Genomic DNA, 56,138 nt, shown 5'->3' on the forward strand with positions numbered 1-56,138 from the left:
TGCGCGTAGCCATATCCCGCCTGCAAACGTGGACACCCGGAGCCCATCAGGCGTCGCAGCGGCCCGGTGGGGATTGCCCGGTGGGCTTTACTACGCCTTGGTACTCCGTTCTACGAGATTACCAGCGAAAACTCCGAAACCACCGTACGCGCGCGTCGCGATCCAGCATATATCGCACAATTCCGGCAGGTCGTGGAAAAGTCAGGATTTTCTTTGGTTAGGGAAGCCTTACGCAAGAGGTTCAACGGGACCTTCCCGAGACCTACGCCGGAAAAGAATCGGGCCCGGCGCGGGAAGCGCCGGGCCCGAAAAACCATGCTGGTCAGTTGATTTGGACCGACTGGATGTTCACGTCCGCGGCCGGCTTCCCGTCCTGGCCGCCGCCCTGGACACCCGCCTTGGCGATCTTGTCGAGGGTGGCGAGACCGGCGTCGTCGACCGTGCCGAAGATGGTGTACTGCGGCGGCAGCTGGGAGTCGCCGTAGACCAGGAAGAACTGGCTGCCATTGGTGCCCGGGCCGGCGTTGGCCATGGCGAGCACGCCGCGCTTGTAGGCGACCGGGTACTGGGCGGCTTGATCATTCGGGTCGTACTGGTCGGTCGGGTACTCGTTGTCGAACTCGTAACCGGGACCGCCCATTCCGCTGCCGGTCGGGTCGCCGCACTGCAGCACCTCCAGGCCCTTGCCCGTGGTGATGCGATGGCAGCTGGTGTTGTCGAAGAACTTCTGCTTGGCCAGGCTCTCGAAACTGTTGACCGTGCAGGGGGATTCACTCGGGGTCAGGGTCATGGAGATCGGACCCTGGCTGGTGTCCATGGTCGCCTTGACATCACCGGCGGTGGAGATATTGGCCGTGCTCGGCGGATTCACCGGCTTGTCGGCCGGCTTCTGCGACGGACGGTACGTACAGCTGACCGAGGCCGGCTTGGCCTTGGCGGCCGGCGGGGGAGCGGCGGTCAGCGAGGCGTCCGGAGTCTCCGAGGCCTTGGCGCTGGTGCTGTTGTCATCGCCTTTGGTCAGGAAGTAGATGCCGACACCGGCCGCGACCGCGACCACAACACCCAGGGCCGAGGCCGCGATGGTGAGTTGCTTGCGCTTACGCGCCCGCTGGGCCCGATTCTCCAGTTGACGCTCCAGCTTCCGCTTCGCCGCAGCGCGTCGCTGTTCATTGCTCGGCACTAACTGTCCCTCCGTGAACGGTCGGTATCTGATGTCTGTACAGACTGCGGCCGTCAGCCCAGCGGCCGCGGCAGACATTACCTGCATTCGCTGAGAAAAACCTACATATGGCAGGCCCTCGTGACCGTCGGCCGGTAACCGGTTGGACTTGGCGGACGGGCGTGGTGAAAACTGGGCATCGTGACCAAGACCAGCAGCTTCCGTGCCCCGAGGGGGGTCCCCGACTATCTGCCACCCACGTCCGCCGAGTTCGTCGCCGTCCGCGACGCCCTCGTGGGGACGGCGCGATTGGCCGGATACGGGCATGTCGAGCTGCCGATCTTCGAAGAGACCGCCCTGTTCGCGCGGGGTGTGGGCGAATCCACCGACGTCGTCACCAAGGAGATGTGGACCTTCGCCGACCGCAATGGCGAGAGCTTCACCCTGCGCCCCGAAGGCACCGCCGGCGTCATGCGGGCGGTCATCGAGAACGGCCTCGACCGCGGGGCGCTGCCCGTCAAACTCTGCTACGCCGGGCCGTTCTTCCGGTACGAGCGCCCGCAGAAGGGTCGCTACCGGCAGCTGCAGCAGGTCGGCGTGGAGGCCATCGGCGTCGACGATCCGGCCCTGGACGCCGAGGTGATCGCCATCGCCGACGCCGGATTCCGCGGGCTCGGACTGGAGGGTTTCCGGCTCGAGATCACCTCGCTCGGCGACGAGACCTGCCGGCCGCAATATCGAGAACTGTTGCAGGACTTCCTGTTCAAGCTGCCGCTGGACGAGGAGACCAAGCGCCGGGCGCTGATCAACCCGCTGCGGGTGCTCGACGACAAGCGTCCCGAGGTCAAGGAGATGACCGTCGACGCGCCGCTCATGATCGACCACCTGTCGGAGTCGGCCAAGGCGCACTTCGAGCAGGTGCTCGGCCTCCTCGACGCGCTGGGCGTGCCGTACGTGGTCAACCCGCGCATGGTGCGCGGGCTCGACTACTACACGAAGACCACCTTCGAATTCGTGCACGACGGGCTGGGCGCGCAGTCCGGCATCGGCGGCGGCGGCCGCTACGACGGGCTGATGGCCGAGCTCGGCGGGCAGCCGCTGTCGGGCATCGGCTTCGGCATCGGCGTCGACCGGACGGTGCTGGCCCTCGAGGCCGAGGGCAAGTCCGCCGTCGACGGTCCCCGCGTCCAGGTGTTCGGCGTCCCGCTCGGTGAAGTGGCCAAGCAGCGCCTGGTGGTGCTCGCGGCCGAGTTGCGCCGGGCCGGCATCCGCATCGACCTCGCCTACGGCGGCCGCGGTATGAAGGGCGCGATGAAAGCGGCCGACAAGTCCGGCGCGCAGCTGGCCCTGGTGCTCGGTGACCGCGAGGTCGCCGAGGGCCAGATCGGGCTCAAGGATCTGAGCACCGGCGAACAGCGTCAGATCCCCCTGGACGAGGCCGTCGCCCAGGTCGCGGCCGCACTCGCGGGCGAGCAGAACTGACCCGTCGGCCGGGCCGGACAGCGCCGCCGTCCGGCCCGGCCGGCAGCCGCCGCGCCGATGGGGGCTTGGGGTGGGGCAAATCGGGGTATGGGGTTAGGACCTGCTGGTACCGTGCGGTGCGTCCCGCGGGGGCGGTGCGTGCCGCCGGTAGGCCCGACCCATCGAGACTTGGACGAATGCGCTGCTGTGACTGATGAATCGAAACCGGCGTCCGACCGCGAAATCGGCCTCGACCTGATCGCCCCCGAACTGCTGGCACCCGCCCTGCGCAGGCTCACCCTGGCCGCGCTCGGCATCGGCATCGGGGTCGGACTGCTGATGGCGCTGTTCGTGCACTGGCCCATCGCCCTCGCCACCGGCCTCGTGCTCGGCGCGCCCACCGCCCTCTACGCCGTGGCCGTGCAGCGGCGGCGAATCACGGTGTCCGGCACCGTCATCCGTGCCCGCACCTGGCGCGGCGAACGCCGTCTCGACCTGGCCGGCGCCAGCGCCGCCGAAATCCTGGTCTACCCGGGCAAGATCAGCCGCATCGTGCTGCGCGTCACCGCGGGCGCCGACACCCAGGTCGTGCCGCTGGCCATCTACAGCGACTCCGGCAGCGGCCGCGAACTCCACATTCTGGGCCTGCGCAAACTCGCCGACGCCCTGGCCGGTTGCCCCCTCGCGGCCGCCCTCGCCATCTCCGGACTGCTCGTCCAGCAACTGCGCGCCGAGGCCCGCGACGCCGTCGCCGAACAACGGCCCCTCTACCGGGCCGTCCGCATGGTCCGCGACCGCGACCAGGTCGCCCCGGTCGTCCTCAGCGACTCCGACATCGCCGACCTCGCCCACTGAGCGGTCAATTCACCGATCCCCGAGCCGGATTCACCGGCCGGTGCCGATGTCTGTTTGCTCACGTGCTGCTCACGGGACGCGGGGGAGTGAGCCTGGCTAGGGTGAAGACGGACCTACCCGCCATCGCGAGGAGATCGTCGTGAGCACCACCGCGCCAGTGACCGTCACCGTGACCGGAGCCGCCGGGCAGATCGCCTACGGATTGCTCTTCCGCATCGCGTCGGGGGCGCTACTCGGGTCCGAGACGCCGGTGCGGTTGCGGCTGCTGGAGATTCCGGCCGCCGTCGGATCGCTCGAGGGCGTGGCGATGGAACTCGAGGACGGGGCGTTCCCGCTGCTGGCGGGCATCGATATCGCCGATGACCCGTGGATCGGGTTCGACGGGGCCAATATCGCGATTCTGGTGGGGGCGCGGCCGCGGACCGCGGGCATGGAACGGTCGGATCTGCTGGCGGCCAACGGGCCGATCTTCACCGATCAGGGCGCGGCCATCAATGCCAATGCGGCCGAGGACATCCGGGTGCTGGTGGTCGGGAATCCGGCCAATACCAATGCCTTCATCGCCATGAGCAATGCGCCCGACGTGCCCGCCGGGCGGTTCACCGCGCTCACCCGGCTCGACCACAATCGCGCGATCGCGCAGGTGGCGAACAAGACCGGGGCGGCGGCCGCCGACATCGCGCGGATCACCGTGTGGGGCAATCACTCCGCGACGCAGTACCCGGACCTCGCCCATGCGACGGTCGGCGGGCGCGGCGCGCTCGAGCTGATCGCCGACGATGCCTGGGTCACCGGCGATTTCATCCCGACCGTGCAGCAGCGGGGCACCGCCATCATCAAGGCGCGCGGCGCGTCCTCGGCGGCGAGCGCGGCCAGCGCCGCCATCGACCACATCCACGACTGGGTGCTGGGGACCGCGCCCGGCGACTGGACCTCGATGGCGGTGCCCTCGGACGGCTCCTACGGCGTGCCCGAGGGACTGATCAGCTCGTTCCCGGTGACCTGCGCCGATGGCGAGTACACCATCGTGCCGGACCTGGAGATCGGCGAGTTCGCCCGCACCCGGATCGAGCACAGCGTCGCGGAACTCGTGAGCGAGCGCGACGCCGTGGTCGACCTGGGGTACGCCAAGCGGTCCTGATCAGCCGCGGCGAGCGGAGGTGATCAGCTGAGCTTGCTGATCACGTTCTCGCCGTACCACTTGATCTTGACGATCTTCTCCTCCAGCGACTCCGTGTCGGGCTCCATCGCGTAGGAGTTGCGGAAGCCGACGATCAGATCGGTGATGCCCTTCTCCTCGAGGCGCTTCACCCCGTCGGTGGTATAGCCGTCGCGGGAGACCGCGTGGATCTCGAACTCGCCCGGATTGTCGCGCTCACTGCGCAATTCGTTGATCCGCGCCAGGTACTTGTCCAGGTCGTCGCCCTTGCCGCCGGCGTGCATCCAGCCGTCGCACAGCCGCACCGCGCGACGCAGCGCGGCATCGCTGTGCCCGCCGACCAGGATCGGCAGCGGCTGGGTCGGGGCGGGGGTGAGCTTGATCTTCGGGATGTCGTAGAACTCGCCGTGGTACTCGAAGTACTCGCCGGAGGACAGGCCGCGCACGATCTCGATGCACTCGTCCAGGCGCTTGCCGCGCTTCTCGAACGGGACGCCCATCATCTGGAAGTCCTCCGGCCACGGGCTGATGCCCACGCCCAGGGCGAAGCGGTTGTTGCTCAGGCGGGCCAGCGAACTGGCCTGCTTGGCCACCAGCACCGGCGGGCGGATGGGCAGCTTGAGCACGAACGGGGTCATGCGCAGCGTGGTGGTGGCCGCGGCGAGGGCGGCCGACAGCACGAAGGTCTCGATGAACGGCTTGCCGTCCAGGAACTCGCGATTGCCGTCGGCGGTGTACGGGTACTTGGAATCCGACTCGGCCGGGTAGGCGATGCTGTCGGCCACGGTGATGCTGTGGAACCCGGCGGCCTCGGCGGCCTGCGCGAGGGGGATGTAGTAATCCGGGTTGGTCATCGCCTCCGCGTAGGTGAAGCGCATCGATCGTCCTCTCGACAGTGAGCCAGTACAAAAACTAGAACCGATTCTAGTTCTGTGAGTGATGCTAGCGGGAGGCTCGCGGGAAAGGCAGTCGAACGAGCGATCCGCATCCTCCGTACCCGATCCTGCTGGAGGTGCTCACCTGTCGTATCGCAGTGGCAGACCGCCCGGTCGTAGCCGTCCCGGTGGCTGAGATGCCCGTCCCGATGGGCTTGTCCGGATTCCTGGATCTTGTTCTAATCGCGTCATGACGATCGCCATCACCGGCTCCGGCTCGGGCATCGGCGCGGCCACCGCCGCCGCCCTGCGCGCCGCCGGGCACGACATCATCGGGATCGACCTGCGCAACGCCGACATCACCGTCGACCTCACCGACGCCGCGGCGCGCGCCGCCGCGGTCGAGGAGATCGTGGAGCGATCCGGGGGAGTGCTGGACGGCGTGGTGCTGTGTGCCGGTGTCGGCCCGCAGGTGCCCGACCCGAACCTGGTGGTGGAGATCAACTACCGGGCCACCGTGGCCCTGCTCGACGCCCTGCTGCCCGCGCTGCGCAAGGGTGAAAACCCTGCGGCCGTGGTGGTTTCGTCGGTGGCCTCCACCCAGATCAAGTGGGAGGACAACCCGATCCGCACCGGCACCGAGGCCGAGGCCTTCGCCCAGGCCGGGGATTTCGCGGGCCACTACGCCTACGCGTCCTCCAAGAACGCCGTCACCGTGGCCGTGCGCGAACGCGCCGTCGAGTGGGGCGCCGCGGGCGTGCGCCTGAACACCGTCGCCCCCGGCAGTGTCGAAACCCCGCTGCTGCAGGCCGGTCTGGACGATCCGCGCTACGGTGACGCCATCCGCAACTTCGTGGCCCCCATCGGCCGCAATGGCAAGCCCGAGGAGATCGCCTCCCTCATCGCCTATCTGGTCGGCCCGCAGGCCGGCTTCATCCACGGCGCCCAGTTCGTCATCGACGGCGGAATCGACGCGCAGACGCGGCCGACCGCGGTGTAATCCACCGCGGCGCGCCGACCGCGCGCCCTGAACGGTGGCCGAGCCCGCGGGGTGTACAGCCGCATTTCGGCCTCCACCGATGCCGCGGTGACCGGGGTACCCGACCCGATCGCCGCGGCATTCTGCTGTCCGGAGACGAGCGCGCCGGCGCGGAAGCGGCTGTGCCGCACTCGGATCAGGCGGGATCGGTCTCGGCCGCGTCCGTGCTCTCTGCGGGCCCGCCGATGACACCGGGGGCGAAGGTGCCCAGGTTGCCGGTGAGTTCGCTTTCAGCGGTGTGGCTTTGGTGCGGCTGCACGGTACGGACGTGCTTGGCATCGGCCGCACCGCCCTTGCCCGTGCCCGCCGCAGCAGGGGAGCCCATGAAGCCCGAACCGGCCGGGCCACCGGGGCCGGGAATGCCGGCCGCGCCTGCGCCGAACGGATCGGCGGGGTTGGTGAGCTTGCCACCGGGGATCGAGGACCCGGGGCCGCCAGGGATTGACGGCAGGCCGCCTCCGAGACCGCCACCGCCGACTCCGATCCCGCCGGCCCCTGCGGCGGTGGTGTTCGGGAGACCGCCGACCGGATCGGCCTTCCGCGGTGCGCCGGGCGTGCGGGTGGCTGCCTGCAGGCCGCGTTCGAACAGGCCCTCGGCCTGCTCCAGGATCGGCCGGCCGACATTCTGTGCCAGCGACTGCGCGACCTCGGCCGGGTTCGGACCGCCGCCCTGGCCGAGCAGCTGACCGATGATGGCGTGCACCTGCGCGGTGTAGACCGAGAGTTCGCCGTGCGTGGCGTTCACGACCGTGACCGCCTCGCCGAGATGCCGGGCGGCCGAGGCGATCAGCGTGGTCTGGCCGATCGGGGTCAGGATCAGCGGGGCCAGCGCCGTGGCCTCGGCGGCGAACGCCTCCGCGATGGCGGTGAGCTGGATATTGCCCCGCTGCACCACGGCCGCGGCCTGAGTGGTGATCGACGACAGGTCGAAGCCGCGCTGGGCGGTCCCCCGGCCGTGGTTCCCGGCCTGCCGGCCCGACTCCTGCGCACGCTGGGAAGCCTGGCCCTGCCACAGGGATTCGACGGTCTCGAGCGCGCCCCCGCCGATCTGGACCGTGGCCTCGATGAGCTTCGACCCGGTGCTGAGCAGGGTCGCCGGATTCAGCCGGCCGAGGATGCCGGTGCCGAAGCTCTGCAACAGGTCCAGGAACGGCTCGAACAGCGCGTCCAGTCCGGGAATCGCGGGAAGCGCCAGGCCCTTCATGAGATCGCCGACCGGATCGGCGGGCAGCGGCGGCAGCGCGGCCGCGGGATCGGCGGCGACCCGGGCCAGCGTGGCCTGGGCTGCGTTGAGCGCGGCGGGCACCGCGTTCAGGGCGGCGTGCGCGGAACCGAGCACGGCCCCGGCATCGCCGAGTGCGTCCTGCGCACCCGCGAGCGCACCGTGGGCACCGTCCAGCACGGGTGCGACCGCGTCGCCGAGCGTGCCGGTTCGTGCGTCCGCGGCAGCACCACCGCCCGGGACTCCTCCGGCGACCGGCGAGCTGACCTGCTCGGATTCCTTACGCGCGAGCGAGAATTCCGGCGGCTGGACCGGCAGCATGCCGGCGGGCGGGGTGCCCAGCGGCAGATCCGGGAGCAGACCGCTGACGCTCACACTGCCGGCTCCCCTCGCGCTGGTGTCCGGACCGGCCGGGCGGAGGGCATCGATGACGCCGGAGTCGATCGGCCTCATGCTCGTTCGCCGATCTGCCCGGCGGCCGTGCCGAGGCCCCCGGCGACTTCGGCGTCGGTGGTGTCGTAGGTGGCGGCCGATCCGAAGCCAGCCCGGCCGAGGGCGCCGAAGCGGGCCGAGAGGGCGGCGATGTCGCGATCGTGCAGGAGTTCGGCGACCGCGAAGCCGGCCAGGAAGTCCGCGCCGATGAGTCCGAAGACCGGTGTCATGGCCGCGACGTGGGACACCGTGTCGAGGCCGCCCTGGGCGGCGATGTCGACGGCGACGCCGTGCTGTGCGGCGGCGAATGTACGCACCGCACCGGTGTCGACCCAGAGATCGGCCATGGCAGTACCCCCTGATCGTCATGGACATGCGGATGGCGAATATATCCCCTCGATCGTCCAGACCGGCGTGGCGTGCGCGGCCACACCGCAACCACACCGTTGTTGCAAATTAGAACAAGTTCTATATTCTCGTCACCATGAAGGTCGCAGTCACCGGCGCTGCCGGGTTCCTTGGCACCAATTTGCTTCGCCTGCTTACCGATCGCGGTCACGAAGTGACTGCCATCGACCGGGTCGCGGGCGCGAGCCAGCCCGGTGTCACCTGGGTCAACGGTGACGTGCTGGACCCGGCGTCCATGCGTGCGGCGCTGGACGGGGCCGAGGTGGTCTACCACCTGGTCGCGCTCATCACCCTGGCCCACAAGAACGACGTGGCCTGGCGGGTCAACACCGAGGGCGTGCGCATCGTCGCGGACGCCGCGCGCGAAGTCGGCGTGCGGCGGATGGTGCACACCAGCTCCATTCACGCGTTCAATCAGTACAGCTGCGGTGGCCGGATCAACGAGCGCTCGCCGCGGTCCATCGATCCCGAGCTGCCGGTGTACGACCGCTCCAAGTGGCAGGGCGAGATCGAGCTGCGCAAGATCATCGACAAGGGCCTGGACGCGGTGGTGTGCAACCCGACCGGTGTGTACGGCCCGATCGACAACACCGCCTCGCGCATCAACACCACGCTGTGGGACGCCGCGCGCGGCCGGGTGCCGGTCATGATCAGCGGCGGCTTCGACCTGGTCGACGTGCGCGACGTGGCCCAGGGTCTGGTGCTCGCGAGCGAGCGCGGCCGCACCGGCGAGAACTACCTGCTCGGCGGGCACTTCACCGACATGTTCCAGGCCACCCGCACCGCCGCCGAGGTCAACGGGAAGATGAAGCCCGCCTTCGCGATTCCGGCCAAGGTCATCAACGCGTGCATGCCGGTCATGGAGCCCGTCGCCCGTGCGCTGGGCAGCGACCGCATCTCCAAGGCGGCCATGGGCGCGCTGCTGTCGGCGCCGATCGTCGAGCACACCAAGGCCACCGAGGAACTCGGCTACCGGCCGCGGCCCGCCGAGCAGACCATTCGGGATCTGGTCGCCTTCTACAACGGGCAGCCGATCGAGTCCGACACGCAGAAGATTGCTTGACAGTCGTTAGAACGCATGTTCGACTGAGGTGGTGCGTTGGCAAAGGCAAACCCTCGGCGCTGATGACGGCGCGCTACCCGGGCTCGAACGTGCGGGTTTCGTACGCAGCGTACAGACGCCCGAGTTCGAGGGCATCACGTTTCACGAGGTGCTCTGCAAGAGTGCCCTGAACCGGGTGCCCGACAGCAATCTGCCCTTCAGCTGGACCATCAACCCCATGCGGGGCTGCTCGCATGCGTGCCGCTACTGCTTCGCCCGCGGCACGCACGAGTACCTCGACCTGGATGCGGGGGCCGATTTCGACTCCCAGATCGTGGTCAAGACCAATGTGGTCCCGGTGCTGCGGCGCGAACTGCACAAGCGGTCGTGGCGGCGGGAATCGGTTGCGCTGGGCACGAATACCGATCCCTATCAGCGCGCCGAGGGCCGGTACCGGCTCATGCCCGGCATCATCTCCGCGCTCGCCGACTCCGGCACCGGGTTCTCCATTCTCACCAAGGGCACGCTGCTGCGGCGGGATCTGCCGCTGCTGGTCCAGGCCGCCGGGCAGGTGCCGGTGCACCTCGCCGTCTCCATCGCCATCCTGGATCCGGAACTGCACCGCGGCCTCGAGCCCGGCACACCCTCGCCGCGGGCGCGGCTGGAACTGGTGCGCGCCCTGGCCGACGCCGGATTCGCGGTCAATGTCATGGTGGCGCCGGTCATTCCGTACCTCACCGACTCCCAGGCGCATCTCGACGCGCTCTTCGCGGCCATCGCCGAGGCCGGGGCCGCCGGTGTCACGGCCTTCCCCATGCATCTGCGCGGCTCCACGCGCGGCTGGTTCCTCAATTGGCTCGCCGAAGCCCACCCGGCGCTGCTGCGGCGCTACCGGCAACTGTATGGTCGGGGTGCTTCGGTGACACCGGAGTATTCTGCGTGGCTACGCGGCCGAATCGAGCCGTTGCTGGAGAAACACCGTTTGAACCGCGATCGGCCGGCCGAACCCGAGGTCCGCGTCGCCGAATCGCACACGCCCGATCCGCAGCTGGCGTTGTTCGCCTGACGGCGGTTCTTTGATCGAAACCATTGCGCTTCACGGGTGTGTCGCGAATATTGCGGAGTAGTTTGGCGTTGGTACCTCACACCTGACGAGGAAGTGATGCACGCGCATGGTTTCGCAGCATGACGACCCTGCGGCGCTGCCGCACAAAGATACTGTGGCTCCGCTGCACAACAGCACTGTGAAAGCTCCGTCCGACGGCGGGGTTGCGGCGGCCGGAAACGGCCGCGCCACAGCGAAATTGGCGGTCGAGAAATTGGAAAGAGTCGTCATCCGCTTTGCGGGTGACTCCGGTGACGGTATGCAGCTCACCGGTGACCGCTTCACCCACGAGGCCGCCGCCTTCGGCAATGACCTTGCCACCCAACCGAACTTCCCCGCCGAGATCCGCGCGCCCCAGGGCACGCTGCCGGGCGTGTCGTCGTTCCAGATCCAGATCGCGGACTACGACATCCTCACCGCCGGGGACCAGCCCGACGTATTGGTCGCGATGAATCCTGCTGCGCTGAAGGCGAATCTGGAGGATTTGGCCCGCGGGGCGACGGTGATCGTGAATACTGACGAATTCACCAAACGGAATCTGACCAAGGTCGGCTATGCCGGTGATCCGCTCACCGATGACACGCTGACCGATTTCGTGGTGCACCGGGTGCCCATGACTTCCCTGACGCTCGGGGCAACCGAACCGACCGGTGTGGGCAAGAAAGATGGGCAGCGCGCGAAGAATATGTTCGCGCTCGGCTTGCTGTCGTGGATGTACGGGCGGCCAATCGGCGGCACCGAACAGTTCATGCGGGAGAAATTCGCGACCACACCGGATGTCGCCGAAGCGAATATCCTCGCATTCCGGGCAGGCTGGAATTACGGCGAAACCACCGAGGCCTTCGCCACCACCTACGAGATAGCCCCCGCGACGCTGCCGCCCGGCACCTACCGGCAGATCACCGGCAACACCGCGCTCGCCTACGGCATCGTCACCGCCGGGCAGCTGTCCGGGCTGCCGGTCTTCCTGGGCACCTACCCGATCACCCCGGCCTCGGACATCCTGCACGAACTGAGCAAGCACAAGAACTTCGGCGTCACCACGTTCCAGGCCGAGGACGAGATCGCCGGTATCGGTGCGGCGCTGGGCGCCGCACTCGGCGGCGCGCTCGGGGTGACCAGTACGTCCGGGCCGGGGCTGGCGCTCAAGAGCGAGACCATCGGCCTGGCCGTCATGACCGAGCTGCCGCTGGTGATCATCGACGTGCAACGCGGCGGGCCCTCCACCGGCCTGCCCACCAAGACCGAACAGGCCGACCTGCTGCAGGCGCTCTACGGGCGCAACGGCGAGTCGCCGGTGGCCATCGTCGCGCCGCGCTCACCGGCGGACTGCTTCGACGCCGCGGTCGACGCGGCCCGCATCGCGCTGACCTACCGCACGCCCGTGCTGCTGCTGTCCGACGGCGCCATCGCCAATGGCTCCGAGCCGTGGGCGATTCCACAGGTCACCGAGCTGGCCCCGATCGATCCGGGCTTCGAACCCGAGGGCGCGGAGGGCGATTCGTTCCAGCCCTACGCGCGCGATCCGGAGACCCTGGCCCGGCCGCTGGCGGTGCCCGGCACCGTGGGCCGCGCCCACCGCATCGGCGGGCTCGAAAAGGCCGACGGCAGCGGCAATATCTCCTACGACCCGGCCAATCACGAGCTGATGGTGCGGATCCGGCAGGCCAAGATCGACGGCATCGCGGTGCCCGATCTCGAGGTGGACGATCCGGGGGACCGCGCCGAACTGCTGCTCATCGGCTGGGGCAGCTCCTACGGGCCGATCGGCGAGGCGTGCCGGCGGGCGCGGCGGCGCGGGGTGCCGGTGGCGCAGGCGCATCTGCGGAACCTGAACCCCTTCCCGCCCAGCCTCGGTGAGGTGCTGCGCCGCTACCGCACCGTGGTCTGCCCGGAGATGAACGGCGGCCAGCTGGCCATGCTGCTGCGCGCCCGCTACCTGGTCGACGTGCAGCCGTGGACCAAGATCGCCGGCACCGCCTTCCAAGCACAGGAACTGGTCGGCGTCATCGACGCGGCCCTGGACGGTTCCATCGCGGAGATGGAACAGGCCAAGGCCTTCGCCGCACGCGCGCGGGCGACCTACCGCACCCCAGGGGGCAACTGATGACCATTCTCGAAAACCCGCTCGTGGGTACCGATCTCGGCCTCACCGGACTGTCCGGCGTGCCGCGGGCCGATGGGCCGCAGAAGGCGAAGGACTTCACCTCCGACCAGGAGGTGCGCTGGTGCCCCGGGTGCGGCGACTACGTCATCCTGGCCACGGTGCGCGGCTTCCTGGCCGATCTGGGACTCGAGCGCGAGAACCTGATGTTCGTGTCCGGCATCGGCTGTTCGAGCCGGTTCCCGTACTACCTGGAGGCGTACGGGATCCACTCGATCCACGGCCGCGCTCCGGCCATTGCCACGGGCATGGCGGTGACCCGGCCCGACCTGTCGGTCTGGGTGGTGACCGGGGACGGCGACGCGCTGTCCATCGGCGGCAATCACCTCATCCACGCGCTGCGCCGCAATGTGAACATGACGATCCTGTTGTTCAACAACCGGATCTACGGCCTCACCAAGGGCCAGTACTCACCGACCTCGGAGACCGGCAAGGTCACCAAGTCCACCCCGATGGGCTCGGTCGACCATCCGTTCAACACCCTGTCGGTGGCGCTGGGCGCCGAGGCCACCTTCGCCGCCCGCGCGCTGGACTCGGATCGTGCCGGGCTCACCGAGGTGTTGCGCGCCGCCGCCGAACACCGCGGCACCTCGTTCGTGGAGATCCTGCAGGACTGCCCGATCTTCAATGACGGCTCCTTCGACGTGCTGCGCCGGGAGAACGCCGAATCCCATCTGGTCCGGTTGCGGCACGGCGAGCCCATTCGGTTCGGCGCGGACGGTGAATTCGCCGTGGTCCGTGCTGGTTTCGGCCTGCGGGTGGCGCGCGCCGACAGTGTCGCCGAAGCCGAGATCGTGGTCCACGACGCCTATACCGACCACCCCGAATACGCCTACGCCCTGTCCCGCCTGTCCGACCAGGACCTCACCCACGTGGTGACCGGCATCTTCCGCAGCGTCTCCCGCCCCGCCTACGACGACGGCGTCCGCGCCCAGCTGAACACCGCTGTCGAACGCAAACCGGTGAGCGAGAACTCGCTGCAGGAGCTGCTCACCGGCCGCGAAACCTGGACGGTCGGCTGATCTTTCGCCGCTAGGCCGGAACGAAGGCGTTCAGCAAGCGCTGGAACAGATCGTCGAAGCGCTTGCGGGACGCCTTCTGGTCATCGTTGAGCCCGTCGCCGAGCTCGGGCGCGTACACGATCAGGTGCACGTCCTGATCCGGCGACTGCGGCATGTAGTCGATGATGGAGGTCCCCTTGTCCGCCTGTTCCGGTGTCCCCATGTCCACGGCCGCCAGCGCCTTCACCTCGGCCGCCGCGGCCCCGATGACGTCGGCGGGCACGGTCCCGGTCACCGGCTGCGCGCCGTTGTCGGCGCGCTTCACCGCCCGCCCGTCGGGCTGAATCTCCAGCGCCGGATGCAGATCCGTGCGCGTCTGCCATCCCGCGGGCATGGCGGTCAGCGTGAACAGCGCCACGCCGGGTGCCGGTGCCGGGTCCGCCTTCGCGAATACCCCTGTGCCCGTGAGCATTACCACTGCGAGCGTGGTCACCGCCCCCGTCCGCCACCCACGCCGCCGCGCCACCCGGGCGAGTCCCGCCTCGCCGAAAAGTCCTGCCGCCCTGGCTGTCCGCATCGCATTCCTCCGAATTCCCTTGCGGGCACCCACCCGCCGCCGCCGATTCTGCCGCCAACCCCACGGCGCACCCGCGCTGCCACGCCGACCCCACCCCCGATACCGCCCTGCCCTGAGCGAAAACGGGTGGAGGCCGGAAATGGCAAGGTCCCCAGCCTGTTCGAGGCTGGGGACCGTGGGGATGTCGGGTCAGCGGAGAGCGGGTGGGTTGTTCAGGTCCTGGGCCGAATAGGTGTCGCAGGCCTTGACCTGGCCGGTCTTGTAGCCGGTCAGGAACCACTTCTGACGTTCCTCCGACGAGCCGTGAGTCCAGGCTTCCGGGTTGACGCGTCCGGTGGCGGCCTTCTGGATGCGGTCGTCGCCGACGGCGGACGCGGCGGAGAGCGCGTCGCGGATGTCGTTGTCGGTCAACGGCTTCAGGAACGGGGTGGTGGAGCCGGGCGCGGGGAGCTTGTCGGCGTAGTTGGCCCAGACCCCGGCGTAGCAGTCGGCCTGGAGTTCGGTGCGGACCGCGCCGGAGGTGGGGCCCTGGGGGTCGCGCTGGGCGCGGTTGATGTCGCCGAGCAGGTTCTGGATGTGGTGGCCGAACTCGTGGGCGACCACGTACTCCTGGGCGAGCGGGCCGCCGCTGGAGCCGAAGCGGTCGACCAGTTCCTGGAAGAAGCTGGTGTCGAAGTAGGCGGTCTGATCGGCGGGGCAGTAGAACGGGCCGACCGCCGAGGAGGCACGGCCGCAGCCGGTGCTGACCGCGCCGGAGAACAGGTTGAGCTTGGGGACCACGTACTTGCGGTTGGTCTGCTTCGGCAGTTCGGTGCCCCAGATCGCGTCGAGGCTCTGGGCGGTGAGGATGACGCGGCAGTCGACGTACTTGTTGGCGTCGGCTCCGGTCTTGCAGTGCGTGGGCAGGGTCGCGGTGCCCGGCTTGGCATTGCTGTCCGCGCCCGTGAACTGGCCGAGAATGCTGCCCGGGTCGCCGCCGAAGATCAGTGCCGCGATCACCGCGATAATGCCCAGCGCACCGCCGCCGAGAGCCAATCCACCGCCCATACCCGGTCCGCCACCGCCACCACTCGCCCGGTTCGGGTCGATTTGCAGGCCCTCGTTGAAGGTCATGGCTATCACTGTGACACGGGCGAGTCGATATCGGTTTCCACTCGCTGAACGTGTCTCTCTACGATGGGTCTGCACCTGGTCACACCTCACCGGTGCTTCGAGCCCGTCGAAAGGAATCCCGTGCTGCGCACCCACTTGGCTGGTTCGCTGCGAAGCGAGCACGCCGGTCAGACCGTCACCCTCACCGGCTGGGTGGCCCGGCGGCGAGACCACGGTGGCGTGATCTTCATCGATCTGCGCGATGCGTCGGGTGTTGCCCAGGCCGTCTTCCGTGAAGGCGAACCCGCGGCGGCCGCCCACAAGCTGCGCAACGAGTTCGTGGTGAAGGTCGTCGGCGTGGTCGAGAACCGCCCGGCCGGTAGCGAGAACCCGAACCTGCCGACCGGCGCCATCGAGGTCAACGTGACCGAGCTCGAGGTGCTGAACGAGGCCGCGCCGCTGCCGTTCCAGCTCGACGACGAGCCGGGCGAGGAAGCCCGCCTCAAGTACCGCTACCTGGACCTGCGCCGCGAAGGCCCGGCGCACACGATCCGGCTGCGCTCGAAGGTGAACGCCGCCGCCCGCGCCGTGCTGGCCAAGCACGCGTTCGTCGAGGTCGAGACCCCGACCATGACCCGCTCCACCCCCGAGGGCGCGCGCGACTTCCTGGTTCCGGCCCGCCTGCAGCCCGGCAAGTTCTACGCCCTGCCGCAGTCGCCGCAGCTGTTCAAGCAGCTGCTCATGGTCGGTGGCATCGAGCGCTACTACCAGATCGCGCGCTGCTACCGCGACGAGGACTTCCGCGCCGACCGCCAGCCCGAGTTCACCCAGCTCGACATCGAGATGAGCTTCGTCGAGCAGGAGGATGTCATCCTGCTGGCCGAGGACGTCCTGGCCGCGCTGTGGCAGCTGGTCGGCTACGAGATCCCGACCCCGATCCCGCACATGACCTACGCCGAGGCCATGCGCCGCTACGGCTCGGACAAGCCGGACCTGCGCTTCGAGGTCGAGATCACCGAGATGATGGAGTACTTCAAGGACACGCAGTTCCGCGTGTTCCAGGCTCCCTACGTCGGCGCGGTCGTCATGCCGGGCGGCGCGTCGCAGCCCCGCCGCCAGTTCGACGCCTGGCAGGAGTGGGCCAAGCAGCGCGGCTCCAAGGGCCTGGCCTACATCACCTTCAACGAGGACGGCACCCTCGGCGGCCCGGTCGCCAAGAACCTCACCGACGCCGAGCGCGAGGGTCTGGCCAAGCAGGTCGGCGCCGAGCCCGGCGACTGCGTGTTTTTCGCGGCCGGCGACATGAAGTCCAGCCGTGCGCTGCTGGGCGCGGCCCGCGGCGAGATCGCCCGCAAGTGCGGTCTCATCGACGAGAACGCCTGGGCCTTCGTGTGGATCGTGGACGCCCCGATGTTCGAGCCCACCGCCGACGCCACCGCGAGCGGCGATGTGGCCCTGGGCTATTCGGCCTGGACGGCCGTGCACCACGCCTTCACCTCGCCCAAGCCCGAGCACCTGGACACCTTCGACACCGATCCGGGCTCGGCGCTGGCCTACGCCTACGACATCGTCTGCAACGGCAACGAGATCGGCGGCGGCTCCATCCGTATCCACCGCCGGGACGTCCAGGAGCGGGTGTTCCAGGTGATGGGCATCGGCGAGGAGGAGGCCCAGGAGAAGTTCGGCTTCCTGCTCGACGCCTTCTCCTTCGGCGCTCCGCCCATGGGCGGCATCGCCTTCGGCTGGGACCGCATCACCGCGCTGCTGGCCGGCGTGGACTCGATCCGCGAGGTCATCGCCTTCCCGAAGTCGGGTGGCGGCGTCGACCCGCTCACCGACGCGCCCACCCCGATCACCCTGCAGCAGCGGCAGGAGGCAGGCCTCAACGCCAAGCTCGACGCGAACGGCAACCCGGTCAAGGAAGACGCCAAGTAAGGGCGCGCCCGGACCGTCGAGAGCCCGCCGGTATCAGCGATACCGGCGGGCTCCGTCGTCGACAGCGGCACGCGCGTGCGGGCGGATCGAGCTCAGACCACCAGTCCGTTGGTCAGCGAGCGGTAGGCGTAGGTGGTGGCGATGGCGGTGACCGGTCCGGCCACCAGCAGGCCCAACCCGCACAGCAGCGTGCCGATCACGGTCATGATCAGCACCCCCAGCGCCAGCAGGGTCACCTGCAGGGCATTGGCGATCACCAGCCGCACGCTGGATTGGATTGCGGCGATCGGGTTCTGGTCCTGGTCGATCACGAAGTGCAGCGCGAACATGCACAGCACGCCCACGATGATCGCCGGGAACACGCACGCGATCGAGGCCACGAGGCACAGCGCGAACACGATGAGCGCGGTGATCAGCACATTCCCGGCATTCACGAAGCCGAAGAAGGCCGGGAAATCCGGTGGTGTCCCGTCGGTTTCGTACAGCGCGCCGCGGATCATGGCGGCCTGCAGCAGCCACACCACCAGCGACGCCACCGCGAACAGCAGGACGACGGCCGACAGCGACTGCACGTCAACCATATTCACCAGCAGGGTGACCACCAGCCAGGCGATCATGCCGATCAGTACCATGCCCACCCAGGGAATGGGATTGAGCCGGAACCGATTCCACCCGTAGGTGAGGGCCGCGGCGACGTCGAGGGTCTCGCGCTGGGGCGTATAGCCCTGTTTCGGCGCCGGCTCGGCGGGCGGGGCACCGGCGGGCGGCGGCATCGCACCCGGCGGGAATCCGCCCGGTGGAGGCGGATTCGCGCCGGGCGGCATGCCTGCCGGCGCCAACTGCTGCGGCGTGCCGGGGCCGTAGCCGGCCGGCGGCTGCGGCGCGCCCGGCTGCGGGGTGAAGGCCGGCGGGGGTTCCACGGGCTCGCTGCCGTACTGCGCGGCGCCGGGGCCGTCGAATTGCGGGTACCCGGCGAGGCCGGGCAGCTGGTGGCGGCCGGGCACGGGGCCCGGCTCGGGCGCGCCGGAAACCGGTGCGGGCTCGGGGTTTTGGTGCTGCCCGGCGTGGGACGGATACTGCTCGCCGCCCCCTGCGACGGGTCGGTCGCCGGAGGGCTCGTACGGTGCTGAGGGCGGCGTGCCAGTCATGGTCGCAAGCCTTTCACATTTCCCGGTTTACGGTGTGGCGCACAGCAAGTGACCATGAGACAACTAGACGGTCCTGGTTGTGTCAAGCAACCAGCGCCGCGTGGGCAAACCCATCACAAAGACACGCCGTCCGACGCGCGAAAGGTTGCGCAACCGCTCGCTGAAAGTGACCTGACGGGAGTAACTTGGGTTCCGATGACCGCACTATTGGCCGAACGCGCCGCCGAAGTCGTGTCCGCGGCACAACAGTTGCTCACGAAGCGAATGGGTGCTCCGGTAAAGCTGAGCGATCCGCTGGAACTCAGCGGCAGTGGTAGGACGACGGTACTCCGTGTCCGCGTTGCAGAGAACGCCTTTTCGCTACCTCGCACACTGATTGTGAAGCAGGTAGCGGGCACGGCGACGCAGCGGCGCACCGGCGGCATGGCTCCCGGTGTCGCCAGCATCGACTCCGCATTCCTGCGCGAGGCGGTCTCCTACCAATTCACCACCGCGCTCGGCCGTGACCACCGGCCCGGCGCCTACCTGCTCGGCTACAGCCTGCCGGACCGCCTGCTCATACTCAGCGACCTCGGTGAGAACACCTCCCTGACCGCGGTCCTGCAGTCCGGCGTGGAACCGAGCGGGCGCAACGCGCTCATGGCATTCGCTCAGGCACTGGGCCGCATGCACGCCGCGACCGTGGGCCGCGAGGCGGACTTCGTGGCGCTGCTGCGGCGCGTCGATGTGGTGCACCGCGTGGACGGCATTGCACAGCAAGCCGAATCCGCGGTCGCCGAGGTGCCGATCATGTTGCAGCGCGAGCTGGGCATCGAGGTGCCGGGCGAGATCGCCGAGCGCATCGTGCGCGGCAACCGGCTCTTCTCCGCCGGGCGCTACCGCGCCTTCAGCCCCTCGGACCTGTGCCCCGACAATGTCATCCTCAATGACGAGGGCGCGCGGTTCCTGGACTACGAGTGGGGCGGCTTCCGCGACGCCACCCTCGACATCGCCTATGCTCTGGTCTCCTTCCCGGGTTGCCTGTGCGATTTCGAGCTGTCGCGCGAACGCGCACGCCAGATGGTGGAGGCGTGGCGCTCCGAGGTGGTGGCGGTGTGGCCGGCCCTCGCCGATGACGAGGTGCTCGCCGAGCGCATCCTCGAGGCGCGGCTCATCTGGGTGTGGCTGTCCACCTACTGGTTCCTGCCCGCCGACCACGCCCGCATCGCCGCTGCCCGCGAGCACGGTCTGTCCATCCCGCGTTCGGCCGCCCTCATCAACCGCTGGGCCGCCCTCGCCGAGGACGCCCGCTGCACCGGCGACGACACCCTCGGCGACTTCGCCGAACATGTCTCGGCCACGCTGGAAGAGCACTGGGAGGAGTGATCCTCCGCGCTGTCCGGGGATGGCGTCGTGGTCGGCGAGTGTGTCGGAGCCGGTCGGTAGGGTCTGGGGCGTGAGTGATGGGCTGTTCGATGCGCCGGGGACGCAGGCCGTAGTCGACGACTTCGAGGCAGGGGCCGCGCGCATTCCCAACGGAGACGACCGATTCGCGCCTCTGGCCGTGCGGATGCGACCGCGCACCCTCGACGAGGTGGTCGGGCAGCAGCATCTGCTCGGGCCCGGGTCGCCGCTGCGGCGGCTGATCGAAGGGTCCGGGGCGGCTTCGGTGCTGTTGTACGGACCGCCCGGGACGGGCAAGACCACCCTCGCCTCGCTGCTGTCGCAGGCCACCGGACGGCGGTTCGAAGCGCTGTCGGCGCTGTCGGCGGGCGTGAAGGAGGTGCGGGCGGTCATCGATCTGGCCCGCCGCCGCCTCACCGTGGGTGAACAGACCGTGCTGTTCATCGATGAGGTGCACCGGTTTTCGAAGACCCAGCAGGACGCGCTGCTGGCGGCGGTGGAGAACCGGATCGTGCTGCTGGTCGCGGCGACCACGGAGAATCCGTCGTTCTCGGTGGTGTCGCCGCTGCTGTCCCGCTCGCTGGTGCTGCAGCTGCAGTCCCTGCCGGAGGCCGACATCCGCACGGTGCTGACCCGGGCCATCGCCGACCCGCGCGGGCTGGCGGGGGAGTACACGGTCACGGATGCGGCGCTCGACCACATCGTGCGGATCGCGGGCGGTGACGCGCGGCGTTCGCTCACCGCGTTGGAGGCGTCGGCCGAATCCTCCCTGGACGGCACCGTCGATGTGGAGTTGGTCGAGGCCAGCGTCGACAAGGCGGCGGTGCGCTACGACCGCGCCGGCGACCAGCACTACGACGTCATCAGCGCCTTCATCAAATCCCTGCGCGGCTCCGATGTCGATGCCGCGCTGCACTACCTGGCCCGCATGATCAGCGCGGGCGAGGATCCGCGATTCATCGCCCGCCGCTTGATGATCCAGGCCAGCGAGGAGGTCGGCATGGCCGACCCCACCGCCCTGCAGACCGCGGTCGCGGCCGCCCAGGTCGTCCAGCTGGTCGGTATGCCGGAGGCCCAATTGGCGTTGACCCAGGCCACGATTCACATCGCCACGGCCCCGAAGTCGGGCGGGGTGGTCAAGGGCCTCGCGGCCGCCATGGCCGACGTGCGCGCGGGCAAGGCGGGCGCGGTGCCCGCGCACCTGCGCGACGGCCACTACGCCGGCGCCGCCGCCCTCGGCAACGCCCAGGGCTACAAGTACCCGCATGACCACCCGGACGGCGTTCTCTCCCAGCAATATCCACCGGACGAACTGGTCGGCGTCGACTACTACCAGCCGACCGATCACGGCTACGAACGTGAAGTCGGTCCTCGCGTCACCAAACTGCGCCGCATCGTCCGGGGTAAATAGCGCCGAGTGCGCAGATGCGGCCCGCGCCGAATTGCAGCGACTGCCGGAAACAGTCGCTCGGCGCGCCGCGAATGCGCTTGCGGCGCTGGTCAGTCCGCCAGCAGTCCCTCGTGGATGGCGATGCGTTCGATGTCGGCGGGGGCGCCGGCCATGATCACGCGCACGTGCTCGGTGACCAGTTCGAGCGGCCAGTTCCACCAGGCGGCGCGCAGCAGGCGCGCCACGTCCTGGTCTGGGAAACGCTGCTTGACCACCTGCGCCGGGTTGCCGCCGACGATCGTGTACGGCGGCACGTCGGAGGTCACGACGGCGCCGGTGGCGATGATCGCGCCGTCGCCGATGTGCACGCCCGGCATGATCAGCGAGTTGTAGCCGATCCACACGTCGTTGCCGACCACGGTGTCGCCCTTGGACGGAATCGAGGTGATGATGTCCATCGTCTCCTCGGCCCAGGTGCCGCCGAAGATGGTGAACGGGAAGGTCGACACGCCCGAGGTGGCGTGGTTGGCGCCGGCCATGATGAAGCGGGTGTTGCTCGCGATGGCGCAGTATTTGCCGATGATCAGCTTCTCGGGGCCGAAGGCGTAGAGCACATTGTTGGTCTCGAAGGCGGTCGCCGCGTCCGGATCGTCGAAGTAGCTGAAGTCGCCGACCTCGATGTTCGGCGAGGTGACGTGCGGTTTCAGGAAGACGGTGCGGCGCGCGTGGGGGAGGGGGAAGCGCTGGGATGGGTCCGGGATCACAGTCACCCCGGCGATGGTAGCTATCGCCCGGTGGTGGGTGGAAACTCCCTGGACCCGGACCGGTAGGCTGGATGGTTGTGCAGACCCACGAGATTCGACGGCGCTTCCTGGAGCATTTCGTAAAGGCCGGACATACCGAGGTACCGAGTGCCTCGCTGATCCTGGCCGACCCCAACCTGCTGTTCGTCAACGCAGGCATGGTCCAGTTCGTGCCGTATTTCCTCGGTCAGCAGACCCCGCCCTTCGACACCGCGACCAGTGTGCAGAAGTGCGTCCGCACCGGCGATATCGAGAACGTCGGCGTCACCACCCGCCACAACACCTTCTTCCAGATGGCGGGCAACTTCTCCTTCGGCGACTACTTCAAGCGCGGGGCCATGGAGCTGGCCTGGTCGCTGCTCACCAACCCCGTCGAGGACGGCGGCTACGGCTTCGATCCGGAAAAGCTCTGGGTCACCGTGTATCTCGACGACGACCAGGCCGAGCAGATCTGGCGTGAGCTCGGCGTGCCGGACGAGCGCATCCAGCGCCGCGGCATGGCCGACAACTACTGGTCCATGGGCATCCCCGGCCCGTGCGGCCCGTGCTCGGAGATCTACTTCGACCGCGGCCCCGAATATGGCATCGAGGGCGGCCCCGAGGCCGACGAGGACCGCTACCTCGAGATCTGGAACCTCGTGTTCATGCAGAACGAGCGCGGCGCCGGGCGCGGCAAGGACGATTTCGAGATCCTGGGCCCGCTGCCCAAGAAGAACATCGACACCGGCATGGGCATCGAGCGTGTCGCGTTCCTGCTGCAGGGTGTCGACAATGTCTACGAGACCGATCTGCTGCGCCCGATCATCAACAAGGCCGAGGAGCTGACCGGCCGCTCCTACGGTGTCGAGCACGCCGACGACGTGCGCTTCCGCGTCATCGCCGACCACGCCCGCACCGCGGCCATGCTGATCGGCGACGGCGTGAACCCCGGCAACGACGGCCGTGGCTACGTGCTGCGCCGCCTGCTGCGCCGCATCGTGCGCTCGGCCCGCCTGCTGGGCGCCGAGCAGCCGGTGATGGGTGCGTTCATCAAGGTCGTCGCCGACCTGATGTCGCCGTCCTATCCGGAACTCACCACCGACTTCAAGCGCATCGAAACGGTCGCCGTCGGCGAGGAGGCCGCGTTCCTCAAGACCCTGAGCACCGGCACCAAGCTGTTCGACGAGACCGTCGACGAGGTGAAGGCCCAGGGCAGCAAGAAGATCAGCGGCACCGACGCGTTCACCCTGCACGACACCTACGGTTTCCCGATCGACCTGACCCTCGAGATGGCTTCCGAGGCCGGCCTGCAGGTCGACGAGGAGGGCTTCCGCGCGCTCATGGCCGAGCAGCGCAAGCGTGCCAAGGAGGACGCGCTCTCGCGCAAGCACGCGCACGCCGACCTCACCGTCTACAAGGAGTTCGTGGACCGCGGCGCGACCGAGTTCACCGGCTTCGACGAACTGTCCACCGAGGCGACGGTGCTGGCCCTGATCAAGGACGGCGTCCGGGTGCCGGTCGCCGAGGCCGGGCAGGACGTCGAGGTGATCCTGGACCGCAGCCCGCTCTATGCCGAGTCCGGTGGCCAGATCGCCGACCGCGGGTCGCTGGTCTCGTCGCACGGCCTCAAGGTGAAGGTCAACGACGTGCAGAAGATCGCCAAGAAGGTGTGGGTGCACAAGTCCACCGTCGAGGCCGGTCAGCTCACCGAGGGCGACACCGTGCTGGCCCAGGTCGATCCGTCCTGGCGGCGTGGCGCCACCCAGGGCCACTCGGGCACCCACATGGTGCATGCCGCGCTGCGACAGGTGCTGGGCCCCAACGCGGTTCAGGCCGGCTCGCTCAACAAGCCGGGCTACCTGCGCTTCGACTTCAACTGGCAGGGCGCGCTGTCCGAGCAGCAGAAGGCCGATATCGAGGCCGTCTCCAATGACGCGGTGGCCGACGACTTCCAGGTCAACACCTTCGTCACCGACCTGACCTCCGCCAAGAAGATGGGCGCCATGGCCCTGTTCGGCGAGAACTACGGCGACGAGGTGCGGGTCGTGGAGATCGGCGGACCGTTCTCCATGGAGCTCTGCGGTGGCACCCACGTGCAGCACTCCTCGCAGATCGGCCCGATCACCGTGCTCGGCGAGTCGTCGGTCGGTTCCGGCATCCGCCGCGTGGAAGCCTTCGTGGGCCTGGACTCCTACAAGTACCTGGCCAAGGAGCGGGCGCTGCTGGCCGGTGTCGCCTCGTCGCTGAAGGTGCCCTCGGAGGATGTGCCGGGGCGCGTCGAGCAGCTGGTCGAGCGGCTCAAGACCGCCGAGAAGGAGCTGGAGCGCACCAAGATGGCGGCCGTGCTGTCGAGCGCGGGCACCTTCGTCGAGCAGGCCCAGCGGGTCGGCAAGGTGCTGCTGGTCGCCGCCGCCGCGCCCGCGGGCGTGGGCGCGGGCGATCTGCGCACCCTGGTGCAGGACATCAAGGGCCGCTTCGGTTCCGAGCCCGCCATCGTGGTGCTGCTCGGCCATGCCGACGGCAAGGTGCCGTTCGTCGCCGCGGTCACCAAGGCCGCTCAGGATCTCGGCATCAAGGCCGGGGATCTGGTATCCGCCTTCGGTCCGGCCATCTCCGGCCGGGGCGGTGGCAAGCCCGAGATGGCCCAGGGCGCGGGTTCGGACCCGTCGGGCATCGAGGCGGGTCTGGCCGCCCTACGTGCGCGGGTCGCCGAGCTCGCCGGATAAATGGGCGACGCGGACACATCTGACACGCCGGGTCCCGCAGACGGGACCCGGCCCGTACCCGAGGCAGACCCGGCGCGGCCGGATTCGGGACATTCCTCCGGATTTGCTCGCACGCCGACCGAGGCTTCCGGGGTCTCGGCCGGCGGGCGGGGCTTCGCGTCGGAGCGGCCCTCCCCGGAACGGGACCCGGGCCGCGGCCGGCGTATCGGCATCGACGTGGGGTCGGTGCGCATCGGTGTCGCCTCCAGCGATCCGGACGGGTTGCTGGCCACCCCGGTCGAGACGGTGCCGCGCGCGAAGAAGGTCGCGCCCGGAACCCTCGCCTCCGATCTATCCAGAATTGCCGACATTGTGCGGGAGTACGAGGCCGTCGAGGTGATCGTCGGCCTGCCGCGCACATTGCGCGGGGAGAGCGGCGCGTCGGCTAAGCTGGCGGCCACCTTCGCGGGGCGTTTGCGGACCCTGATCGCGCCGGTGCCGGTGCGACTTTCCGACGAACGTTTGACTACGGTGTCTGCTGCACGTGCGTTGCGAGACAGTGGAGTTCGCGCACGCGGGCAGCGGCAGGTCATCGATCAGGCCGCCGCCGTGTCGATCCTGCAAGGATGGTTGGACGAACGGAGTGCCCTTTTGAAGCCGCGCGGTGATGACGCATGACCGACCGCTGGACGCGGGCCGAGGAACGCTACCGCCAGAACGCCGAACGGCGTTACCGCCGCGACGATCTGGATTGGTCCGAGGCGGACGATTACGAAGACGACACCACCGTCATTCCCCGCTACGAGGATGAGCGTTACGACGACGAGCACTACCAGGGCGAGGACTACGACGAGGAGCCCCAGCACGAGCCGGAACCCCCGCGTCGCAGCGCGCCCCAGCGCTCCGAGCGCGGCCGCCGCGGCGACCGTGGCCAGCGCGCCGAGCCGGGCCGCCGGGCCACCCGATCGCAGTCGCGCGCGGGGTCGCGGGGCAGCCAGCGCCCCAAGCGATCCCGGATGGCGTCGCGGAAGGCGGCCGAGCGCAAGCGGCGCCGCCGCAATCTGTTCGTCATCGCGGGTGTGTTCGCCGTATTGTTCGTCGGCGCAGTCGGATTCGCGGGCTGGAAGTTCGTCGGCAAGCTGAGCCCGCCCCCCGACTTCTCGGGCCCGCAGGGCCCGCTGGTCGTCATCCAGATCAAGCCGGGTGACACCGCCACACAGATCGCGCAGACCATGGCCGACAAGGGCGTGGTGGCCAGCAGCGGCGCGTTCTACGAAGCGGCCGTGCGCAATACGAACATGAACTCCATCCAGCCCGGCTACTACGCCATTGCGGGCCACAGCAAGGGCTCCGAAGCGGTGACCGCGCTGTTCAGCAAGGACGCCCGGGTCGGCAATGTGGTCATCTCCGAGGGCCGTCAGCTGCACGACTCCAGCGACGTCACCACCGGCGCGCGCAAGGACGGCATCTACCGCAAGATCGCCGAGGCCAGCTGCGTCGGCACCGGCACGGCCGCCAAGTGCGTCACCTACGAGCAGCTCGACCAGGCCGGGGCCACCGCCGATCCGGCCGCGCTGGGCGTGCCGGCGTGGGCGCTGGACCGGGTGCGGTCGGTGCCGGACCGTTCCCGCCAGCTCGAGGGCCTGATCGCCGGTGGCACCTGGGATTTCGACCCCAGCGCCAACGCGCTGGACATCCTCAAGCAGCTGGTGAGCGCGAGCGCGGCGAGCTATGACGCCACCGGGGTGGCGCAGTCCGGCGCGGCGAACGGCCTGAGCCCCTACGACACGCTGATCGCGGCGTCGCTGGTGGAGCGGGAGGCGCTGCCGCAGGACATGTCGAAGGTGGCGCGGGTCATCGTGAACCGGCTCGCCGCCCAGCAGCCGCTGCAGTTCGACTCGACCGTCAACTACACCCTCGACAAGACCGAGGTCGCCACCACCGACTCCGACCGTGCGCACAAGACCCCGTGGAACACCTACGCCATGGCCGGTCTGCCCGCCACGCCGATCTCCGCGCCGTCGCTGGATGCCATGCGCGCCATGGAGAATCCGGCGCCCGGCCCGTGGCTGTACTTCGTGACCGTCGACAAGCAGGGCACCACGTTGTTCACCGACAGCTATCAGGAGCACCTGCGCAATATCGAAAAGGCCAGGCAGAGTGGAATTCTCGACAGTGGACGCTAGCCGGAAGGCCGCCGTGCTCGGCAGCCCGATCTCGCATTCCCGGTCGCCGCAACTGCATCTGGCGGCCTACCGGGCGCTGGGCCTGGACTGGAGCTACGAGCGCATCGAGTGCACCGCCGAGCAGCTGCCCGGCCTGGTGGACGGTCTCGGACCGGAATGGGTCGGGCTGTCGGTGACGATGCCGGGCAAGGTCGCCGCGCTCGGCTACGCCGACGAGCGCACCGAGCGCGCGGTCCTGGTCGGCTCGGCGAACACCCTGGTGCGCACCGATTCCGGCTGGCGTGCGGACTGCACCGACGTGGACGGTGTGCGCGGCGCGCTGGAAGGCGCCGGCGTGCAGGAGATCTCCCGCGCCGTCGTGCTGGGCGCGGGCGGCACCGCCCGCCCGGCCCTGCTGGCGCTGTCCGACCTGGGCGCGCACACCGTCACCATCGTGGCCCGCGATCGCGGCCGCGCCGCCGGGACCCTGGAACTGGCCGAGCAGCTGGGCATGTCGGCCGAGGTGCTCGATTTCGACCCCGAGGGCCTGCTGTTCGTCTGTTCCGACGTGGACGCCGTCGTCAGCACCGTGCCCGCCGCGGCGGCCGCGGCCGTGGCGGATTCGGTGGCGGCGGCCCCGGTGGTGCTCGACGCCATCTACAACCCGTGGCCCACGCCGCTCGCGGAAGCGGTTGCCCGCGTGGGCAATACCGTGGTCAGCGGCCTGGAGATGCTGCTCAACCAGGCCTACGGGCAGGTGGAGCAGTTCACCGGCAAGCCCGCGCCGCGCGCCGAAATGGCTGCGGCACTGCGGGACTGATCGTGTGCCCGCGGGTATGACCCGCTAATCGAGGACGGCCGCGGATATTTCCGCGGCCGTTTCCGGTTCGAAGGCCTGCCGGAAGGTGAAAGCGTAAGGCGTCGGCCCGTTCTCACGCAGGTGGTCCAGTCGCGCCATGGCGTCGGCGAGCGTGGGCAGCATGCCCTCCGGCACCCACCACAGCACCGTGAAGACCTCGCGCAGCGGGGTGAACCATTCCCGGCGGCGGCGCACGTAGTCCATGTGGCCGCTGCGATAGACGTAGTCGAACAACGCTTCCCGCGATTCCCACACGCTCATGTTCACCAGCATGTCCGGCTCACCGTGGTACGGGCGCAGGGAGGTGGCGTTGTTGGATTCGCCGTCCACCATGCGCCAGACGAAGCCGGGGGAGGATTCGGCGACGGCATTGATCTCGTCGAGGGCCGAGAAGAATTCGGCGACCCGGGGATCGCCTTCGGGGGCGACCATGCGCCCGATGTTCAGCTGTGCGAGGTGCATTCCTCGACTATAACTAGTCGACATTGGTTTTAGAGAAACTTACGCAGCATCGGCCCGGCGCCGGAGCCATCCGCGCGGTCCAGCCGGCCTCCGCCGCCGGACCCGCCAGCAACGCCAGATTCATGCCGCAGACCAGCGGCGGGAAGTCCACGGCGAGGCGGTGAAAGGGACAGTTGCGCAGGCGGATCGCGTCGCCGTCGAGATAGGGCTCGTAGCCGCGCTCACCCAGCGCCTCGAACAGGTCGCGGCCCGCGAGGGCCGGCCCGTGCGCGGCGGCGGCCTTCGCGATGGCGTCCTCGAAGCCCTCGTGCTCGACCACCTCGGCGAGAATCGTTGCGGCCGTGCGATAGTCGCGGGCCGGCAGCGTGATCGCGAACTCCGCGTCGGCGCGGCGATAGAACTTGGCAGGCCGGCCCGAACCGGGCCCGGTGCGGCCTTCCGGGCGGCGGAACACCGCGTCCAGCAGTCCCGCCTCGGTGAGCTTGTCGAGATGGAAGGCGGCCAGCGGCCGTTTGATCTCGACGGCCGCGGCCGCTTCGTCCCGGCTCACGTCGTGGCCGGCGGCCGCGACATAGTCGTAGAGCCGCTTGCGGATCGGATCCTGAAGCAGGGCGACGGCTTCGATGCTCACGCTGTCTTTGTAGCAGCGTGCCGGGCCCGGGTGTGTCCCGCGGCCCCGCTCCGGCTATGGTTCTGGAACAAGTTTCAATTCATTCGGTTCGGCCGGGCGGCCGCGCAGGTTAAGGTGATCGTCATGAATGCGTGGGTGTTGCGCGCCGTGGGCTTGGGGGCGCTGACCGTTGTGCTGGAGGCCCTGCTCGGTTTCGGCATGAGGTACTGGCCGACCACGGGCGCCTGGATGCGGATCCTGTGCCTGATCGTGCTGGTCGGCTCGGTGGTCGCGTGGGGCGTGCTGGACGGCCGCGCCGATCGGCGCGCCAATGCCGATCCCGAGCGCGGCACCGATCTGACCATGCGCTGGCTCGAGGCCGCGCTCGCCGGTGGCCTGGGCTCCGGCCTGGCCGCCTGGATCCTCGACTTCGTTCCGGGCTTCGACCTGGGTCATCAGGGTCTGGTCTTCAACATCACCTCGGCCGCGTCCTTCATCGTGCTGCTGATCTTCATCCCGGGCGTGCTCGGCGTCGCCCTCGGCCGCTGGCTGGCCGGCCGGGACGGCAAGAAGCGGTCCGGCACCCCCGCCGGCACCGCACCCGACCCGCAGCCCGCCGGCGTCTGAGGCTCCCGTCCGCGCTCGACCCCGCGCCACCGATCGGGTGGCGCGGGGTTTTTCCTATCCGGGGGCACCGACGGCAGCGCCCGCCGCCGGAGTCCGGCGACGGGCGCTGAGATGAAAGCCGTTGTGCCCTACAGCAGAATCGCGCCGCCGGTCGGGCCGTCCTCGCGGGCGATGGCCGAGTAGGCCGCGGCCAGCAGGCTCGGATCCGGGCCCTCCAGCCGACCCGGCTTGGCCAGGCCGTCGAGCACCACGAAACGCAGCACGCCCGAACGGGTCTTCTTGTCGGTCTGCATGGCGTCCATCAGCTGCGGCAGCGCATCGGCGTCGTAGGTGGTGGGCAGGCCGATGCTGTCCAGGATGGTGCGGTGCCGCTCGGCGGTGGCGTCGTCGAGACGGCCTGCGAGGCGGCCCAGTTCGGCCGCGAAGACCAGGCCCACCGAGACGGCCGCGCCGTGCCGCCAGCGGTACCGCTCCCGGCGCTCGATGGCGTGGCCGAGGGTGTGGCCGTAGTTGAGGATCTCGCGCAGATTCGATTCCTTGAGGTCGGCGGCCACCACATCGGCCTTGACCTGGATGGCGCGGCGGATGAGTTCGGGCAGCACGTCGCCGGTCGGGTCCAGGGCGGCCTGCGGGTCGCGTTCCACCAGCTCCAGGATCACCGGGTCGGCGATGAAACCGGCCTTGATGATCTCGGCCATGCCCGCCACGATCTCGTTGCGCGGGACCGTCTCCAGCGTGGCCAGGTCCACCATGACGGCGGCCGGCTCGTGGAAACTGCCGACCAGGTTCTTGCCCGCCTCGGTATTGATGCCGGTCTTGCCGCCCACCGCGGCGTCCACCATGGCCAGCAGCGTGGTCGGCACGTGCACGATATCCACGCCGCGCATCCAGGTGGCGGCCACGAAACCGGCCAGGTCGGTGGCCGCGCCGCCGCCCAGGCTCACGATCACGTCCTTGCGGGTCAGCCCGACGCGGCCGAGCACCTCCCAGCAGAAGCCCGCGACCTGCAGGTCCTTACCGGCCTCGGCGTCGGGGATCTCCACCCGGTGCGCGTCGATGCCCTTGTCGGCGAGGGCCTTCCGCACCACCTCGGCGGTCTCGGCCAGCGGCGGCTGGTAGAAGATCGCCACGGTCCGCACGCCGGACCGGCCGGTCACCTGGTCGACCAGGTCGCCCAGCAGCCCCCGGCCGATGATCACCGGGTACGGGTCGGCCGTGCGGACCTCGATGCGAGTCGGCTCGCTCATAGGACTCCTCCGTGAATGGTCCCGCCCATCGGCGGGGAATAGCGTGACCCCGTGGTGCGGGGAAGTTGTCGATCGGATCGGCGGCGCGTGCCCGTGGCGGCGCGCGATGGTGCGCTCAGGATCACGAACCTCCCTCCACCGCAGGGGAAGTGGCACCGGAAACCGGGCCGTCGGCCGGCGGGTGCTCCTGCTCGCGGGCGCGTGCCCGGGCCCGCCGGGCCCGGGCACGACGCGAGCGTCCGCTGCCGGGCGCGGCGACGACGCCGGGTACGCGGGCCGCATCCGACGGTGCGGCCGGTGTATTCGGGGCGGCCGCGTCGGCCGCTCCGGCCGGAGCGGCGGTGCGGGGCGAATTCTGGCCACCGGCAGCGGAACTCGCGGGCGCACCGGCGATGCGGGAGGCGCGGCGACGGCGTCCGCCGGTACGCGCACCCACGGCTCCGGATCCACCACCCGCAGCGTCGGCCACCGCCGGCGCGCTGGACCGGTCGGGGGACGTGTTCCCTGGCACGGCGGCGGGCGGCGCGACCGCCTCGCCGACGGTGGTCTCCGCATTCGGCGGGAGTGGAGCGGCCGCGGTGGTGCGGCCGCCGCGGCGGCGTGAACGCCGGTTGCGCCGAGAGCGTTTCGCGCCCCCGGCGGCCTCGGCCGCGTCGGCGGACGAGGCAGAGGAGCCCTGGCCGTTGCGCGCCTCGGCGGCCGGGGACGAATCGGCTTCGGCGGCAGTCGTATTCGTGCCGCCGCCCGGCCTGTTCTCGCCGCTGCCGCGGCCGCCGCGGCGGCGTTTGCGGCGGGCGCGCGAGCGGGAGCTGACGCCGGGTTCGACGGTGGCGGTCTCGGTGCCCGAATCCTCCGGGCGCGCAATCGGTTCCAGCCCCAGCTTGGCCAGGATCATGCGGACGACGCGGCCGGGGCTGCGGCCGTCGGTGCGCACTCGCACGGTCGCCACCTCGCGGTAGAGGGGGCGGCGGATCTTCATCAGCTCGCGGTACTTCTTGGCGGGGTCGTCGCCGTTGAGCAGCGGGCGGTTGGTGCTGGCACCGGTGCGGCGCAGCCCTTCGCCCACACTGATTTCCAGGTAGACGACGGTACGGTCGTGCAGCAGGGCGCGGGTCGCGGCCGAGAGCACCGAGCCGCCGCCGAGGGAGACCACGCCGTGCCCGGCGAGGACGGCGTCGCGGACGACCTCCTCCTCCATACGGCGGAACTCCGGCTCGCCGTCCTCGGCGAAGATCTCCGGAATCGTGCGCCCGGCGCGCTCCTCGATCCCGGCGTCGGTGTCGTAGAGGTCCACGCCGAGTTCCCGGGCCAGCTTGCGCCCGATGGTGGACTTGCCCGCGCCCGGCGGACCGACCAGCACCAGACTGATTGCGGGCCGGTCGGTTTCACCGGCCGCCGCGGTGGGTTCGTGCTCGCCGGACACCGCGCTGTCGTCAGCGGTCACTGCCCGGCGTGGCCCGGGATGTGCGGGCGGGCGTTGATCCGCTTCAGGTAGGCGTGGATGTTGTCGACGGTCTCGGGCAGCGAGTCGCCGCCGAACTTGTCGAGCACGGCCTGCGCCACGACCAGCGCCACCATCGCCTCGGCGACCACACCGGCCGCGGGCACCGCGCACACATCCGAGCGCTGGTGGATGGCGACGGCTTCCTCGCCCGAGGACATGTCGACCGTCGACAGCGCCCGCGGCACGGTCGAGATCGGCTTCATGGCCGCGCGCACGCGCAGCGCCTCGCCATTGGTCATGCCGCCCTCCAGGCCGCCCGCGCGGTTGGTGGAGCGCAGCACGCCGTCGGGGCCCGGCCGCATCTCGTCGTGGGCCTGGCTGCCGCGGCGGCGGGCGGTCTCGAAACCGTCGCCCACCTCGACGCCCTTGATGGCCTGAATGCCCATGAGCGCGGCCGCCAGTCGCGAATCCAGGCGCGCCTCACCGGAGGTGAACGAGCCCAGGCCCACCGGCAGGCCCTCGATCACGACCTCGACCACACCGCCCAGGGTGTCGCCGTCCTTCTTGGCCGCCTCGATCTCGGCGATCATGGCCGCCTCGGCGTCCTTGTCGAACGCGCGCACCGGCGACTCGTCGATGGCGTCCAGATCCGCGGCGGTCGGGACGACGCCGGTGGTGTTCGCGGCGGCGCCGATGGACACCACGTGCGAGATCACCTCGACGCCCAGCGCCTGGCGCAGGAAGTTCTTGGCCACGGTGCCCGCCGCGACCCGCGCCGCGGTCTCGCGGGCGCTGGCCCGCTCCAGGACGTTGCGGGCGTCGTCGAAGCCGTACTTGAGCATGCCCGAGTAGTCGGCGTGGCCCGGACGGGGACGGGTGAGGGGGGCGTTGCGGGCGAGGTCCGCGAGCTCGGCCTCGTCCACCGGATCGGCGGACATGACCTGGGTCCACTTGGGCCACTCCGAGTTCGCCACCTCGATGGCGACCGGGCCGCCCATGGTGCGGCCGTGGCGCACGCCGCCGACCATGGTGACCACGTCGGCCTCGAACTTCATCCGCGCGCCGCGCCCGTACCCGAGCCGTCGCCGGGCCAGCTGCGCGCCGATCTCGGCGGAGGTCACCTCGACACCGGCCACCATCCCCTCGAGGATGGTGACGAGAGCAGGACCATGGGATTCTCCGGCAGTTATCCAGCGCAACACGAGTGACATCTTTCCATGACAACAGGGGTGCTCGAACACACGGCCCGTGCATAGCCCGATGTCAGCGCACGGCCACCACCGCCACCATGCTCGCGGCACACATCGCGGGCCCGTGCGCGAGCGTCCCGGCGACGCCCGCCCGGCCGCCCGCGCCCGGGATCGGCAGTCGATGCCCGAGCATGCCGCCCAGGCCCGCGGCGGCGGTGAGCATGGGCGCGGCCAATGCTGCCCAGGACCAGGTCTGGGCGCCGCAGAGGGCTGTCGCCGCCCCTAGACCGAAGGCGAGTTTGACGTCGCCCGCGCCGAGGGCACGCGGGCAGCAGAGATGGACGAACAGGTAGGGAACGGCCAGCAGCAGGGCGCCGGAGACCGCGAGTGCCGGCCTGCCCGTGGCGAATCCGTAGCCGATCACGAGCGCGGCGCCGGGCAGGGTGAGGACGTTCGGTAGCCGCCGGCTGCGCAGATCACAGACGCTCAGGGCGACGCACCACAGGGTCAGCAGCAGGACCGGCAACGGAGACATGGATCGAGGATCGCGCGGCGGCGGCCGGTGTGGGGGGCGTGATCGCGAAATGTGGAGAACCGCTTGCGATGTGAACAGCCTGGGTTCCACTACCAGGTCATTCACGTGTTGCGTGTCGGTGTTGCGGCGTGTCGGCGGTAACTTTGACGCATGTCTGCTGATCACGATCCGGTCCGGCGTCCCGACTACGCGCTGCGCAGGGCCAGCCTGCGCAATCTGCTGGTGGAGAACCGCGTCGATGCCCTGCTGGTCACGGACCTGATCAATATCCGGTACCTGACCGGTTTCACCGGGTCCAACGCCGCGCTGCTGGTGTACGCCTGGGATTCCAGCGAGGACCGCACCCTCATCTGCACCGACGGCCGCTACCTCACCCAGGTCGGCGTGCAGGTGCCCGATCTGCGCGCCGAGATCAACCGGGCCAGTGCCCGCCGCGTCATGGAGATCGCGGGGGAGTGGCAGACCGGCCGGGTCGGTTTCGAGAGCCACGTGGTCACCGTCGAACAGCATCGCGGCCTGTCCGCACTGGGCACCGGCCTGGACCTGGTCGCGATCTCGGGGCTGGTCGAGCAGTTGCGCATGGTGAAGGACGACTTCGAGGTCGAGCAGCTGCGCGCGGCCTGCGACGCCGCCGACGCGGCCCTGGCCACCCTGCTCGAACGCGGCGGCCTGCGTCCCGGACGCACCGAGCGGGAGGTGGCCCGGGAGCTGGAGTGGCTCATGTTCGAGCACGGCGCGGAGGCGGTCGCCTTCGAGACCATCGTGGCCGCGGGCGCGAATTCGGCTGTCCCGCATCATCGCCCGACCGGGTCGATGCTGGCCACCGGTGATTTCGTGAAGCTCGACTTCGGTGCGGTGGTCGGCGGCTACCACTCCGACATGACCCGCACCTTCGTGCTGGGTGCGCCGACGGACTGGCAGCGCGAGGTCTACGACCTGGTCCAGCGGGCGCAGCAGGCCGGCCGCGAGGCCCTGACCCCGGGCGTCTCGACCAAGGCGGTGGACGCGGCGTCGCGCGCGGTGATCGAGGCCGCCGGGCACGGTGAGCTGTTCGTGCACGGCCTCGGGCACGGTGTGGGCCTGCAGATTCACGAAGCGCCCGGAATAGCCAAAACCGGCACGGGTACACTGCTGGATGGCGTGGCGGTGACCGTCGAGCCAGGTGTGTACTTCCCCGGCCGCGGTGGTGTCCGGATCGAGGACACACTCGTGGTTCGCCAGGGGGGCCCGGAGCTGCTCACCCGCACCAGCAAAGACCTGACCGTCGTCGACTGACGCGCGGTTCGACCGACTAGTAGGAGATCCGAGGACAGTGGCGGACACCAGCGACTTCAAGAACGGCCTCGTGCTGAAGATCGACAATCAGCTGCAGCAGATCGTCGAGTTCCAGCATGTGAAGCCGGGTAAGGGTCCCGCCTTCGTGCGCACCAAGCTGAAGAACGTGGTCTCGGGCAAGGTCGTCGACAAGACCTTCAACGCCGGCGTCAAGGTGGAGACCGCGACCGTCGACCGTCGCGACATGACGTACCTGTACCACGATGGTCAGGACTACATCTTCATGGACGGCGACACCTACGACCAGATCCACCTGAGCGAGCAGCTGCTGGGCCGCAACGCGGGCTTCCTGCTGGAGAACATGGCCGTGCAGATCGCCATGCACGAGGGCGAGGCGCTGTTCGTCGAGCTCCCGGTCGCCATCGACGTGATCGTCACCCACACCGAGCCGGGCCTGCAGGGCGACCGCTCCTCGGCCGGCACCAAGCCCGCCACCGTGGAGACCGGCGCCGAGGTGCAGGTGCCGCTGTTCATCAACCAGGGTGACAAGCTGCGCATCGACACCCGGGACGGCAGCTACATCAGCCGCGTCAACAACTGACGCGACGGATAATGTCTTTCGTGGCCGATCAATCGGACAAGAAGTCGTTCAAGAAGCTCGGCGCACGGCACAAGGCGCGCCGGCGGGCGGTGGATCTGCTCTTCGAGGCGGAGGCCCGCGATATCGATCCCGCGGATCTGCTGTCCGAGCGTGTCTCGCTGGCGGTGCATGAGGAGTCGGTGGCGCCGGTGAACCCCTACACCCGGGTCCTGGTCGAAGGCGTCGCGGATGATCTGGACCGGGTGGACGGCACCATCGAGTCGTACCTGCAGGACTGGACGCTGGGACGGCTGCCCGCCGTGGACCGCGCCATCCTGCGGGTAGCGGTGTGGGAGTTGTTCCACGCCAACGACGTTCCGCCGGTGGTGGCGGTCGACGAGGCGGTGGAGCTGGCCAAGGAGCTGTCCACCGACGATTCGCCGTCGTTCATCAATGGTGTGCTCGGGCAGGTGGTCCAGGTGGCCCCGCAGGTGCGGGCCGCCGCGGCCGCGACCCGCGCCACCGTCGTCGCCGACGACGAGAAGTAGTTCGAAGGAGAAGCGCAGGGTGCGCAAGTATCTCGTGATGGCCATGCGCACCCCGCGCTTCGACGACTCCGTCATCGTCCCGCACAAGGACTGGCTGACGGCCGTCCGCGAGCGCGGACAGCTGGTGGAAACCGGCAAATTCACCGATGGCAGCGGCGGCGCGTACGTGATCACCGCCGAAAACCTGGCTGCCGCACAGGAACTGATCCAGACCGACCCGATTCACACTACGGGCGCTTCGGAACTCACCGTCTACGAGTGGGAAATCACCGGCTGATCCGGACTTTCGTCACGCCCCGGCGGGACGCAGCACGATCGTGCCCTTGGCCGCCCGGTCGGCCAGCAGCTGATGGGCGTGGGCGGCCTGGTCGAGCGGTAGCACGCGGTCGACGAGCGGGGCCAGCGATCCCGTCGCGGCGCGATTCAGTGCCGCGGCGCGCGCAGCGGCGACCCCCGCCAGCCAGTCCGGTCCGGAGCAGCCGATCAGGGTGAGGCCGCGCATGATCAGGTCCATGGCGCCGACCTGTGCGGGCGCGCCGGACAGGAAGCCGTAGCTGAGCATGCGGCCGCGCAGCGGCGTCATGAGATCCAGCAGGGCCAGGGCGGATTCGCCGCCGATCGAGTCGAACACGACGTCCAGCGTTGTGCCGCCGAGCATCTCGCGCAGTTGCTCGGTCCAGCCGGGACTGTGATGGTCGACGACGATGTCCGCGCCGAATTCGCGTGCCTGCGCGGCCTTTTCGGCCCCGCCCGCGGTGGCGATCACCCGCGCGGCGCCGTACTCCTTGGCCAGCTGGGTGAGATAGGCGCCGACGCCGGTCGCGGCAGCCTCGATCAGGACGGTCTCGGTGCCGGTGAGTCGCGCGGTCTCCAGCAGCGGGATCGCGACCGACCCGCTCATGGTGACGGCCGCCGCCTCGACGGTGCCCAGGCCGTCCGGAATCGCGGTCGCCGTCTCCACCGGAACGCAGACCTGCTCGGCATAGGTGCCGAAACTGTTGCTGCTCACCACTGCTCGCTGCCCGATCAGCGCCGGGTCCACGCCCGCGCCGACCTCGGCGATGACGCCCGCGGCCTGGGTGCCGAAGACGATCGGGAATTCCACCGGCAGCGGGAACGCGCCCGACCGCAGCATGGTCTCCGGGAACAGCACCGGAATCGCCTCGGTGTGCACCAGGATCTCCCCGGCCTGCGGGCGCGGCGCGGGCACCTCGCTCGCCACCAGGACGTCGGGTGCGCCGGTACCGGTCAATAGGATTGCTTGCATTGGAAACCTCTCATAAGTTGACTGACGGTCAAGATGTGCCTGCGAAGATATTGACCGTCGGTCAAGTTGTCAAATGAAAGTGGTGATATGGACCGGCCCAAGGAACGCGCCGACGCAGCGCGCAACCGGCAGGCAATCCTGGCGGCAGCGCGGAAGCTGTTCGCCGAGGAGGGGGCCGAAGCTGCCACGATGGAGCGGATCGCGGCAGCGGCCGGAGTGGCCAAGGGCACGCTCTTCCACCGCTTCGGCAGCCGCGCCGGCCTGCTGCACGAACTGATCGCCGAGGGCGCGTTCGAACTCATGGAGGCCGTGCGGTCGGGTCCGCCGCCGCTCGGTCCGGGCGCTCCGGCCGGGGAGCGCCTACTGGCCTACTTCGAGGCCATGACCCGTCTGATCGCTGACGACATCGAGATCTCGGTCGCCTATCGGGCAAACCCTCCGCATCCGCGTGCCGAGGAACTTCACACCTTCTGGGCCACCCACATCAGCGCCCTGCTCCGCGAGGTCCGCCCCGATCTCGACGCCGACGTGGTCGGCGGACTGCTGCTCGCGCCCCTGGGTGGTGACCTGGTGCCCTACCTGGTCCGCAACGGCCAGAAGGACCGGCTTCTCGAAGCCGTCCGGCAGCTGGTTCAGTCGGTCCTCGACGGATCTGCCTGAGACTACGGACCTGCCTGATTGGGGATTCGCCCGAGTCGCAACGAATCCGCCAGAGCCGCAGCGAATTCGCCCGAGTCGAAGTGGATGTGCCTGAGCCGCAACCGATCTGCCCGAGTTGCGACGGATATGCCCGGGTCGCGACGGATATGCCGGAGCTGCGAGGGATCTGCCTGCGGGGTGACCGATGTGCCTGAGTGGTAACGGTCCAGGTCAGTTCGGGTTGCTGTCGTAGCGTTCGCGGGCGGCGAGGACGTCCTCGATGTGGGTCTCGGCCCAGCTCTTGATCGCCTGCATGACCGGGAGCAGGCTGCGTCCGAGTTCGGTGAGTTCGTAGTCGACCCGGACCGGCACCGAAGCGGTCACCGCGCGGCTGACCAGACCGTCGCGTTCCATGGTGCGCAGGGTCTGGGTGAGCATCTTCTGGCTGACGCCCGCGACGATGCGGGACAGGTCGCTGTAGCGGCGGGGTCCGCCGGCGAGCGCGGTGAGCAGCAGGCTCACCCATTTGTCGCTGATGCGGTCGAGCAGGTGCCGGGTGGGGCATTCCTGGACGTAGGCGTCGTAGGCGCGGCGGGCTTCGGTGCGCCGCTGGGCCGCGGTCCTGGTCGCCATGGCTCTCCCTCGCGTACGGTACGCACTCCGAGGTGCGTACTTCCCGACGGAGAGTAACACTCCGTACGTTTGCTGCTGGGTGGAAAACCGTTCAGCAGAGGAGATTTCGCATGCGTGCCGTGGTGATTCGTTCGTTCGGAGGCCCCGAGGTGCTGGAGCAGGCCGACGTGCCGGTGCCGTCGCCGGGTCCGCGGCAGGTGCGGATTCGGGTGACCGCCGCCGGGGTGAATCCGGTGGACCTGCACACCCGCTCGGGCGGTCTGGCACAGGCGGGCCTGATGGTGCCGCGCGACGTGATCGGCCTCGGCTGGGACGTGGCCGGCACGATCGACGAGATCGGTTCCGGCGTCCAGGATTTCGCGCTCGGTGACCAGGTGTACGGCCTGTCGGACCGCCTGGACGTGCCACTGGGCGCGCAGGCGGATTTCGTCGTCCTGGACGCCGCGGCCGTCGCGCTCGCCCCGCGGCGTGCTTCCGCGGTCGAGGCTGCGACGGTACCGCTGAATGCCCTGACCGCCGTGCAGTCCCTGGACGCGCTCGCACTCACCGCCGGGCAGACCGTGCTGATCACCGGCGCCGCCGGTGCGGTCGGCGGCTTCGCGGTGGAACTGGCTGTGGCCCAGGGCCTTCGGGTGGTGGCGACCGCCGCGACGCCGGACGAGGACCTGGTCCGCAAACTCGGCGCGGAGTTCTTCGTCCCGCGCGGCGCACGCTTGGGCGAGGCGGTGCGCGCCCTGATCCCGGGCGGTGCCGACGGCGCGGTGGACGCGGCGTCCCTGGGCGCCGAGGCTCTCGACGCGGTCCGCTCCGGGGGTGTGTTCGCGGCCGTGGTGGGTGGCGCGGAACCGGTGGGTCTGCGCGGAATCCGCGTCGCCAACACTTGGATTCGCGCCGACGGTCCCCGGCTGGCCGAGCTGGCCGCCCTGGTGGACGCGGGCCGCCTGACCCCGCGCGTCGCCGGCACCCTGCCCCTCGACCAGGTCGCCGACGCCCACCACCGGCTCGCCGCAGGCGGCCTGCGCGGCCGCCTGGTGCTGATTCCCTGAACGGCAACAGTGCGCCGGGCCGTTTGTGCCTGCCACGAATTTCGATGGGGTGCGGCCCGGTTCGCGAGCCGAGCGGTGCTGCCGCAGGCCGAGGCGTCCGGGCCGGGCCCGTGGGCTAGGTGAAGGACCAGACGGCAGCGGGGCGGCCGGTGGCCTTCACACGAACCCGTTCGCCGGTGCGGGAGAGCCCGGGGAGGGCGGCTAGGGTCCGGTTGAGGTTGCCGGGGTCCGGTTTCGCGCCGTGCAGGGCGGTGGTGAGGTCGACGGCTCTGGTGGCGGTGAACTGGTCGCCGGTCAGGGCGCGGGTGAATGTCAGGTCTTTCCAGAGCATCTCGGCCAGCCGGGCGCGGGCGGCGGTGACGATCTGGTTGTGGTCGAAGGCCAGATGCGGGACGGCGTCGAACGGGACCCAGGTCGCGCTGTCGGTCCCGTGCGGGCCGACCACGGCCCACATGGCGATGGACAGTGTCGGCCCGCGTGGATCGCGGTGCGGCTCATCGAAGGTGGCGACCTGCCCGACGGCGAGGATGGCGTCGGCCGGTACCCCGAGTTTGGTGTGGACCGCGCGGTGGGCGGCCTCGGCCAGGCGTTCGCCGAGGCCGAGCAGCACACCCGGCAGCGCGAGTTCACCGGCGAAGGGTTCCCACCGCCGGGGCGCGATGCCGAGGGCGGCGGTGGGGTCGTCGGGTCCGTAGCGCAGCGTGATCACGTCGATCGACACTGCGGATTGTTGCTCCACAAATGCACCATCATGCCTGAGCCGCGATCCGGAGCGTGCGATCGGCTCGGTCCGGACCGCATGCGGTGAGCACCACGGGCGCGCCGAGTTCGGCCTCCAGGTAGCCGGGCACGTCGGCGGGCAGGTCGGCCAGGGCCGGGGTGGCGGCGTCGAGGAGATCGGTGAGCCGCCGCTGGTGGCCGAGGTCCTGCCAGACTCCGCACGCCAGCCGGTCGACGCAGCCGTCGGGGGTGAGATAGCCGGTGGCGGTGCGGATGTCGCCGAGGGCGTCGAGGTGGTTGACGACCACGCCGTCGATGCCGCCGCAGGCTTCGACGGCGTAGCGGAGCAGCAGGGGATCGAGGTGCCCGCGCCGGAACGCGCCCTGGTATTCGCCGGTTCCATTGTGCGGCTCCGCAATCGCGAGCGCCGGGTCCTCGGTCGGGAAGGGTCCGGCCCCGTGCCTGGTCATGTACGCGCGGGTCACGCCGAGCACGTGGCCGGGCGCGCCGAGGCGCGCCAGCATGGCGCGCGCGTGCCGGGGTTCGACGGTCGACCAGGTGGTGTACGGGTGGGTGCCGCGCCACTCGTCGAGCAGCACCCCCTGCGCGCCTTCGAACACGAGCCGGCCCTGACGCGCGAACGCGGCGAGTTGCTCGGCCGGCAGGATGGCCACGGCCCGGGCGAAGGCGGTGTACGCCGCGACCAGATCGTCGATCGGGTCGTAGCGATGCCGTCCGCCCGCGAGCTGCGGCCCGTAGTGTTCTTCGAGCGCGATCAGTTTGCGCCGCAACACCTCCGGTCGCCGGCAGTCGGCGACCCGGGGCGCGTCGTGGCCGAGCGCGTAGCTCGCCGTCTCGCCGATGCCGATGCCGCACGAACCGTGCCGGGCGGTACCCCTCGTATCCTCCCGGCAACGGTTGGCGGCTCCGTGGATCGGCGTGGTGAGCAGGGCCCGCTCGTCCACGTAGAGCAGGGACAGCGGATCGGCGACGCCGAGCGCGGCGAGTTCGCGCGCCTCGGCGGCCAGGGCCAGCGGTTCCACCAGCATGTGCCGCGACAGCAGGGTCGGCACCCGCGACAGGGTGCCGGACCCGAACTGGTGGAAGGTGTGGTGGCGGCCGTCGGCGATCACATTGTGGGCGGCCTGCGCCCCGCCGTTGAACCGCACCACCGCGGCCACGTCGAGCCCGGCCTGCGATGAGCACAGCCAGTCCACGGTGGCGCCCTTGCCGGCATCGCCGAAGCCCAGGTCCACCACGATCAGGTGACTGTCGCCGAACATGTTGTGTCCCTTCGTCTATCGGATCCGGTCAGAGATCCACGTCGTCGGTCCCGGTGGCGGCCGGCAGCGCCCCGACGCTGCGTCCGCGCCGGGCGCCGCCCAGCGGTGCGAGGGCCTTGCCCACCGCGTCGGCCTCGCTGGTCGATCCGATATCGCGCAGATCGGCCAGCCCCGCCCCGAGATCGATGCGGTCCTCGGCGATGCCGATGGTCAGGGCGATGAGCTCGCACACCGCGGCCGGATCGTCGAGCCGCAGGAACCGCTCACCCAGCAGCCCCTGCCAGTGCTCGGCGATCTCCGGATCCCGGTAGTAGCTGGACTGATTGGGCAGGATGTAGTGCACGTGCCAGCGGTCGGCCAGCTCGCGGTAGATCGACTCGACCGAGATGTCGCGGTCGACGTCGTCGCCGATGACGGTGCGAAGGTGGCGAGCGGCCAGCCGCTTCTTGTTCAGCTCGTCGCCGACGATGAAGAGGTAGCCCTTGCGGCCCCGCTTGTCCCACGCGTCGGTGGCGGTGTGCCGGGCGATGAAATACGCTGCCAGCTCGTAGCTTTCGGACTTCTGCCCGCCACCGCCGCCCTCCAGCAGGATGAGACGCAGCTGCTCGTCCATCCGGTTGTCGGATTCGAACTGCCCGACCTGCAGCGGCACCCGGTCGCTGTCGGCGTCGCCGATGGCCCCGAACAGGATCTGCGGATCGTCCGCATAACCCTTGCGCTGCAACAGCCCGTGCAGTTTGGCCAGCTTCTCCTGCATGATCCGGGGCACCCTGCCCATGGATCCGGTGACGTCGAACAGCACCGCGATGGGCAGTGAGTTGCCGTGGTCGTCGGAGTCCCGCGACTCCCGCTTGTCCACCCCGAACGGGTCCATGGTGGGGTGCGCCTTCCACTGATCCCACGGCACCGACCGCATATCCGCGGTGTAGCCGAAATCGTCGAGCCCCTTCGCCGCGCGGAAGGTCCGCGCCGCATCGTAGGCACTGTCGTCCCAGCGTCCGTAACCCATTGCTATCACTTACCTTTCGTGAGCTCGAAGGGCCGGAAGCGGCGCTTCCCGTAGAGCCGGTCGAGCAGATCGTCGAATTCCCCGAGCAGGTCCGCGGCGTCGGGCCGCAGCCGTGGATCGGATTGCAGGCACCCCGTGGCGTAGGACCGCAGGGCCGCGGGCGCGCGGTCGCCGAGCATGGTGAGCATCAGGCGATGCGCGAGGTGGACATCGGTGGCGGGGGAGACCGCGTCCCGGATCTCCGGTGGATAGTCGAGCGACTTCAGCGTGGCCGCTGCCGTATTCCCGGGCCGGGTCGCGAAAGACCAGCCCGCCAGCACGATTCCGTGCAGGCGCGGATGCACCAGCACATTGGCCGGGCTGATGGCGGTGTGCACCCACCCCGCCAGCTGTGCACCGGCCAGGCAGCGCAGCAGCCGGCGATGCATCCAGGCGTAGTCGCGCGGATCCAGGCCACCGGGGTAGGCGGCCCGGACCTCCTCGAGTGTCACGAACTCCCCGGTGAGCGCGCCGAGCACGTTCACGGTGCGCTGCTCGCCGGTCGCGGAGTCCAGGTGGTCGACCGTGTCGATCAGCTCCGGGAAGTAGGGCTCCAGCCATTCGTGCTCCGCGGCCACGATCGCGATGTCGCGCAGGGCATTTCGTTCCCCGGACAGCAATCGGTTGGCCGCCGCCCGGCGCGGGATCTTCACGACCCGGTCCGAGCCGCTGCGATACACGTCCGCTACCGAGCCCGACGCGTGCAGCGCACCCACCGGGTACGTCCCGTGCGCGCCGGTCACCTCGAAGGCGGGCTCGTCCAGTTCCAGCCACTGCCGGTACAGCTCGGCCAGCCGGGCGAACGCGGCCACCGCGATCCCGGCGTCGACGGCCTCCACCCGATCGGGATGCACGATCCCCGCCAGCCGGTGGTAGCGCCGCCGGGCGTCCTGCCGGGCCGCGGAATCCGTTGCGGCAGCACCGAACAGATCCTCGGGCCGCCGGGCCGCCCGAATGCTCTCGGCGGTCTCTCGTGCTGTCGTCATAGTTTTAGGCTAGATGACTAAAACGGCAGGCACCAGAGGTTCGGGACAACTTTTTGTAGTTTCGACAAAAAGGGCTTGGCGGGCGGGCCTTGTCGTCAGCGACCGGGGTGCGCGACCCATCCGGCGACCACGGCCAGTCCGGTGGGCCGGTGCACGGCCAGGAATCCGAACGGGCGGTCGAACGTCACCGTGGTGTGCAGCACGGTGTGCGCGGGTCTCGGGAACCGGGCGCTGGCCAGGTTCATCGACAGCGCGGTGACCGCGGCGGCATCGAACCCGGTCTCGGTGAAGCGCGCGAACACGTCCTGCGCGGCCTGGTCGACGTAGAGCGGGCGCGCCGACATCGCCGGGAAGTGGCCGCGCGCACTGTCGGTCACCGTGGTCAGGCCGAACAGTGCCGACTGGTCGATCAGGTTGTGCAGGCTGCGAATCTCGAAGGGCGGCAACAGGGTTTCCAGGCTGTCGCCCTGTCCGTGATCGGGCGCGGCCTGTACTCTCAGTCCGGGTGCCTCGGTGCCTGCGGGCAGGTCCGTCCGGATCGGGATGGTGCCGTCCAGTGCGTCGAGGCCGGTCGTCAGAACCGTGCCCGGCGTGCCCTCACCCAGGAGCAGGTGTACGTCGAGATCTTCTGTGCCGTAGACGATTACGCGGGTCACCGCCGTACCGGCGCCGAGTACGCTCGCGTGCTGTGGCCGCGACGAGAACCGGCGCAGCGCGGGACCGCTGTGCCCGCGCCACGGTCCGTCGGTGACCTGGATGGTGGTCCGGTGGAAGGGAGCCTCCCACCGAGTGCGAGCGACCAGCGCGGTGGCGAGCACCAGGACCGTCGCGGCGTCGATCGGGAGCGGGAACTTCTCGATCAGGCCGTCGGTGTGGTCGTTTGCCCAGGTGTCGAGCGCGGCCTGATCGGTGAGGGTCTCCACGGTTCCCGACGGCAGGCGTTGCGACCACTCCGGGTGCAGCGGCAGGTCCCGCCGGACCCAGAGGCCGAGTGCCGCCGAGACCGAGTCGGCCTCGGCCAGTGTGCGCAGCAGATCCAGCGCGCGGTCGTGGCCGTCGGCGGCGGAAATGCCGGTGGCCGTGGCGAGTTCGCTGCGTCCGGGCTCGTCGGCGGCGGAGGCCAGCAGGGCGAGCAGCGGCCAGACGCCGCAGCCGGACAGTACGAAGTCGCCGGCCCCGGCTGCGGCGCACCAGCGGGCGGTGAGGCGGTTGGCGGCGGCGATGTGGGCGGGCAGCGGGGTCGGCATGACGCCAGCCTAGGTGTGGTGTGAGCAAGGGCCGCCGGATACAGTGAGAGAAATTGTGTCGTTTGCTCTCATCGAGGAGATCATGATGGTTGCCGCCGAGTCCGCCACGGATGGCGCGCTGCGGTTGCGGGCGCTGATGGCGGGGGACGGCACGGCCGCACGGGCCTGGGAGTTGTTCGACAGCCTGCCGGCGGTGCGGGTCGAGGAGATCACCACCGGGCGGTGGCGCGGGGCCGAGGTGGCGACCGGCCATCCCTGGGACGGGATGCTGGTGGAAAGCGGCTGGTACGGCAAGCAATTCGACAGCGCCGACAGCGTGCAGCCGCTGCTGTTCTCCGATCCGGCCGGGGACATCTTCCCGGTGGATCCGCGGCGGGTGCCCCTGTTCCTGGCGGGAAAGGTGCCGGTCGACACGCTGAAACCGGTGCGCCGGTCGCTCGGGGTGCTGCGGCCGGTGCTGCAAACCCGGACTCCGCGCGCCCGCCTGCGGAATCTGGAATTCCGTGGAAAGGCCAGTGCCGCAATGATCTACGACGATCTGCCGATCATCGACGTCTTCCGCAAGGTCGACGAGGACACCCTGCTGGGTGTGATGGACAAGCGCGGATTGACCGAGCCCTACTTCTTCGTGCTCGACCGCGACCGCTAGCCCGGGCGGCGAAGCGACTGTGCCCGAGCCGCACTCGGCCTACCATCGAGGGAGGCGGTGGTCAACGGCTCGGGAGGTCCCGATGGAACGTACGACCTGTCTGATCGTCGGCGGGGGACCGGCGGGAATGTTCCTGGGGCTGCTGCTGGCCCGCGGCGGCATCGAGGTCACGGTGCTGGAGAAACACGGTGACTTCCTGCGCGACTTCCGCGGCGACACCGTGCACCCCACCACCCTGGACCTCATCGACGCCCTGGGGCTGTGCGAGGACTTCGCGAAACTGCCGCAGCGGCGGCTGACCACCGTGCAGATCCCGATCGGCGGCCGCATGGAGTCGCTGGCGAGCTTCTCCCACCTTCCGGGCCGGCACAAGTACGTGGCCATGGTGCCGCAGTGGGACCTGCTGGATCTGCTGGCCCGCGTCGGCGATGCCGAACCGGCCTTCCGGCTGCGGATGAACACCGAGGCGGTCGATCTGGTGCGCGAGGACGGCGTGGTGGCCGGTGTCCGCTATCGCACGAAAGACGGTGTGACCGGCGAGATTCGGGCCGATCTGACGGTGGCCTGTGACGGCCGCGCGTCGGTGTTGCGTGCGGCCGCGGGCCTGAGCGTGCGGGACTGGCCGACGCCGTTCGATGCCTGGTGGTTCCGGATCCCGCGCAACAGTACCGACCCGGCCGGACTCGTTCCGGTGGTCAGCGCCCATCGCATGGTGGTCATGTTCGATCGCGGCGACTTCTGGCAGAGCGCCACCCTCATCGCCAAGGGCAGCGACGCGGAACTGCGTGCGCGGCACCCGGTCGCGGAGATCATGCGCAGCCTGGCCGCGGTGGTGCCGTGGCTGGCCGACCGGACCGACGCGCTCCGGAGCTGGGACGAGGTGAAACTGCTGAACGTCAAGCTGGATCGGCTCGACCGCTGGTACACCGACGGACTGCTGTGCATCGGCGACGCCGCCCACGCCATGTCACCGATCGGCGGGGTCGGCATCAACCTGGCGGTCCAGGACGCGATCGCGACGGCCCGCATACTCGCCCCGAAACTGTTGTCGCACACCGTGACCACCGCGGATCTGGCCCGCGTGCAGCGTCGCCGGATGCTGCCGACCGTCGTTATCCAGGGCATGCAGCGCCTCGCCCACACGCAGATCGTGCGCCCCGCGGTCGGGGGCCGGCTGAACGTCTCGAATTCGCGCGAAACGCCCGTGGCATTGAAGATCTTCCGCCGAATCCCGGTGATCCGCAGCCTCCCGGCCTTCCTGGTGGCACGGGGTGTGATTCCCGAACCGGTCCCGGACTTCGCTCGCCGCGCCTGACCGGAGCATCCGGCCGGAATGCCGCCTACGCCCCTCGGGTGCGGGGAAGTGTGCGCGGCGTCCGGACCCCTCGTTATCGGACGCCGCGCGGGCGGAATTGAATGCTGATGCGCGGCCCCACCGGCCGTCTGGTCTTGGGTATCGCGTGCTCCCAGGTGCGCTGACAGGAGCCGCCCATGACGATGAGATCCCCGTGCCCGAGGGGATACCGCACGCTCGCCCCGCCGCCGCGCGGGCGCAGCAGCAGGGCGCGCGCCGCGCCCACCGAGACGATGGCCACCATGGTGTCGTCGGTGGCGCCGCGCCCGAAGGTGTCCCCGTGCCAGGCGACGCTGTCGTTTCCGTCGCGGTAGTAGCACAGGCCCGCGGTGGTGAACGGCTCGCCCAGTTCAGGGGAGTAGTGCGCGCTCAACGCCTCCCGTGCCTCGACGAGTACCGGATCCGGTAGCGCCCGCTCCGCCTCGTAGAAGCACAGCAGCCGCGGCACATCCACCATCCGGTCGTACATCGCCCGCCGATCCGCACGCCACGGCACCTCCGTGACGAGCCGTTCGAACAGCACGCCGGCGCCACTCAACCAGCCCGGCAGCACATCCACCCAGGCGCCGTCGCCGAGCTCGGTGCGCCGTATCCCCTGCAGCGCACCGAGTTCCACTTCCCCGAAGCCGTCCAGAAGTGATCCCTGCCAAGGCGTCGACATGCCGAATAACCTACCACAGTTCCGAACGTATGTTCGATAGAGCTGTTCAGATGTCGAGTTCTTCGTCGATCTTGCGGAGCTGGTGGCGGGCCAGGGCCAGGTTGCCGCGGATGCGGTCGAGGGCGAGATAGAGGAACAGGTGACTCGACGGGTGCGCGCTCAGCGGGCGCAGCAGGTGGTACTGGCCGGTCAGGGTGATCAGGATGTCCTCGATACCCTCGTCGAGGCCGAGCTGCTCGATGGTGCGCATCTTGGCGCGGACCACCTCGGTATTGCCGGCCGCGCCGAGCTGCAGGTCCAGGGATCGGGATCCGCCGGCGGTGCCGAGGGTCATCCCGCTGCTGTAGTCGACGATCGCGGCGCCGAGCGCCCCGTCGATGGTCATCATGTCCTTCAGTGCCACATCCAGATTCGACATGTGTCTCCCTTTCCGTGTGATGTCATCGATCGGTGGAATTCGGGTGCCGTCAGTCGTGCTGGGCCGGCGCCAGGGTCGCGGCGATGGCGCGGACCACCGGGCGGGCTTCCAGATGAACACGGGCCAGCGTGGCGTCGGCGCCCGTGAGCAGGGCCAGGCAGGCGATGGGTCCGGCGCGGTAGACCACGACATGGCCGACGCCGCTGTCGAGGACGACCTCGTGCAGGTCGGCGCCATGGGTGGCGGCCGCGAAGGTCAGCGACACCGACAGCAGTGCCGCGGTCAGTGCCGCAATGCCGGTGGCTTCTATGGCATCCGGGAGATCGTCGGCCAGTAGCAGGCCGTCGCTCGAGGCCACCGCGGATCCGATCAGGTGCGGAACGCGTCGCCGTAGCGCGCGTAGGTGGACATCCAGGTCGTTGTTCGCCGGCTCCGTCCGCGGTGGATTGATACGAGCCCCGCTTCCCGGGCCGGTGAGGGCGATGGCTTCCGGCGTGATCGTCATGGCTCGTCTCCTGTCTCGGCTGGAACCTCTTCGCTCATACTCGTGTCGATCGATCTCGAGCCGAACGCGGTGTGTCACTGCGTGATCTGTGAGAGCTCTCCATTTGCCGTGTGACAGCGCTTCGATTCCGGACCCGCCGCAACTTGGACAAACGAACACAATAGCCACGACGTGCGCGTGCCAACGCCTCCGATCCCATTGGGGCGCTGATGGTTTCACAAGCTCACCTTCGGCTCCATCCAGAATAGCGATCCATCGGCGAATGCGCAGCAACAATGTGCACTCCTGTGCTGGGCCGATTTTCGGCACGGGCGCTTCTGCATACCCGAACCGTCGACTCCGCATGACTTGCGCGCCTGGGCATTTCAAAACCGACCGACCAGTCGCGCCCGGGTCCGGTGCGTGTGGGATGAATCCTCTTGAGTATGCATACGGGCGGACGTATTGTTTTCTGCATGGAACAACACGTCTTCACCGAGGCGACCGATCCGTTCTGTTTGGACCGAGCAGATGCCGTCGCACTGCTGGCCGGGGCTCCATGGGGGAGGTATGCCGTTGTGGGAGACAGTCTTTCGGCGGGAATCGGCGATCCCACACCGGGCTACCGGGATGTGGGCTGGCCGGACCGGGTGGCCGAGATCCTGCGGACGGTCCGGCCGGGCCTGGACTACCTCAATGTCTCCGAGGTCGGGGCGACGACCGCGCAGACGCTCGAGAATCAGGCCGCCCGCCTGCTCGAGTTCTCCCCGGACCTGGTTCACCTGCCCTGCGGGGCCAACGACATCGCACGGCGCACACCGGACTTCGGCGAGATCGAGCGGACACTGCGGCAGATGTACGACCTGGCGAAGCAGACCGGCGCCCTGCTCACCACATTCACGCTCGGCCGGGCCTATGTCGTCCCGGTCTTCCCGGACTGGCCGGAACGGGTCGCCGCGGTCAACGAGATCGTGCGCGGGCTGGCGGCCGAGTACGGCGCCCTCGTGGTCGAGATGTGGGACCACCCGGTCAACGACCGCGACAACCTGCTCAGCGCGGACCGCATCCACTTCTCGACCTCCGGTCAGGCCGTGATGGCGGCCGAAGTGGTGAAGAGGCTGGCGAATTCGTTCGGGCGCAACTGAACGCGCCGGACCCCGACAAATGAAGAGGTTCTCATCGTGGCAGTCACTCAGCACTCAGCCGGTCGGCCGATCCTGGCGCAGGACGCTGAAGCCATCCCCTGGATAACGGTATCGATTGTCCTGGCCGCCTTGTTCATAGCGGTCCTCGACTCGTTCATCGTCGTGGTCGCCGCCCCGTCGATCGTGGCGGATCTGCATGCCTCCGCCGGCGAGGTCCAGTGGGTGCTGGCCGGTTATCAACTCGGCTACGCGGTTTTCATCATTACCGCTACGCGCCTGGCCGACCTGTACGGCCGCAAACGTGTCTTCCTGTTCGGGGTGGCGCTGTTCACCCTGTCCTCGGTGGCGTGCGCGCTGTCTCCGACCGCGGGCAGCCTGATCGCCGCGCGGGTCATCCAGGGGCTGGGTGCCGCTCTGATGGTTCCGCAGGTGTTCGCCTACGTCACGGTGCTGGTGCCGGCGGCGCGGCGGCACAGCGTCTACGGCGTACTCGGCATCGTCATGGGGATCGCCACCATCGGCGGGCAGGTCATCGGTGGATTGCTCATCGGCGCAAACCTTTTCGGCTCCGGCTGGCGGCTGGTGTTCTGGGTGAACGTGCCGATCGGAATCGTCCTTTTCGGGCTGGCCGTGCGCTCCGTGCCGGCGACCGGCGCGGCCGTCACCCGGAAGCTGGATCTGCCCGGCGTCGTGGTGCTGAGTACCGCCCTGCTCCTACTGGTGCTGCCGCTGATTCAGGGACAGCAGGCGGGATGGCCCGGCTGGGCGTGGGCCTGCTTCGCGGGCAGCGCCGTCGCTTTCGGGGTGTTCGTCGCGATCGAGCGGAATCTGGAACGGCGCGGCGGGGATCCGCTGGTACCGCTCACATTGTTCCGGCAGCGTTCGTTCTCGCTCGGGATCGTGCTCGTCCTCGCGCTGTACGCGCTGATCTACTCCTACTACCTGGCCCTGTCGGTCACGATGCAGCAGGGACTCGGGATGTCCGCGGTCGGCGCGGGCCTGGTCTACACGCCGGCAGCCATCGCGTTCTTCGTGTTCAGCATGGTGGCGAGCCGGACCATCCCGACATATGGCCGCCGCGTCCTCGAGATCGGGGCGATCATCATGGCGAGCGGCTATCTGGCGACGGGACTGCTGCTGACGGCCGGCCCGCGCATCACTCCGCTGCTCGTGATCCCCACCCTCGTGCTGCAGAGCATCGGTGGCGGACTGGTCATTACGCCGGCGCTCAACACGGTGCTGAGCCGCGTGCGGCCGGAGTCGGCCGGTGTCGCGTCGGGTGCCTTGTCCACGGCCCAGCAGTGCGGCGGAGCGCTGGGCGTCGCCGTGATCGGAGCGATCTTCTTCGGTTCGTTCCACCCCGACGCGGTCGGCAGGGTCGCCGCCGCCGGGCACGCCTTTGCCGTCGCGTCCTTCGCGACGTTCGGCGTCGCGGTCATCGCGGGCATTGTCGTCTTCCTGCTGCCGAGGCGGCCGGCGGCCGCGGACTGAGCAGGTCGACGCGCTGACGGCCACGCCCCGGGCCTGGCCGTCAGCGTCCGCTACCGCTCAGGCCCGGACCTGATCGTGCTCGTTCACGAAGTCGAGGAACCGCGGAATCACCTGTTCGGGGATGGCCCACAGCATCTCGTGGCCCACGCCCGGGTAGATCTCGACCTCGGCCCCCGGAATGTGCTCCCGGACCCGCCGCGCGCCCACCTCCGGATCGTTGGCGACCGTGGTAGCGCCGAACAGCACCATCAGCGGCGCGGTGACGGCCGCCAGCTGCTCATCGGTGAGCGGCCGCTCCCACGGCATGGCGATGCGGAACTTGATGGCGCTCAACGTCAATGCCCACTGCTCCTCGCTGATCTGCAGGCCGGGCGTGAGCCACTCCGTCAGCTTCGCCAGCCGCTTGCGTGTCGGCACGATCCCGCCGATGAGGAACCTGAACAGCACACTCCAGCGCGGCTTGGTGAAAGTGGCGCCGCCGGGTTCGAGCATGGTCAGACTCGCCACCCGGTCGGAATGGTGGACGCCGACCAGCAGCGACAACCAGGAGCCGACGGAGTACCCGCCCAGGTGCACACGCTCGGCACCCAATCCGTCGAACACCTCGATCAACCATCGGACAATGTCCTCCTCGTCGCGCAACGGCGCGGTCTGTTCGCTGCGCCCCGCCCATCCGAGCGGATCGACGGTGTACACCACCCGATCCCGCGACAGCTCCGCGATCACCGACTCCCAGAACAGCCCATTGCCCGGCATCCCCGGCAACAGCACGATCGGCGTCCCGTCCCCCGATCCGGATTTGCGCACTCGCGTCGTCCCGAACGAGGTTTCGATATCGAGATCGATCGACGGCACCGGCCACCGCGCGGCCATCGCGTCATAGGCGCGCAGATAGTTCTCCTCGGCCTTCGCGCTGGTGAAACGTCCGATCTTGTTGGCCATCAAGCCTTCCCCTTCTGCTTTCGTGCAGTGGTTGTTGTCGGTCCAGTCGGCCGCGAGTACGTCCGCCGGCGCGGTGGACGGAATGGTCCACAGCTTCGACAGTGACGTGTAGGCCTTCATGTAGGCGTCCTGTGCCGCCTCGTTCTTCCATTGCCCGATCCCGGCCATTGCGCCTCCCCGCTCATCAGCGTTGATGATACGAACGTACCATAAAAATGATATGGGCGTACCATCAAAAACTTCGATGCCCGGGAGTCATAGGAGAGCTGGTCATATGCCGCGTTTGGTGGATCACGAGCAGCGGCGGCGGGAGATCACCACGGCCGCGCGCGCGGTCATTGCCGCCGGTGGGCTGGATGCCGCCACGTTCCAGTCTGTGGCGGCGGAGGCGGGGATCTCGGTACGACTGATCCAGTACTACTTCGGCACCAAGCGTGATCTCATGCTCGCCACGCATCGTGCGGTGGTGGAGGACTGGGGGAGAGGGTTCGCGGAGGCGCTCGGAGCGCTGGGGCCCGATGCCGCTCCGCGCGAGGTCATCCGGGCTGTCTCGCTCGGGCTGATTGCCCTGGATGATGTTCGGCACCAGGACAATCTGGTGTTCGCGGCCTTCCATGCGGCCAATCTGACCGGCAATACCGTCACCTCGGAGGAGATGATGGGCGCGCCGCGGTATCTGATCACCAGCTTCACCGAGCAGCTGCGGCGGGAGCGTCCGGGCGAAACCGGCACGCGTGCACTGGAACTCGACGCGGAGCTGATCGTGCTGGCGGTCACCGGGATCAGTCAGGCGGTCCTGGCCGGCGGGACCACCCGGGAGACGGCGGTCGAACTGCTCGACCACCTGCTCGACCGGGTGTTCGCCGGCGAATAGCGGCTAGCGGCCCTGGTCGCCGACCTGGGCGCGCACGAAATCGACCACCGCGTCGGTGAATTCGTCATTGGCGTCGCTGGCGGCGGTGTGCGCCGCGGTGCCGATCTCGGTGTAGTCGGCTTGCGGGACCAGGGCCCGGAACGCGGCCACGCCCGCCTCGCTGACGACGTCGGACAGCGCGCCGCGCACCAGCAGCACCGGGATGGTCAGCTGCCGCGCCGCGTTCTCCAGCTGCTCGGTGTGCACGTCGATCTCCTCGCCGCGCCCGTCGCGCGGGCCGCCCATCATGGCGGGATCCCAGTGCCAGTACCAGCGGCCGTCGGCGCGCTGGCGCAGATTACGTTGCAGCCCTTCGGGATTGCGCGGCCGGCGGCGGTGGGGGAGGTAGGCGGCGACGGCGTCCGCGGCCTCCTCGAGGCTGGCGAAGCCCTCGGGGTTGCTGCTGAGGAAGTTGATGACGCGCTCGACGCCCTTGCGCTCGGGACGCGGCACCACGTCGACGAGGACGAGACCGGTGATGCGCTCGCGCTCCGGGTGGGTGGTGGCCATGAGCCCGGTCAGGCCGCCCATGCTGGCGCCGACGATGAAGGCGGGCTTGTCCAGTTCGCGCAGCACCGCCATGAGGTCCTCGACCATGGCCTCGCGCGTGTAGTTGCCGTCCGGGTCCCAGTCGCTGTCGCCGTGCCCGCGCGCGTCGAGCAGGACGGCGTGCATCCCGGCCTTGGCCAGGGCGAGTCCGGAATCCTTCCACGAACCGCGGGTCTGCCCGCCGCCGTGCAGGAACACCACCAGCGGGCCGTCCTGGGGTCCCCAGCTGTCCCCGGCGATGGTGATACCGCCGTGCCCACGGAAGCTCACCCGGGCGGGTTCGGTGAATTCAGCGTCGTTGCTCACCCTTCGAGCATTGCACACGCGTGTTTACGGTGTATGAAGACTGGCCGGTAGCTAGGACCGCCGGCGGTGAGGGCCGGCCGTCGCGCTGGTCGCCGCTGGTCACAGCGAGCGGTCGATCACCGCGAGGACCAGGCACAATGCCGCCGCCGCCAGCATGAACGCGGCCAGATTGTGCAGTCCCGCGATGCCGGAACCCGGGGTGAGGAATGCGCCACTCACCGCCGCCGACCCGATCGCGCCGAAATAGGAGAAGGTCCGCATCAGGCCCGCCGAGGAACCGATGCGCTCCGGCTCGGCCTGGTGGTAGAGGGCGTTCTGGTTGGCCAGATTGTTGAGCCCCTGCGGGATGCCGTTGATGACGGCCGCGCCGACCAGCAACCACAGGGCGGTGCCGGAGTGCAGGGTCAGCAGCAGCACCGTCATGACCACCTGGCAGGTGCAGCCGACCAGCAGCTTGCCGCGAATCTCGGGACGCCGTCCGGTGAGCGCGGAGACGCCGATCGCGATGGCCGACATGGGCAGCAGGATCAGGCCCGCCCCGGCGGCGGAGAGACCGCGCCCCTCCTCCAGCCATTGGGTGAAGCCGTACAGGAAGCAGTAGCCGACCAGGGCGGTCAGCAGGGTGCGGGTGTAGGTGGCCAGCAGCGGGACATTGCCCGCGAGCAGCCGCACATCGAGGAAGGGCCGCTCGGCCCGCCGCTCCCGCCACACCAGTCCGGCCCCGGCGGCGATCGCCGGCACCGGCAGATACCAGTGCGCCGCTTGCGGTTTCATCAGGAAGAACAGGAAGCTGATCAGCATCGTCGCGAACAGCCCGATTCCGGGCAGGTCGAGATCCGACCACCGGCCGCCGTGCGGCGCATCGGTTCTCGCTATCCGCCGCCATCCGATGACCAGGCAGACCAGTGCCAGTGGCAGATTGACCGCGAACGTCGCCCGCCACCCGCCGAGATGGATCAGGAGACCGCCCAGTGTCGGGCCGATGACGGCAATGGTCTGAGTGGCCACGGCCAGGGCGGTCAGCACCCCCTGGGGACTGTTCTTCCCGGTGCGTTCGGACTCGCTGCGGATCAGGTACATGGATGCGGGATAGCCCGCGCACGTGCCGAATCCGAGAATCACCCGCGCCAGCACCAGCACCCAGAGACTCGGTGCGACCATGCCCAGCAGGCCGGCGAATCCGGTGAGCGCGGCGCCGCCGAGATACAGCCGCCGCGGCCCGTGGAGATCGATGAGCCGCCCCACCACCGGCTGCCCGATGGCGGTGGCCAGATACAGCGCCGACACCAGCCACGCGGTCTCCGACGCCGGCGCGCCGAACGCCACACCGATCGGCACCAGCGAGACCGCGATGATGGACGAATTGATCGGGTTGAGGATCGAGCTGGTGATCATGGGCACCAGCAGCCGCCGGTCGAACCCGTCGGGCGGGCGCTCCCGGGTCCGCCGGTGCAGCGTGGAGATCACTGCGGCCCGAGTCTTTCCAGTAGCTCCAGCGCCGCCAGCAGCGTCTGCCGCTCGGCCTCGGTGTACTTCTCCTCGAGCGCGGTGGTGAGCCATTCCTGCCCCGCCCGGCTGCGGCCCGCCATCAGCTCCCGCCCGGCCGGGCTCAGCGAAACCAGTTGCCGCCGGCCGTCTTTGGGATCGGGCCGCCGCAGCACGAAGCCGCGGTCACTGAGAATGGCCAGGTGGGCGGCGATGGCCTGCGGCCGCACCCGCTCCGCGGCGGCGATCTCGCTGGCGGTGGCATCACCGTTCTTCAACCGGCTCAGCACCGACAGCTGCGAGGGCGTCAGCTCCACATTGTCCGACGCCTCGAGGAACCGCCGCCGCAGGCGGCTCACCAGCACGCGCAGTTCCCGGGCCGCCCGGGCCGAGGAC

Annotated in this window: 54 protein-coding genes and 1 pseudogene (1 of these 55 running past the window's edge); 27 read left to right on the forward strand and 28 right to left on the reverse strand. The window is 69.5% G+C overall.

Going from position 1 to position 56,138, the window contains the following annotated elements; translation table 11 throughout:
* Window positions 1–322: 322 nt before the first annotated feature.
* Window positions 323–1,180: a peptidylprolyl isomerase gene (locus ACFXIV_RS02830; protein WP_364612318.1), complete on the reverse strand. Its 858-nt coding sequence runs from the start codon at window positions 1,178–1,180 to the stop codon at window positions 323–325.
* 180 nt (window positions 1,181–1,360) lie between these two features.
* On the opposite strand from ACFXIV_RS02830, the gene hisS reads away from it, so the two are divergent.
* The 3 genes from hisS (at window position 1,361) to ACFXIV_RS02845 (ending at window position 4,616) form a co-directional block, all read left to right on the forward strand.
* Window positions 1,361–2,641, forward strand: a complete 1,281-nt coding sequence (hisS, locus tag ACFXIV_RS02835) for a histidine--tRNA ligase (RefSeq protein ID WP_379395023.1) — start codon at window positions 1,361–1,363, stop codon at window positions 2,639–2,641.
* A 186-nt stretch (window positions 2,642–2,827) separates the two neighbouring features.
* Window positions 2,828–3,475: a hypothetical protein gene (locus tag ACFXIV_RS02840; RefSeq protein ID WP_379395022.1), complete on the forward strand. Its 648-nt coding sequence runs from the start codon at window positions 2,828–2,830 to the stop codon at window positions 3,473–3,475.
* A 139-nt stretch (window positions 3,476–3,614) separates the two neighbouring features.
* Entirely contained in the window at window positions 3,615–4,616 is a 1,002-nt protein-coding gene (locus ACFXIV_RS02845; protein WP_379395021.1) for a malate dehydrogenase, read from the forward strand.
* Between the two features lie 23 nt (window positions 4,617–4,639).
* Here the strand turns inward: ACFXIV_RS02845 and ACFXIV_RS02850 are convergent, their stop codons facing one another.
* Entirely contained in the window at window positions 4,640–5,512 is an 873-nt protein-coding gene (locus tag ACFXIV_RS02850) for a TIGR03619 family F420-dependent LLM class oxidoreductase (protein WP_379395019.1), read from the reverse strand.
* Between the two features lie 247 nt (window positions 5,513–5,759).
* On the opposite strand from ACFXIV_RS02850, the gene ACFXIV_RS02855 reads away from it, so the two are divergent.
* Entirely contained in the window at window positions 5,760–6,509 is a 750-nt protein-coding gene (locus tag ACFXIV_RS02855) for an SDR family oxidoreductase (protein WP_354837294.1), read from the forward strand.
* A gap of 175 nt (window positions 6,510–6,684) precedes the next feature.
* Here the strand turns inward: ACFXIV_RS02855 and ACFXIV_RS02860 are convergent, their stop codons facing one another.
* Window positions 6,685–8,223, reverse strand: a complete 1,539-nt coding sequence (locus tag ACFXIV_RS02860; protein WP_379395017.1) for a hypothetical protein — start codon at window positions 8,221–8,223, stop codon at window positions 6,685–6,687.
* Window positions 8,220–8,549, reverse strand: coding sequence for a type VII secretion target (locus ACFXIV_RS02865; protein WP_379395015.1), 330 nt, complete (start codon window positions 8,547–8,549; stop codon window positions 8,220–8,222). Before ACFXIV_RS02865 ends, ACFXIV_RS02860 begins: the two co-directional genes overlap by 4 nt.
* Before the next feature lie 137 nt (window positions 8,550–8,686).
* Here ACFXIV_RS02865 and ACFXIV_RS02870 point away from each other — a divergent pair, with 137 nt between their 5' ends.
* The 4 genes from ACFXIV_RS02870 (at window position 8,687) to ACFXIV_RS02885 (ending at window position 13,943) form a co-directional block, all read left to right on the forward strand.
* Complete coding sequence (locus ACFXIV_RS02870) at window positions 8,687–9,673, forward strand: NAD-dependent epimerase/dehydratase family protein (protein WP_379395013.1); 987 nt, start codon at window positions 8,687–8,689, stop codon at window positions 9,671–9,673.
* Between the two features lie 31 nt (window positions 9,674–9,704).
* Entirely contained in the window at window positions 9,705–10,718 is a 1,014-nt protein-coding gene (locus ACFXIV_RS02875) for an Rv2578c family radical SAM protein (RefSeq protein WP_357008184.1), read from the forward strand.
* Between the two features lie 106 nt (window positions 10,719–10,824).
* Entirely contained in the window at window positions 10,825–12,864 is a 2,040-nt protein-coding gene (locus tag ACFXIV_RS02880; protein ID WP_379395011.1) for a 2-oxoacid:acceptor oxidoreductase subunit alpha, read from the forward strand.
* Entirely contained in the window at window positions 12,864–13,943 is a 1,080-nt protein-coding gene (locus tag ACFXIV_RS02885) for a 2-oxoacid:ferredoxin oxidoreductase subunit beta (RefSeq protein ID WP_379395009.1), read from the forward strand. The genes ACFXIV_RS02880 and ACFXIV_RS02885 overlap by 1 nt, the downstream gene beginning before the upstream one ends.
* Before the next feature lie 10 nt (window positions 13,944–13,953).
* Here the strand turns inward: ACFXIV_RS02885 and ACFXIV_RS02890 are convergent, their stop codons facing one another.
* Window positions 13,954–14,499 carry a hypothetical protein gene (locus ACFXIV_RS02890; RefSeq protein ID WP_379395008.1) on the reverse strand — a complete coding sequence of 182 codons (546 nt, stop codon included), beginning with the start codon at window positions 14,497–14,499 and terminating at the stop codon, window positions 13,954–13,956.
* A gap of 189 nt (window positions 14,500–14,688) precedes the next feature.
* On the reverse strand, window positions 14,689–15,612 hold the full coding sequence (locus tag ACFXIV_RS02895; RefSeq protein ID WP_379395006.1) for a neutral zinc metallopeptidase: 924 nt from the start codon (window positions 15,610–15,612) through the stop codon (window positions 14,689–14,691).
* Window positions 15,613–15,732: 120 nt separating this feature from the next.
* On the opposite strand from ACFXIV_RS02895, the gene aspS reads away from it, so the two are divergent.
* The gene (aspS, locus tag ACFXIV_RS02900) at window positions 15,733–17,526 is read left to right on the forward strand and encodes an aspartate--tRNA ligase (protein ID WP_379395004.1); all 1,794 of its coding nucleotides are present in this window, start codon (window positions 15,733–15,735) and stop codon (window positions 17,524–17,526) included.
* 92 nt (window positions 17,527–17,618) lie between these two features.
* Here aspS and ACFXIV_RS02905 read toward each other — a convergent pair whose 3' ends face one another.
* Window positions 17,619–18,674, reverse strand: a complete 1,056-nt coding sequence (locus ACFXIV_RS02905; protein ID WP_379395002.1) for a hypothetical protein — start codon at window positions 18,672–18,674, stop codon at window positions 17,619–17,621.
* A 195-nt stretch (window positions 18,675–18,869) separates the two neighbouring features.
* Here ACFXIV_RS02905 and ACFXIV_RS02910 point away from each other — a divergent pair, with 195 nt between their 5' ends.
* Together ACFXIV_RS02910 and ACFXIV_RS02915 are read left to right on the forward strand one after the other, a co-directional pair.
* Window positions 18,870–20,039, forward strand: coding sequence for a phosphotransferase family protein (locus tag ACFXIV_RS02910; protein ID WP_379395000.1), 1,170 nt, complete (start codon window positions 18,870–18,872; stop codon window positions 20,037–20,039).
* 19 nt (window positions 20,040–20,058) lie between these two features.
* Window positions 20,059–21,468 (forward strand): replication-associated recombination protein A, encoded by a 1,410-nt coding sequence (locus ACFXIV_RS02915; protein WP_379394998.1) that lies wholly within the window; start codon window positions 20,059–20,061, stop codon window positions 21,466–21,468.
* Window positions 21,469–21,557: 89 nt separating this feature from the next.
* Here ACFXIV_RS02915 and ACFXIV_RS02920 read toward each other — a convergent pair whose 3' ends face one another.
* Window positions 21,558–22,217, reverse strand: coding sequence for a CatB-related O-acetyltransferase (locus ACFXIV_RS02920; RefSeq protein WP_379394996.1), 660 nt, complete (start codon window positions 22,215–22,217; stop codon window positions 21,558–21,560).
* Between the two features lie 71 nt (window positions 22,218–22,288).
* Here ACFXIV_RS02920 and alaS point away from each other — a divergent pair, with 71 nt between their 5' ends.
* The 4 genes from alaS to ACFXIV_RS02940 all read left to right on the forward strand — a co-directional run bounded on the left by alaS (window position 22,289) and on the right by ACFXIV_RS02940 (window position 27,919).
* Complete coding sequence (alaS, locus tag ACFXIV_RS02925; protein WP_379395690.1) at window positions 22,289–24,955, forward strand: alanine--tRNA ligase; 2,667 nt, start codon at window positions 22,289–22,291, stop codon at window positions 24,953–24,955.
* A 204-nt stretch (window positions 24,956–25,159) separates the two neighbouring features.
* A complete protein-coding gene (gene ruvX, locus ACFXIV_RS02930) occupies window positions 25,160–25,612 on the forward strand; it encodes a Holliday junction resolvase RuvX (protein WP_357008253.1) in 453 nt (150 codons plus the stop codon).
* Window positions 25,609–27,120: an endolytic transglycosylase MltG gene (gene mltG, locus ACFXIV_RS02935; RefSeq protein WP_379394994.1), complete on the forward strand. Its 1,512-nt coding sequence runs from the start codon at window positions 25,609–25,611 to the stop codon at window positions 27,118–27,120. The genes ruvX and mltG overlap by 4 nt, the downstream gene beginning before the upstream one ends.
* Window positions 27,110–27,919: a shikimate dehydrogenase gene (locus ACFXIV_RS02940; protein ID WP_379394992.1), complete on the forward strand. Its 810-nt coding sequence runs from the start codon at window positions 27,110–27,112 to the stop codon at window positions 27,917–27,919. Before mltG ends, ACFXIV_RS02940 begins: the two co-directional genes overlap by 11 nt.
* A 24-nt stretch (window positions 27,920–27,943) precedes the next feature.
* Here the strand turns inward: ACFXIV_RS02940 and ACFXIV_RS02945 are convergent, their stop codons facing one another.
* The gene (locus ACFXIV_RS02945) at window positions 27,944–28,420 is read right to left on the reverse strand and encodes a DUF3291 domain-containing protein (protein WP_379394990.1); all 477 of its coding nucleotides are present in this window, start codon (window positions 28,418–28,420) and stop codon (window positions 27,944–27,946) included.
* A gap of 13 nt (window positions 28,421–28,433) precedes the next feature.
* Window positions 28,434–29,051: a helix-turn-helix transcriptional regulator gene (locus ACFXIV_RS02950; protein ID WP_379394988.1), complete on the reverse strand. Its 618-nt coding sequence runs from the start codon at window positions 29,049–29,051 to the stop codon at window positions 28,434–28,436.
* 123 nt (window positions 29,052–29,174) lie between these two features.
* Between ACFXIV_RS02950 and ACFXIV_RS02955 the strand changes: the two genes are divergently transcribed.
* On the forward strand, window positions 29,175–29,657 hold the full coding sequence (locus ACFXIV_RS02955) for a B-4DMT family transporter (RefSeq protein ID WP_379394986.1): 483 nt from the start codon (window positions 29,175–29,177) through the stop codon (window positions 29,655–29,657).
* A 128-nt stretch (window positions 29,658–29,785) separates the two neighbouring features.
* Here the strand turns inward: ACFXIV_RS02955 and aroB are convergent, their stop codons facing one another.
* From aroB to ACFXIV_RS02975, 4 genes and pseudogenes are all read right to left on the reverse strand, one after another.
* Window positions 29,786–30,904: a 3-dehydroquinate synthase gene (gene aroB / locus ACFXIV_RS02960; protein WP_379394984.1), complete on the reverse strand. Its 1,119-nt coding sequence runs from the start codon at window positions 30,902–30,904 to the stop codon at window positions 29,786–29,788.
* Between the two features lie 877 nt (window positions 30,905–31,781).
* A pseudogene (locus tag ACFXIV_RS02965) lies at window positions 31,782–32,273 on the reverse strand (shikimate kinase); the annotation flags it as partial.
* Window positions 32,274–32,344: 71 nt separating this feature from the next.
* Complete coding sequence (aroC, locus tag ACFXIV_RS02970; protein ID WP_379387245.1) at window positions 32,345–33,550, reverse strand: chorismate synthase; 1,206 nt, start codon at window positions 33,548–33,550, stop codon at window positions 32,345–32,347.
* Window positions 33,551–33,611: 61 nt separating this feature from the next.
* Entirely contained in the window at window positions 33,612–34,073 is a 462-nt protein-coding gene (locus ACFXIV_RS02975; RefSeq protein WP_379400494.1) for a prepilin peptidase, read from the reverse strand.
* Between the two features lie 150 nt (window positions 34,074–34,223).
* Between ACFXIV_RS02975 and ACFXIV_RS02980 the strand changes: the two genes are divergently transcribed.
* Genes ACFXIV_RS02980 through ACFXIV_RS02995 form a run of 4 tightly spaced genes read left to right on the forward strand, consistent with a single transcriptional unit; the run spans window position 34,224 to window position 36,753 of the window.
* Window positions 34,224–35,348 carry a M24 family metallopeptidase gene (locus ACFXIV_RS02980; RefSeq protein WP_379400493.1) on the forward strand — a complete coding sequence of 375 codons (1,125 nt, stop codon included), beginning with the start codon at window positions 34,224–34,226 and terminating at the stop codon, window positions 35,346–35,348.
* A 37-nt stretch (window positions 35,349–35,385) separates the two neighbouring features.
* Window positions 35,386–35,949 (forward strand): elongation factor P, encoded by a 564-nt coding sequence (gene efp, locus ACFXIV_RS02985; RefSeq protein ID WP_354837343.1) that lies wholly within the window; start codon window positions 35,386–35,388, stop codon window positions 35,947–35,949.
* Between the two features lie 20 nt (window positions 35,950–35,969).
* Window positions 35,970–36,476 (forward strand): transcription antitermination factor NusB, encoded by a 507-nt coding sequence (gene nusB / locus ACFXIV_RS02990; RefSeq protein WP_379400492.1) that lies wholly within the window; start codon window positions 35,970–35,972, stop codon window positions 36,474–36,476.
* A 19-nt stretch (window positions 36,477–36,495) separates the two neighbouring features.
* A complete protein-coding gene (locus ACFXIV_RS02995; protein ID WP_379387050.1) occupies window positions 36,496–36,753 on the forward strand; it encodes a YciI family protein in 258 nt (85 codons plus the stop codon).
* A 12-nt stretch (window positions 36,754–36,765) separates the two neighbouring features.
* Here the strand turns inward: ACFXIV_RS02995 and ACFXIV_RS03000 are convergent, their stop codons facing one another.
* Window positions 36,766–37,743, reverse strand: a complete 978-nt coding sequence (locus ACFXIV_RS03000) for a zinc-binding alcohol dehydrogenase family protein (protein WP_379400491.1) — start codon at window positions 37,741–37,743, stop codon at window positions 36,766–36,768.
* Window positions 37,744–37,830: 87 nt separating this feature from the next.
* On the opposite strand from ACFXIV_RS03000, the gene ACFXIV_RS03005 reads away from it, so the two are divergent.
* Window positions 37,831–38,403 carry a TetR/AcrR family transcriptional regulator gene (locus tag ACFXIV_RS03005; protein ID WP_379400490.1) on the forward strand — a complete coding sequence of 191 codons (573 nt, stop codon included), beginning with the start codon at window positions 37,831–37,833 and terminating at the stop codon, window positions 38,401–38,403.
* 210 nt (window positions 38,404–38,613) lie between these two features.
* Here the strand turns inward: ACFXIV_RS03005 and ACFXIV_RS03010 are convergent, their stop codons facing one another.
* Window positions 38,614–39,015 carry a winged helix-turn-helix transcriptional regulator gene (locus ACFXIV_RS03010; RefSeq protein ID WP_379400489.1) on the reverse strand — a complete coding sequence of 134 codons (402 nt, stop codon included), beginning with the start codon at window positions 39,013–39,015 and terminating at the stop codon, window positions 38,614–38,616.
* A gap of 110 nt (window positions 39,016–39,125) precedes the next feature.
* On the opposite strand from ACFXIV_RS03010, the gene ACFXIV_RS03015 reads away from it, so the two are divergent.
* Window positions 39,126–40,061 (forward strand): NADP-dependent oxidoreductase, encoded by a 936-nt coding sequence (locus ACFXIV_RS03015; protein WP_379400488.1) that lies wholly within the window; start codon window positions 39,126–39,128, stop codon window positions 40,059–40,061.
* Window positions 40,062–40,176: 115 nt separating this feature from the next.
* Here the strand turns inward: ACFXIV_RS03015 and ACFXIV_RS03020 are convergent, their stop codons facing one another.
* From ACFXIV_RS03020 to ACFXIV_RS03040, 5 genes are all read right to left on the reverse strand, one after another.
* Entirely contained in the window at window positions 40,177–40,782 is a 606-nt protein-coding gene (locus tag ACFXIV_RS03020; protein ID WP_379400487.1) for an NUDIX domain-containing protein, read from the reverse strand.
* A 28-nt stretch (window positions 40,783–40,810) separates the two neighbouring features.
* Window positions 40,811–42,064: an adenylosuccinate synthetase gene (locus tag ACFXIV_RS03025; protein WP_379400486.1), complete on the reverse strand. Its 1,254-nt coding sequence runs from the start codon at window positions 42,062–42,064 to the stop codon at window positions 40,811–40,813.
* Window positions 42,065–42,092: 28 nt separating this feature from the next.
* Window positions 42,093–43,073, reverse strand: coding sequence for a hypothetical protein (locus tag ACFXIV_RS03030; RefSeq protein ID WP_379400485.1), 981 nt, complete (start codon window positions 43,071–43,073; stop codon window positions 42,093–42,095).
* A gap of 5 nt (window positions 43,074–43,078) precedes the next feature.
* Window positions 43,079–44,098 carry a hypothetical protein gene (locus ACFXIV_RS03035; RefSeq protein ID WP_379400484.1) on the reverse strand — a complete coding sequence of 340 codons (1,020 nt, stop codon included), beginning with the start codon at window positions 44,096–44,098 and terminating at the stop codon, window positions 43,079–43,081.
* Between the two features lie 95 nt (window positions 44,099–44,193).
* Window positions 44,194–45,345: a serpin family protein gene (locus ACFXIV_RS03040; protein ID WP_379400483.1), complete on the reverse strand. Its 1,152-nt coding sequence runs from the start codon at window positions 45,343–45,345 to the stop codon at window positions 44,194–44,196.
* A gap of 136 nt (window positions 45,346–45,481) precedes the next feature.
* On the opposite strand from ACFXIV_RS03040, the gene ACFXIV_RS03045 reads away from it, so the two are divergent.
* Window positions 45,482–45,994, forward strand: a complete 513-nt coding sequence (locus ACFXIV_RS03045; RefSeq protein WP_379400498.1) for a DUF4334 domain-containing protein — start codon at window positions 45,482–45,484, stop codon at window positions 45,992–45,994.
* A gap of 82 nt (window positions 45,995–46,076) precedes the next feature.
* Complete coding sequence (locus tag ACFXIV_RS03050; protein ID WP_379400482.1) at window positions 46,077–47,309, forward strand: FAD-dependent oxidoreductase; 1,233 nt, start codon at window positions 46,077–46,079, stop codon at window positions 47,307–47,309.
* A 73-nt stretch (window positions 47,310–47,382) separates the two neighbouring features.
* Here ACFXIV_RS03050 and ACFXIV_RS03055 read toward each other — a convergent pair whose 3' ends face one another.
* The 3 genes from ACFXIV_RS03055 to ACFXIV_RS03065 are packed head-to-tail and all read right to left on the reverse strand — an operon-like array spanning window position 47,383 to window position 48,932.
* On the reverse strand, window positions 47,383–48,009 hold the full coding sequence (locus tag ACFXIV_RS03055; protein ID WP_379400481.1) for an alpha-ketoglutarate-dependent dioxygenase AlkB: 627 nt from the start codon (window positions 48,007–48,009) through the stop codon (window positions 47,383–47,385).
* A gap of 46 nt (window positions 48,010–48,055) precedes the next feature.
* The gene (locus tag ACFXIV_RS03060; RefSeq protein WP_379400480.1) at window positions 48,056–48,427 is read right to left on the reverse strand and encodes a hypothetical protein; all 372 of its coding nucleotides are present in this window, start codon (window positions 48,425–48,427) and stop codon (window positions 48,056–48,058) included.
* Between the two features lie 49 nt (window positions 48,428–48,476).
* Window positions 48,477–48,932 (reverse strand): roadblock/LC7 domain-containing protein, encoded by a 456-nt coding sequence (locus ACFXIV_RS03065; RefSeq protein ID WP_379400479.1) that lies wholly within the window; start codon window positions 48,930–48,932, stop codon window positions 48,477–48,479.
* A 455-nt stretch (window positions 48,933–49,387) separates the two neighbouring features.
* Between ACFXIV_RS03065 and ACFXIV_RS03070 the strand changes: the two genes are divergently transcribed.
* Both ACFXIV_RS03070 and ACFXIV_RS03075 read left to right on the forward strand, forming a co-directional pair.
* Window positions 49,388–50,056, forward strand: coding sequence for an SGNH/GDSL hydrolase family protein (locus ACFXIV_RS03070; protein ID WP_379400478.1), 669 nt, complete (start codon window positions 49,388–49,390; stop codon window positions 50,054–50,056).
* A gap of 36 nt (window positions 50,057–50,092) precedes the next feature.
* Window positions 50,093–51,547 carry an MFS transporter gene (locus ACFXIV_RS03075; protein WP_379400477.1) on the forward strand — a complete coding sequence of 485 codons (1,455 nt, stop codon included), beginning with the start codon at window positions 50,093–50,095 and terminating at the stop codon, window positions 51,545–51,547.
* A gap of 57 nt (window positions 51,548–51,604) precedes the next feature.
* On the opposite strand, the gene ACFXIV_RS03080 is transcribed toward ACFXIV_RS03075, so the two are convergent.
* A complete protein-coding gene (locus ACFXIV_RS03080) occupies window positions 51,605–52,657 on the reverse strand; it encodes an alpha/beta fold hydrolase (protein ID WP_379400476.1) in 1,053 nt (350 codons plus the stop codon).
* Between the two features lie 106 nt (window positions 52,658–52,763).
* On the opposite strand from ACFXIV_RS03080, the gene ACFXIV_RS03085 reads away from it, so the two are divergent.
* Window positions 52,764–53,363, forward strand: coding sequence for a TetR/AcrR family transcriptional regulator (locus ACFXIV_RS03085; RefSeq protein WP_379400475.1), 600 nt, complete (start codon window positions 52,764–52,766; stop codon window positions 53,361–53,363).
* A 3-nt stretch (window positions 53,364–53,366) separates the two neighbouring features.
* Here the strand turns inward: ACFXIV_RS03085 and ACFXIV_RS03090 are convergent, their stop codons facing one another.
* The 3 genes from ACFXIV_RS03090 to ACFXIV_RS03100 all read right to left on the reverse strand — a co-directional run.
* Window positions 53,367–54,257, reverse strand: coding sequence for an alpha/beta fold hydrolase (locus ACFXIV_RS03090; protein WP_379400474.1), 891 nt, complete (start codon window positions 54,255–54,257; stop codon window positions 53,367–53,369).
* A 99-nt stretch (window positions 54,258–54,356) separates the two neighbouring features.
* Window positions 54,357–55,724: an MFS transporter gene (locus ACFXIV_RS03095; protein WP_379400473.1), complete on the reverse strand. Its 1,368-nt coding sequence runs from the start codon at window positions 55,722–55,724 to the stop codon at window positions 54,357–54,359.
* Window positions 55,721–56,138 carry the 3' portion of a MarR family winged helix-turn-helix transcriptional regulator gene (locus ACFXIV_RS03100; RefSeq protein ID WP_379400472.1) on the reverse strand. Its footprint extends 29 nt past the window's final position, so the window shows 418 of its 447 coding nt (coding positions 30–447); its start codon lies off the right edge, out of view — the gene reads right to left on this strand; it ends in the stop codon at window positions 55,721–55,723. The genes ACFXIV_RS03095 and ACFXIV_RS03100 overlap by 4 nt, the downstream gene beginning before the upstream one ends.

Source organism: Nocardia sp. NPDC059236 (assembly GCF_042754085.1).
Taxonomy (GTDB): Bacteria; Actinomycetota; Actinomycetes; order Mycobacteriales; family Mycobacteriaceae; genus Nocardia.

Coding starts and splice junctions, on each gene's coding strand:
- ACFXIV_RS02850 (WP_379395019.1), bottom strand. CDS start 5,512: ATGCGCTTCACCTACGCGGAGGCGATGACCAACCCGGATTACTACATC.
- ACFXIV_RS02855 (WP_354837294.1), top strand. CDS start 5,760: ATGACGATCGCCATCACCGGCTCCGGCTCGGGCATCGGCGCGGCCACC.
- ACFXIV_RS02860 (WP_379395017.1), bottom strand. CDS start 8,223: ATGAGGCCGATCGACTCCGGCGTCATCGATGCCCTCCGCCCGGCCGGT.
- ACFXIV_RS02865 (WP_379395015.1), bottom strand. CDS start 8,549: ATGGCCGATCTCTGGGTCGACACCGGTGCGGTGCGTACATTCGCCGCC.
- ACFXIV_RS02870 (WP_379395013.1), top strand. CDS start 8,687: ATGAAGGTCGCAGTCACCGGCGCTGCCGGGTTCCTTGGCACCAATTTG.
- ACFXIV_RS02880 (WP_379395011.1), top strand. CDS start 10,825: ATGGTTTCGCAGCATGACGACCCTGCGGCGCTGCCGCACAAAGATACT.
- ACFXIV_RS02885 (WP_379395009.1), top strand. CDS start 12,864: ATGACCATTCTCGAAAACCCGCTCGTGGGTACCGATCTCGGCCTCACC.
- ACFXIV_RS02890 (WP_379395008.1), bottom strand. CDS start 14,499: ATGCGGACAGCCAGGGCGGCAGGACTTTTCGGCGAGGCGGGACTCGCC.
- ACFXIV_RS02895 (WP_379395006.1), bottom strand. CDS start 15,612: ATGACCTTCAACGAGGGCCTGCAAATCGACCCGAACCGGGCGAGTGGT.
- ACFXIV_RS02905 (WP_379395002.1), bottom strand. CDS start 18,674: ATGACTGGCACGCCGCCCTCAGCACCGTACGAGCCCTCCGGCGACCGA.
- ACFXIV_RS02910 (WP_379395000.1), top strand. CDS start 18,870: ATGACCGCACTATTGGCCGAACGCGCCGCCGAAGTCGTGTCCGCGGCA.
- ACFXIV_RS02915 (WP_379394998.1), top strand. CDS start 20,059: ATGGCGTCGTGGTCGGCGAGTGTGTCGGAGCCGGTCGGTAGGGTCTGG.
- mltG (WP_379394994.1), top strand. CDS start 25,609: ATGACCGACCGCTGGACGCGGGCCGAGGAACGCTACCGCCAGAACGCC.
- ACFXIV_RS02945 (WP_379394990.1), bottom strand. CDS start 28,420: ATGCACCTCGCACAGCTGAACATCGGGCGCATGGTCGCCCCCGAAGGC.
- ACFXIV_RS02955 (WP_379394986.1), top strand. CDS start 29,175: ATGAATGCGTGGGTGTTGCGCGCCGTGGGCTTGGGGGCGCTGACCGTT.
- aroB (WP_379394984.1), bottom strand. CDS start 30,904: ATGAGCGAGCCGACTCGCATCGAGGTCCGCACGGCCGACCCGTACCCG.
- ACFXIV_RS02975 (WP_379400494.1), bottom strand. CDS start 34,073: ATGTCTCCGTTGCCGGTCCTGCTGCTGACCCTGTGGTGCGTCGCCCTG.
- ACFXIV_RS02980 (WP_379400493.1), top strand. CDS start 34,224: ATGTCTGCTGATCACGATCCGGTCCGGCGTCCCGACTACGCGCTGCGC.
- ACFXIV_RS03000 (WP_379400491.1), bottom strand. CDS start 37,743: ATGCAAGCAATCCTATTGACCGGTACCGGCGCACCCGACGTCCTGGTG.
- ACFXIV_RS03005 (WP_379400490.1), top strand. CDS start 37,831: ATGGACCGGCCCAAGGAACGCGCCGACGCAGCGCGCAACCGGCAGGCA.
- ACFXIV_RS03010 (WP_379400489.1), bottom strand. CDS start 39,015: ATGGCGACCAGGACCGCGGCCCAGCGGCGCACCGAAGCCCGCCGCGCC.
- ACFXIV_RS03015 (WP_379400488.1), top strand. CDS start 39,126: ATGCGTGCCGTGGTGATTCGTTCGTTCGGAGGCCCCGAGGTGCTGGAG.
- ACFXIV_RS03025 (WP_379400486.1), bottom strand. CDS start 42,064: ATGTTCGGCGACAGTCACCTGATCGTGGTGGACCTGGGCTTCGGCGAT.
- ACFXIV_RS03030 (WP_379400485.1), bottom strand. CDS start 43,073: ATGGGTTACGGACGCTGGGACGACAGTGCCTACGATGCGGCGCGGACC.
- ACFXIV_RS03035 (WP_379400484.1), bottom strand. CDS start 44,098: ATGACGACAGCACGAGAGACCGCCGAGAGCATTCGGGCGGCCCGGCGG.
- ACFXIV_RS03040 (WP_379400483.1), bottom strand. CDS start 45,345: ATGCCGACCCCGCTGCCCGCCCACATCGCCGCCGCCAACCGCCTCACC.
- ACFXIV_RS03045 (WP_379400498.1), top strand. CDS start 45,482: ATGGCGGGGGACGGCACGGCCGCACGGGCCTGGGAGTTGTTCGACAGC.
- ACFXIV_RS03050 (WP_379400482.1), top strand. CDS start 46,077: ATGGAACGTACGACCTGTCTGATCGTCGGCGGGGGACCGGCGGGAATG.
- ACFXIV_RS03055 (WP_379400481.1), bottom strand. CDS start 48,009: ATGTCGACGCCTTGGCAGGGATCACTTCTGGACGGCTTCGGGGAAGTG.
- ACFXIV_RS03060 (WP_379400480.1), bottom strand. CDS start 48,427: ATGTCGAATCTGGATGTGGCACTGAAGGACATGATGACCATCGACGGG.
- ACFXIV_RS03065 (WP_379400479.1), bottom strand. CDS start 48,932: ATGACGATCACGCCGGAAGCCATCGCCCTCACCGGCCCGGGAAGCGGG.
- ACFXIV_RS03070 (WP_379400478.1), top strand. CDS start 49,388: ATGGAACAACACGTCTTCACCGAGGCGACCGATCCGTTCTGTTTGGAC.
- ACFXIV_RS03080 (WP_379400476.1), bottom strand. CDS start 52,657: ATGGCCGGGATCGGGCAATGGAAGAACGAGGCGGCACAGGACGCCTAC.
- ACFXIV_RS03085 (WP_379400475.1), top strand. CDS start 52,764: ATGCCGCGTTTGGTGGATCACGAGCAGCGGCGGCGGGAGATCACCACG.